Source organism: Methanocalculus taiwanensis (assembly GCF_024372745.1).
GTDB classification, from domain to species: Archaea; Halobacteriota; Methanomicrobia; order Methanomicrobiales; family Methanocorpusculaceae; genus Methanocalculus; species Methanocalculus taiwanensis.
In genome coordinates, this window is sequence record NZ_VOTZ01000002.1 from 115110 (window position 1) to 169096 (window position 53987).

At 50.0% G+C, this 53987-nt stretch carries 69 protein-coding genes and 2 tRNA genes (2 of these 71 cut by a window edge); 49 read left to right on the top strand and 22 right to left on the bottom strand.

The window, feature by feature from the left end:
* Positions 1 to 762, bottom strand: the 5' portion of a protein-coding gene (locus tag FTO68_RS01455) for an FAD-dependent oxidoreductase (protein WP_255331576.1). It extends 426 nt beyond the left edge of the window; 762 of the gene's 1188 nt are visible here — the first part of the coding sequence; its start codon is at positions 760 to 762; the stop codon falls past the left edge of the window.
* A 95-nt stretch (positions 763 to 857) separates the two neighbouring features.
* Here FTO68_RS01455 and FTO68_RS01460 point away from each other — a divergent pair, with 95 nt between their 5' ends.
* Together FTO68_RS01460 and FTO68_RS11840 are read left to right on the top strand one after the other, a co-directional pair.
* Positions 858 to 2504 carry an ATP-binding protein gene (locus tag FTO68_RS01460; RefSeq protein ID WP_255331577.1) on the top strand — a complete coding sequence of 549 codons (1647 nt, stop codon included), beginning with the start codon at positions 858 to 860 and terminating at the stop codon, positions 2502 to 2504.
* Positions 2505 to 2580: 76 nt separating this feature from the next.
* Entirely contained in the window at positions 2581 to 2811 is a 231-nt protein-coding gene (locus FTO68_RS11840) for a rubredoxin (protein WP_304364178.1), read from the top strand.
* 150 nt (positions 2812 to 2961) lie between these two features.
* On the opposite strand, the gene FTO68_RS01470 is transcribed toward FTO68_RS11840, so the two are convergent.
* Together FTO68_RS01470 and FTO68_RS01475 are read right to left on the bottom strand one after the other, a co-directional pair.
* A tRNA-Leu gene (locus FTO68_RS01470) sits at positions 2962 to 3045 on the bottom strand.
* A gap of 307 nt (positions 3046 to 3352) precedes the next feature.
* A complete protein-coding gene (locus FTO68_RS01475) occupies positions 3353 to 4372 on the bottom strand; it encodes an AI-2E family transporter (RefSeq protein WP_255331578.1) in 1020 nt (339 codons plus the stop codon).
* 119 nt (positions 4373 to 4491) lie between these two features.
* On the opposite strand from FTO68_RS01475, the gene ehaB reads away from it, so the two are divergent.
* Genes ehaB through FTO68_RS01565 form a run of 18 tightly spaced genes read left to right on the top strand, consistent with a single transcriptional unit; the run spans position 4492 to position 15321 of the window.
* Positions 4492 to 4977 (top strand): [NiFe]-hydrogenase-3-type subunit EhaB, encoded by a 486-nt coding sequence (ehaB, locus tag FTO68_RS01480; RefSeq protein WP_255331579.1) that lies wholly within the window; start codon positions 4492 to 4494, stop codon positions 4975 to 4977.
* On the top strand, positions 4965 to 5213 hold the full coding sequence (locus FTO68_RS01485) for an EhaC family protein (protein WP_255331580.1): 249 nt from the start codon (positions 4965 to 4967) through the stop codon (positions 5211 to 5213). The genes ehaB and FTO68_RS01485 overlap by 13 nt, the downstream gene beginning before the upstream one ends.
* On the top strand, positions 5210 to 5443 hold the full coding sequence (locus FTO68_RS01490; RefSeq protein WP_255331581.1) for an EhaD family protein: 234 nt from the start codon (positions 5210 to 5212) through the stop codon (positions 5441 to 5443). Before FTO68_RS01485 ends, FTO68_RS01490 begins: the two co-directional genes overlap by 4 nt.
* On the top strand, positions 5440 to 5679 hold the full coding sequence (locus FTO68_RS01495; protein WP_255331582.1) for an EhaE family protein: 240 nt from the start codon (positions 5440 to 5442) through the stop codon (positions 5677 to 5679). The genes FTO68_RS01490 and FTO68_RS01495 overlap by 4 nt, the downstream gene beginning before the upstream one ends.
* The gene (locus tag FTO68_RS01500) at positions 5676 to 6131 is read left to right on the top strand and encodes an EhaF family protein (protein WP_255331583.1); all 456 of its coding nucleotides are present in this window, start codon (positions 5676 to 5678) and stop codon (positions 6129 to 6131) included. The genes FTO68_RS01495 and FTO68_RS01500 overlap by 4 nt, the downstream gene beginning before the upstream one ends.
* Positions 6128 to 6730 (top strand): EhaG family protein, encoded by a 603-nt coding sequence (locus FTO68_RS01505; protein ID WP_255331584.1) that lies wholly within the window; start codon positions 6128 to 6130, stop codon positions 6728 to 6730. Before FTO68_RS01500 ends, FTO68_RS01505 begins: the two co-directional genes overlap by 4 nt.
* Complete coding sequence (locus tag FTO68_RS01510; protein ID WP_255331585.1) at positions 6723 to 7379, top strand: hypothetical protein; 657 nt, start codon at positions 6723 to 6725, stop codon at positions 7377 to 7379. Before FTO68_RS01505 ends, FTO68_RS01510 begins: the two co-directional genes overlap by 8 nt.
* Before the next feature lie 2 nt (positions 7380 to 7381).
* Positions 7382 to 7585: a hypothetical protein gene (locus FTO68_RS01515; protein ID WP_255331586.1), complete on the top strand. Its 204-nt coding sequence runs from the start codon at positions 7382 to 7384 to the stop codon at positions 7583 to 7585.
* 4 nt (positions 7586 to 7589) lie between these two features.
* Positions 7590 to 8432, top strand: a complete 843-nt coding sequence (locus FTO68_RS01520; RefSeq protein WP_255331587.1) for a respiratory chain complex I subunit 1 family protein — start codon at positions 7590 to 7592, stop codon at positions 8430 to 8432.
* Positions 8429 to 8677 carry a hypothetical protein gene (locus FTO68_RS01525; protein ID WP_255331588.1) on the top strand — a complete coding sequence of 83 codons (249 nt, stop codon included), beginning with the start codon at positions 8429 to 8431 and terminating at the stop codon, positions 8675 to 8677. Before FTO68_RS01520 ends, FTO68_RS01525 begins: the two co-directional genes overlap by 4 nt.
* Positions 8674 to 9054 (top strand): EhaM family protein, encoded by a 381-nt coding sequence (locus tag FTO68_RS01530; protein ID WP_255331589.1) that lies wholly within the window; start codon positions 8674 to 8676, stop codon positions 9052 to 9054. The genes FTO68_RS01525 and FTO68_RS01530 overlap by 4 nt, the downstream gene beginning before the upstream one ends.
* Positions 9051 to 9506: an NADH-quinone oxidoreductase subunit B family protein gene (locus FTO68_RS01535; protein WP_255331590.1), complete on the top strand. Its 456-nt coding sequence runs from the start codon at positions 9051 to 9053 to the stop codon at positions 9504 to 9506. Before FTO68_RS01530 ends, FTO68_RS01535 begins: the two co-directional genes overlap by 4 nt.
* Positions 9503 to 10588, top strand: coding sequence for a hydrogenase large subunit (locus FTO68_RS01540; protein ID WP_255331591.1), 1086 nt, complete (start codon positions 9503 to 9505; stop codon positions 10586 to 10588). The genes FTO68_RS01535 and FTO68_RS01540 overlap by 4 nt, the downstream gene beginning before the upstream one ends.
* Before the next feature lie 5 nt (positions 10589 to 10593).
* Positions 10594 to 11196, top strand: a complete 603-nt coding sequence (locus tag FTO68_RS01545) for a 4Fe-4S binding protein (RefSeq protein ID WP_255331592.1) — start codon at positions 10594 to 10596, stop codon at positions 11194 to 11196.
* A complete protein-coding gene (locus tag FTO68_RS01550; RefSeq protein WP_255331593.1) occupies positions 11193 to 11582 on the top strand; it encodes a molybdopterin dinucleotide binding domain-containing protein in 390 nt (129 codons plus the stop codon). The genes FTO68_RS01545 and FTO68_RS01550 overlap by 4 nt, the downstream gene beginning before the upstream one ends.
* Positions 11572 to 12864: a formylmethanofuran dehydrogenase subunit B gene (locus FTO68_RS01555; protein ID WP_255331594.1), complete on the top strand. Its 1293-nt coding sequence runs from the start codon at positions 11572 to 11574 to the stop codon at positions 12862 to 12864. The genes FTO68_RS01550 and FTO68_RS01555 overlap by 11 nt, the downstream gene beginning before the upstream one ends.
* Positions 12857 to 14557, top strand: coding sequence for a formylmethanofuran dehydrogenase subunit A (locus FTO68_RS01560; protein ID WP_255331595.1), 1701 nt, complete (start codon positions 12857 to 12859; stop codon positions 14555 to 14557). Before FTO68_RS01555 ends, FTO68_RS01560 begins: the two co-directional genes overlap by 8 nt.
* Positions 14554 to 15321 (top strand): formylmethanofuran dehydrogenase subunit C, encoded by a 768-nt coding sequence (locus tag FTO68_RS01565; RefSeq protein ID WP_255331596.1) that lies wholly within the window; start codon positions 14554 to 14556, stop codon positions 15319 to 15321. The genes FTO68_RS01560 and FTO68_RS01565 overlap by 4 nt, the downstream gene beginning before the upstream one ends.
* Positions 15322 to 15326: 5 nt before the next feature.
* Here FTO68_RS01565 and FTO68_RS01570 read toward each other — a convergent pair whose 3' ends face one another.
* The gene (locus FTO68_RS01570) at positions 15327 to 15599 is read right to left on the bottom strand and encodes a DUF1922 domain-containing protein (protein WP_255331597.1); all 273 of its coding nucleotides are present in this window, start codon (positions 15597 to 15599) and stop codon (positions 15327 to 15329) included.
* Between the two features lie 145 nt (positions 15600 to 15744).
* Between FTO68_RS01570 and FTO68_RS01575 the strand changes: the two genes are divergently transcribed.
* A complete protein-coding gene (locus FTO68_RS01575; protein WP_255331598.1) occupies positions 15745 to 16485 on the top strand; it encodes a coenzyme F420-0:L-glutamate ligase in 741 nt (246 codons plus the stop codon).
* Between the two features lie 4 nt (positions 16486 to 16489).
* Here the strand turns inward: FTO68_RS01575 and FTO68_RS01580 are convergent, their stop codons facing one another.
* The gene (locus tag FTO68_RS01580) at positions 16490 to 16648 is read right to left on the bottom strand and encodes a preprotein translocase subunit Sec61beta (protein WP_255331599.1); all 159 of its coding nucleotides are present in this window, start codon (positions 16646 to 16648) and stop codon (positions 16490 to 16492) included.
* Positions 16649 to 16700: 52 nt separating this feature from the next.
* Here FTO68_RS01580 and FTO68_RS01585 point away from each other — a divergent pair, with 52 nt between their 5' ends.
* The 6 genes from FTO68_RS01585 (at position 16701) to FTO68_RS01610 (ending at position 22772) form a co-directional block, all read left to right on the top strand.
* Positions 16701 to 17732 (top strand): amidohydrolase family protein, encoded by a 1032-nt coding sequence (locus tag FTO68_RS01585; protein ID WP_255331600.1) that lies wholly within the window; start codon positions 16701 to 16703, stop codon positions 17730 to 17732.
* Positions 17733 to 17775: 43 nt separating this feature from the next.
* A complete protein-coding gene (locus FTO68_RS01590) occupies positions 17776 to 18204 on the top strand; it encodes a universal stress protein (protein ID WP_255331601.1) in 429 nt (142 codons plus the stop codon).
* 5 nt (positions 18205 to 18209) lie between these two features.
* On the top strand, positions 18210 to 19058 hold the full coding sequence (locus FTO68_RS01595) for a CBS domain-containing protein (RefSeq protein ID WP_255331602.1): 849 nt from the start codon (positions 18210 to 18212) through the stop codon (positions 19056 to 19058).
* Positions 19059 to 19132: 74 nt separating this feature from the next.
* A complete protein-coding gene (gene psmB / locus FTO68_RS01600; protein ID WP_255331603.1) occupies positions 19133 to 19774 on the top strand; it encodes an archaeal proteasome endopeptidase complex subunit beta in 642 nt (213 codons plus the stop codon).
* 29 nt (positions 19775 to 19803) lie between these two features.
* Complete coding sequence (locus tag FTO68_RS01605) at positions 19804 to 21696, top strand: beta-CASP ribonuclease aCPSF1 (RefSeq protein ID WP_255331604.1); 1893 nt, start codon at positions 19804 to 19806, stop codon at positions 21694 to 21696.
* Positions 21696 to 22772 (top strand): MFS transporter, encoded by a 1077-nt coding sequence (locus FTO68_RS01610; protein WP_255331605.1) that lies wholly within the window; start codon positions 21696 to 21698, stop codon positions 22770 to 22772. Before FTO68_RS01605 ends, FTO68_RS01610 begins: the two co-directional genes overlap by 1 nt.
* A gap of 19 nt (positions 22773 to 22791) precedes the next feature.
* On the opposite strand, the gene FTO68_RS01615 is transcribed toward FTO68_RS01610, so the two are convergent.
* The 6 genes from FTO68_RS01615 to FTO68_RS01640 all read right to left on the bottom strand — a co-directional run bounded on the left by FTO68_RS01615 (position 22792) and on the right by FTO68_RS01640 (position 29612).
* Positions 22792 to 23259, bottom strand: a complete 468-nt coding sequence (locus FTO68_RS01615) for a nucleoside deaminase (protein WP_255331606.1) — start codon at positions 23257 to 23259, stop codon at positions 22792 to 22794.
* 568 nt (positions 23260 to 23827) lie between these two features.
* Complete coding sequence (locus FTO68_RS01620) at positions 23828 to 25738, bottom strand: beta-propeller domain-containing protein (protein WP_255331607.1); 1911 nt, start codon at positions 25736 to 25738, stop codon at positions 23828 to 23830.
* 115 nt (positions 25739 to 25853) lie between these two features.
* Positions 25854 to 28532 (bottom strand): PAS domain S-box protein, encoded by a 2679-nt coding sequence (locus tag FTO68_RS01625; protein WP_255331608.1) that lies wholly within the window; start codon positions 28530 to 28532, stop codon positions 25854 to 25856.
* A 92-nt stretch (positions 28533 to 28624) separates the two neighbouring features.
* A complete protein-coding gene (locus FTO68_RS01630) occupies positions 28625 to 29092 on the bottom strand; it encodes a GyrI-like domain-containing protein (protein ID WP_255331609.1) in 468 nt (155 codons plus the stop codon).
* A 77-nt stretch (positions 29093 to 29169) separates the two neighbouring features.
* The gene (locus FTO68_RS01635; RefSeq protein WP_255331610.1) at positions 29170 to 29316 is read right to left on the bottom strand and encodes a hypothetical protein; all 147 of its coding nucleotides are present in this window, start codon (positions 29314 to 29316) and stop codon (positions 29170 to 29172) included.
* 140 nt (positions 29317 to 29456) lie between these two features.
* Positions 29457 to 29612: a hypothetical protein gene (locus FTO68_RS01640; RefSeq protein WP_255331611.1), complete on the bottom strand. Its 156-nt coding sequence runs from the start codon at positions 29610 to 29612 to the stop codon at positions 29457 to 29459.
* 572 nt (positions 29613 to 30184) lie between these two features.
* Here FTO68_RS01640 and FTO68_RS01645 point away from each other — a divergent pair.
* A complete protein-coding gene (locus tag FTO68_RS01645; RefSeq protein ID WP_255331612.1) occupies positions 30185 to 31735 on the top strand; it encodes a PEGA domain-containing protein in 1551 nt (516 codons plus the stop codon).
* Positions 31736 to 31960: 225 nt separating this feature from the next.
* Here the strand turns inward: FTO68_RS01645 and FTO68_RS01650 are convergent.
* Positions 31961 to 32045: transfer RNA gene (locus tag FTO68_RS01650), tRNA-Leu, on the bottom strand.
* Between the two features lie 206 nt (positions 32046 to 32251).
* Between FTO68_RS01650 and trpY the strand changes: the two genes are divergently transcribed.
* Complete coding sequence (trpY, locus tag FTO68_RS01655; RefSeq protein ID WP_255331613.1) at positions 32252 to 32752, top strand: TrpY family transcription regulator; 501 nt, start codon at positions 32252 to 32254, stop codon at positions 32750 to 32752.
* A 121-nt stretch (positions 32753 to 32873) separates the two neighbouring features.
* Positions 32874 to 33005 (top strand): hypothetical protein, encoded by a 132-nt coding sequence (locus tag FTO68_RS01660; RefSeq protein ID WP_255331614.1) that lies wholly within the window; start codon positions 32874 to 32876, stop codon positions 33003 to 33005.
* Between the two features lie 178 nt (positions 33006 to 33183).
* Here FTO68_RS01660 and FTO68_RS01665 read toward each other — a convergent pair whose 3' ends face one another.
* Genes FTO68_RS01665 through FTO68_RS01685 form a run of 5 tightly spaced genes read right to left on the bottom strand, consistent with a single transcriptional unit; the run spans position 33184 to position 36086 of the window.
* Entirely contained in the window at positions 33184 to 33684 is a 501-nt protein-coding gene (locus FTO68_RS01665) for an HD domain-containing protein (protein WP_255331615.1), read from the bottom strand.
* Between the two features lie 9 nt (positions 33685 to 33693).
* Positions 33694 to 34209 carry a transcription factor gene (locus FTO68_RS01670; protein WP_255331666.1) on the bottom strand — a complete coding sequence of 172 codons (516 nt, stop codon included), beginning with the start codon at positions 34207 to 34209 and terminating at the stop codon, positions 33694 to 33696.
* Positions 34209 to 35282, bottom strand: coding sequence for an ATP-grasp domain-containing protein (locus FTO68_RS01675; protein WP_255331616.1), 1074 nt, complete (start codon positions 35280 to 35282; stop codon positions 34209 to 34211). The genes FTO68_RS01670 and FTO68_RS01675 overlap by 1 nt, the downstream gene beginning before the upstream one ends.
* Complete coding sequence (locus tag FTO68_RS01680) at positions 35279 to 35803, bottom strand: tRNA (cytidine(56)-2'-O)-methyltransferase (RefSeq protein WP_255331617.1); 525 nt, start codon at positions 35801 to 35803, stop codon at positions 35279 to 35281. The genes FTO68_RS01675 and FTO68_RS01680 overlap by 4 nt, the downstream gene beginning before the upstream one ends.
* Positions 35804 to 35810: 7 nt before the next feature.
* Entirely contained in the window at positions 35811 to 36086 is a 276-nt protein-coding gene (locus FTO68_RS01685) for a MarR family transcriptional regulator (RefSeq protein WP_255331618.1), read from the bottom strand.
* Positions 36087 to 36121: 35 nt separating this feature from the next.
* On the opposite strand from FTO68_RS01685, the gene FTO68_RS01690 reads away from it, so the two are divergent.
* Positions 36122 to 36514, top strand: a complete 393-nt coding sequence (locus FTO68_RS01690) for a hypothetical protein (protein ID WP_255331619.1) — start codon at positions 36122 to 36124, stop codon at positions 36512 to 36514.
* A gap of 1 nt (position 36515) precedes the next feature.
* Here FTO68_RS01690 and FTO68_RS01695 read toward each other — a convergent pair whose 3' ends face one another.
* From FTO68_RS01695 to FTO68_RS01705, 3 genes are read right to left on the bottom strand one after another with little or no spacing between them, the layout of a single operon-like run.
* Positions 36516 to 37259, bottom strand: a complete 744-nt coding sequence (locus tag FTO68_RS01695) for a UPF0280 family protein (RefSeq protein ID WP_368659864.1) — start codon at positions 37257 to 37259, stop codon at positions 36516 to 36518.
* A complete protein-coding gene (locus FTO68_RS01700; RefSeq protein WP_255331620.1) occupies positions 37220 to 37606 on the bottom strand; it encodes a 4Fe-4S binding protein in 387 nt (128 codons plus the stop codon). Before FTO68_RS01700 ends, FTO68_RS01695 begins: the two co-directional genes overlap by 40 nt.
* Positions 37603 to 39111, bottom strand: a complete 1509-nt coding sequence (locus FTO68_RS01705; RefSeq protein ID WP_304364179.1) for a homocysteine biosynthesis protein — start codon at positions 39109 to 39111, stop codon at positions 37603 to 37605. The genes FTO68_RS01700 and FTO68_RS01705 overlap by 4 nt, the downstream gene beginning before the upstream one ends.
* Before the next feature lie 103 nt (positions 39112 to 39214).
* Between FTO68_RS01705 and FTO68_RS01710 the strand changes: the two genes are divergently transcribed.
* Genes FTO68_RS01710 through FTO68_RS01725 form a run of 4 tightly spaced genes read left to right on the top strand, consistent with a single transcriptional unit; the run spans position 39215 to position 43659 of the window.
* A complete protein-coding gene (locus FTO68_RS01710; protein ID WP_255331621.1) occupies positions 39215 to 39922 on the top strand; it encodes a Nif3-like dinuclear metal center hexameric protein in 708 nt (235 codons plus the stop codon).
* On the top strand, positions 39919 to 40248 hold the full coding sequence (locus FTO68_RS01715; RefSeq protein ID WP_255331622.1) for an SWIM zinc finger family protein: 330 nt from the start codon (positions 39919 to 39921) through the stop codon (positions 40246 to 40248). Before FTO68_RS01710 ends, FTO68_RS01715 begins: the two co-directional genes overlap by 4 nt.
* A gap of 59 nt (positions 40249 to 40307) precedes the next feature.
* Positions 40308 to 43049 (top strand): alanine--tRNA ligase, encoded by a 2742-nt coding sequence (gene alaS, locus FTO68_RS01720; protein ID WP_255331623.1) that lies wholly within the window; start codon positions 40308 to 40310, stop codon positions 43047 to 43049.
* A complete protein-coding gene (locus FTO68_RS01725; RefSeq protein WP_255331625.1) occupies positions 43042 to 43659 on the top strand; it encodes an ArsR/SmtB family transcription factor in 618 nt (205 codons plus the stop codon). Before alaS ends, FTO68_RS01725 begins: the two co-directional genes overlap by 8 nt.
* Here the strand turns inward: FTO68_RS01725 and hisH are convergent.
* Positions 43656 to 44261 (bottom strand): imidazole glycerol phosphate synthase subunit HisH, encoded by a 606-nt coding sequence (gene hisH, locus FTO68_RS01730; RefSeq protein ID WP_255331626.1) that lies wholly within the window; start codon positions 44259 to 44261, stop codon positions 43656 to 43658. The genes FTO68_RS01725 and hisH overlap by 4 nt on opposite strands.
* Positions 44239 to 45645, bottom strand: a complete 1407-nt coding sequence (locus FTO68_RS01735) for a phosphoadenosine phosphosulfate reductase domain-containing protein (RefSeq protein WP_255331627.1) — start codon at positions 45643 to 45645, stop codon at positions 44239 to 44241. Before FTO68_RS01735 ends, hisH begins: the two co-directional genes overlap by 23 nt.
* A gap of 292 nt (positions 45646 to 45937) precedes the next feature.
* Here FTO68_RS01735 and FTO68_RS01740 point away from each other — a divergent pair, with 292 nt between their 5' ends.
* The 14 genes in view from FTO68_RS01740 to FTO68_RS01805 are tightly spaced (at most 5 nt apart) and all read left to right on the top strand, a layout consistent with a single transcriptional unit that may run on beyond the window.
* Entirely contained in the window at positions 45938 to 46513 is a 576-nt protein-coding gene (locus FTO68_RS01740) for a Na+/H+ antiporter subunit E (RefSeq protein ID WP_255331628.1), read from the top strand.
* Positions 46510 to 46767 carry a cation:proton antiporter gene (locus tag FTO68_RS01745; protein WP_255331629.1) on the top strand — a complete coding sequence of 86 codons (258 nt, stop codon included), beginning with the start codon at positions 46510 to 46512 and terminating at the stop codon, positions 46765 to 46767. Before FTO68_RS01740 ends, FTO68_RS01745 begins: the two co-directional genes overlap by 4 nt.
* Complete coding sequence (gene mnhG / locus FTO68_RS01750; RefSeq protein ID WP_255331630.1) at positions 46764 to 47120, top strand: monovalent cation/H(+) antiporter subunit G; 357 nt, start codon at positions 46764 to 46766, stop codon at positions 47118 to 47120. Before FTO68_RS01745 ends, mnhG begins: the two co-directional genes overlap by 4 nt.
* Positions 47117 to 47371 (top strand): hydrogenase subunit MbhD domain-containing protein, encoded by a 255-nt coding sequence (locus FTO68_RS01755; RefSeq protein WP_255331631.1) that lies wholly within the window; start codon positions 47117 to 47119, stop codon positions 47369 to 47371. The genes mnhG and FTO68_RS01755 overlap by 4 nt, the downstream gene beginning before the upstream one ends.
* Complete coding sequence (mbhE, locus tag FTO68_RS01760) at positions 47368 to 47634, top strand: hydrogen gas-evolving membrane-bound hydrogenase subunit E (protein WP_255331632.1); 267 nt, start codon at positions 47368 to 47370, stop codon at positions 47632 to 47634. The genes FTO68_RS01755 and mbhE overlap by 4 nt, the downstream gene beginning before the upstream one ends.
* A 5-nt stretch (positions 47635 to 47639) precedes the next feature.
* Positions 47640 to 48098 carry an MnhB domain-containing protein gene (locus FTO68_RS01765; protein WP_255331633.1) on the top strand — a complete coding sequence of 153 codons (459 nt, stop codon included), beginning with the start codon at positions 47640 to 47642 and terminating at the stop codon, positions 48096 to 48098.
* Positions 48098 to 48442: a sodium:proton antiporter gene (locus FTO68_RS01770; protein WP_255331634.1), complete on the top strand. Its 345-nt coding sequence runs from the start codon at positions 48098 to 48100 to the stop codon at positions 48440 to 48442. The genes FTO68_RS01765 and FTO68_RS01770 overlap by 1 nt, the downstream gene beginning before the upstream one ends.
* The gene (locus FTO68_RS01775) at positions 48439 to 49995 is read left to right on the top strand and encodes a proton-conducting transporter transmembrane domain-containing protein (protein WP_255331635.1); all 1557 of its coding nucleotides are present in this window, start codon (positions 48439 to 48441) and stop codon (positions 49993 to 49995) included. Before FTO68_RS01770 ends, FTO68_RS01775 begins: the two co-directional genes overlap by 4 nt.
* 1 nt (position 49996) lies before the next feature.
* Complete coding sequence (mbhI, locus tag FTO68_RS01780; protein WP_255331636.1) at positions 49997 to 50344, top strand: membrane-bound hydrogenase complex subunit MbhI; 348 nt, start codon at positions 49997 to 49999, stop codon at positions 50342 to 50344.
* Entirely contained in the window at positions 50341 to 50775 is a 435-nt protein-coding gene (locus FTO68_RS01785; RefSeq protein ID WP_255331637.1) for an NADH-quinone oxidoreductase subunit B family protein, read from the top strand. Before mbhI ends, FTO68_RS01785 begins: the two co-directional genes overlap by 4 nt.
* The gene (locus FTO68_RS01790; protein ID WP_255331638.1) at positions 50772 to 51458 is read left to right on the top strand and encodes an NADH-quinone oxidoreductase subunit C; all 687 of its coding nucleotides are present in this window, start codon (positions 50772 to 50774) and stop codon (positions 51456 to 51458) included. The genes FTO68_RS01785 and FTO68_RS01790 overlap by 4 nt, the downstream gene beginning before the upstream one ends.
* Positions 51451 to 52689 (top strand): hydrogenase large subunit, encoded by a 1239-nt coding sequence (locus FTO68_RS01795; protein ID WP_255331639.1) that lies wholly within the window; start codon positions 51451 to 51453, stop codon positions 52687 to 52689. The genes FTO68_RS01790 and FTO68_RS01795 overlap by 8 nt, the downstream gene beginning before the upstream one ends.
* Positions 52690 to 52691: 2 nt before the next feature.
* On the top strand, positions 52692 to 53693 hold the full coding sequence (locus tag FTO68_RS01800; protein WP_255331640.1) for a respiratory chain complex I subunit 1 family protein: 1002 nt from the start codon (positions 52692 to 52694) through the stop codon (positions 53691 to 53693).
* Positions 53694 to 53987, top strand: the 5' portion of a protein-coding gene (locus FTO68_RS01805) for a 4Fe-4S dicluster domain-containing protein (protein ID WP_255331641.1). Its footprint extends 108 nt past the window's final position; the window shows 294 of its 402 coding nt (coding positions 1-294); it begins with the start codon at positions 53694 to 53696; its stop codon lies beyond the right edge, outside the window.

The window sequence follows — 53987 nt, forward strand, 5'->3', positions numbered from 1 at the left end:
CATCCCGCCATCAAAGGGTATATAGGATCCCATTGGAACATCCCGGTTCATCCCAATCCCCGGGAGCAGACCGCCAATGGAAATGAAGGTATCTGCAAAGAGGGGAGATGTCGGAAGCAAGAGCGCTCGTAAAAATGTGGGAGTTTCTAGCGCCCCTGCGGCAAGTACGATAAGATCGTCTTTAAAGATCTCAGTTCCACACCGCACACCAGCTACTTCGCCATGCCGGATGATCACCTCATCCGCCTTTTTATCAGTTATCACCTCTGCTCCGTGCTCTTCTGCAATCCGGATGAACCTTATTGCAGACCATCGGGCATTATGGGGGCAGCCAAAACTACAGAGCCCGTCTTTTCTGCAGAGATCCGGATTAATGAACTTCGGCATCCGCTTCACATCAAATCCGATTCTTTGAGCAGCATCCATCAGCCTTCGTGTGCCTTCGCCAAGCAGTTCATCAGGTAGCACCCGTACGGCAAGATCTTCCTCAATGGCAGCATAATGGCGATTCAGATCGATACCATTTTCACGGAACTCATACTCAAGGCAGCGGAGGGCATTGCCGCCAGAGACCATGGTTGTTCCGCCAAGGCAGAAGGTGCGCATCAGCCGGACACCGGCATCCACATTTGCGTAGTATGCTCCGGCATCCTTTTCAAAAACAGCAGGCCCCCGTTCGATCACAAGAACATCATGTCCTGACCCAGCAAGATACCTGGCTGTTGCTGCACCTCCGGCACCGGATCCGATAACAATAGCCATGTTGATTGAGTGTGGATTATTTAGAATAAGTATCTTCGCCATACCGGTCATACCCAAATATTAACTCTTTCTCAGATCCATTCTCTGTGGATAGTATGGATCTGGGTGTTGGACGGGTAGGCGATAGAGATCTCGGAATCAGTGCCCAGGAGATTGTCACGGGAAGGACATGTGTTATCGCACAGTCAGGAGCCGGAAAGAGCTGGGGAATAGCAGTTCTTTGTGAACATCTCTGCAGGTCATATATCGGGTTCTGTTTAATAGATACCGAAGGAGAATACTTCTCTCTCAAGGATCGCTTCCCGATCATCTGGATCGGATCAGACGAAAGTTGCGATTACGATATCGAATCTGTCGATCTCCATTCGATAATGCGTGAAGCAATCATATCATCACGATTTATTGTCTTTGATGTATCTGAAGTGGATATGCGGGTAAAAGCAACAGCCCTCGTAAATATCCTCTATGAACTTGAGTCTGAACTGAGAAGGCCGTTTCTGCTCATTGTGGAGGAAGCTGATAAGTTCATCCCTCAATCCCGTGATTCCATCAAGATGATCGAAGAGATCTCACGCCGTGGGAGAAAACGCGGCCTTGGCCTTCTGGTGGCAACCCAGCGCCCCTCGCTGGTTCAGAAGAATGTGCTCAGCCAGTGCAATAACCAGATCATCGGCAAGCTGACCATTGACAATGATCTCAAGGCGGTCTCTCATTTCTTTGATTCACGAAAAGAAGTCGAAGAGCTGATCACCCTTGACCCTGGCGAATTCTTTGTAATGGGAGGACTTGTCAGAGAGAAGACCCTGATGAAGTTTGGAGAAAGAGAGACGCAGCACCGGGGTGTGACACCACAGATCCTTCCGGGCCGCCCTCCTGAGATGAGAGAAACGGATACGGTCCTGGTACCGGAGGCAAAACCGGAGAGATCCCAACTTCCTCCTGAACCTCTTCTCGTTGATGAGGAAGATTCTGAACTAATCCCAGCCTTTCCGACTGATGAGGATGATGAGACAAAAAACGCAGTTCCTACACTTCTGGAACGAGATGAAGCGCTCAGGGCGGTGCAGAGCCTCTGTAGAAAAAGTTTCTGGAGACGCAGGTATCTTGATCGGATTACAGCAATGGAAAGGATCTCCTGGCCTCTTCTATCCGTTGAGGTGAAGTACCTAGGAGGTATTCTGAAGAAAACAACGAGGAGAGCGTCATTTATCCTGGAAGGATTTCATGGAGAGAGGGTTGATCTCACAAACGGCTTCATGGTTCGGCCGGGTTTTGCCGAGCTGATCGGGCTGGATGAAGCATCTGTTGCCATCCTGAAAAACCTGACGCCAGCCGGTCTGACTGCTCTTGAGATTGAGGCAGATGCTGGTCTTATGCCAGGAGATGTAAAGAAAGCGCTCAAAAGCCTCCAGAAACAGAAACGTATTACCACGATGAAGAGCGAGGAAGGGGCAGTAATCTATCTGCCCCTCCTCGACCATCCGATCCCAAAACTCTCCAATCTTCACCAATCGTTTACAACCAGACTTACAACACCCTCAGGTGAATGCAGAGGTCCAGCTATTACGGAGGATGACCTCAGGAAGATTGTCAAGGGACTTGAGCCAACAGCCGAGATCACAAAGATGAAGGTGATATATTACCCGGTTTATGAGGCAATTGTGGCATCGGACTCTGGAGAGCGGAGAATATATATTGATGGGCAGACGGGGCGCGAGATCCGCGGAATGACCTATAATTAATTAAAATACAGCATTTTTATCGTTTTCTCTCGTTTTCCAGAGGAATTTTTATCATTACTGACGTCTTTGAAAGAGTATGGAAGAGCTGGATTCATTTCGATGCCTTGTTTGCGGCTTTATTTATGATCCGGAACGGGGCGATCCGCGACGCGGAATAGAGCCTGGAACATCATTTGAGGATCTTCCTGATGATTATACCTGCCCGGTCTGCGGGGTCTCGGTTCTAACCCAGAATTCTGCTTTTGTCAGGATTGAAACATGTGAGCCTGTCTGTGGATTTGACAGGGCTTATAGGAACGGTGCATAATCGGCGATCGGCTCCTGCAACGAATTCGGTTGAAATTATATTCAGGTCATTAATGCCGTAGATTAGTTGTTTTAAGTCCAATTAATACAATTTTCATCAAGTATTGTCATAGATGTAAATCAGGAGGACACTCTTTGTGTCATCCTCGGATGCGTGAGGCAGGATTTGAACCTGCGAACCCCTACGAGACAGGACCCTAAATCCTGCGCCTTTGACCCGCTCGGCTACTCACGCACTGGTTTCCTTGTGCCTTACTTCGTGCAGATTCCTAAGCACAGTGCCTTTGGCCTGGCCTAACAACCCTTGCTCACTGGTAAATCCAAAAAGAATCTGCATTACGTAATGCACCACGTATATGTGCCTTCAAAAGATAAAAATAGAAGCCTCGATTATTCTGCAATACCTTTTGAGGGAGGGAAAATGATGACATGGCGATGGATGGAAGAGATAGGAATTTCCTCTGTTCAACGCTCCCTTCAACATCCATATGACATCTTTTTCCAATCAACGTACCACTATCACACAATAGCCGGTACATTCTCTAAGCCACTGCATTCTCCTCTGTTTTTGCAGCTTTCAGCTCCCGGATCATGACCACATAACCGGATACGACAAGCGCGATGATGAGCGGACCCAGGATAAATCCGATGAGTCCCATCACTGCAAGTCCGCCAAAAAAACCGATCCACATCAGGAGAGGATTTAGCTTGGCACGCATTCCCATGATAAGAGGGCGGAAGATAAGATCCGGAACTGCACAGACGATCGGATAGCCTATTAAAGCGATAAGGGCCGCACCTCTCAGATCCCCGATGGATAGTGCATATATTGCAAGGAAGATCATCAGGAGGGAGGGCCCAAGGATCGGAATAAGCTGGAACAGTCCGGCAATAGTCGCATAAAAGAGGACGTAATCATAGCCGAGGAAATAGAAAAATGGAATTGCGAGGAGAAATGTGATGACTGCGGTAATTACATGAACGACATAGATCGCATACAGAGTTCCAACCGCAGTCGTTGAGATCTCCTTTACTCCAGAGGAGAGGCGGCCAGGGAGCGACTCGACGATCTCTGTGTAGATCTCATCCCCTTTGTAGATGAATGCCATGAGGGCCATTAAAAAAACCACACACTTGACAAGGATCATCGGTGCCTGGTAAACCAGGGCTGATGTCCATTCCGAGAACGTGTCGAGCTGGAGCATGATCCACTCATTCATCTCGCTCTGCCCGACTGTGGGAGTACCTGTTGCAGCCAATGAGGAGACCCATTCAAGGATTGTATTGATTATATAAGAGATATATTCAGAGTGCGTATAAAAAATTGTTATTGTGAAGCCAATTGCAGAAGTAACCACAAGAAGAACAAGCGTTGCGATCAGGAATGACGAGACAGCCGGATTGATCACCCTTATAAAACTCCGGTGAATGGGAAGAAGAACAACTGCAAGAGTGCCTGCAAGAATGATCACGCCAATCAGCTGCCAGAAAGCAAGGGCGGCGGCGACCATGATCGCGCCTATCATCATTATGACATATCTGTCAGGATAGTTCCCACCCATATAACAGAGTGATTCTCCTCAATAGGTAATAAGATAACCAGATGTACCGAAAACCAATTGCCAATATCAGAAGGTTTTACTATTCATGTGCAGATATAACGTTTCAATTCTGATGCACCATGCTTGAAGAGTTCGGAAGAATAGTGGTTGCCGCCGTCATCGCATGGATACTCTTTCTATCGATCGATATATTCTGGCGCCTTCCCCAGACAGGGGGTGTAAGCGGCGCAGATGCAATTGGAAAAGCAATTGCAGGCCGCGGTGGGGATCAGCATGGCGGATGGATGATGGGCAATATCGTCTGCTCACCTGATGCGTCGGCAGGAACATTGCTTGCCGCCTGTGGGGTTTTTGTAGCAGGCATCCCTGGGGGATTCGCAGCTGCCATTCTCGTCTACATAGGAAACCGGATCTGCCATGATAAAGGATATGCAGGGACGAGCGGAGCATTGATTGCAACATTTGTGGTTGCCGGATTCATGCAGGTTGGGTTTCTGGCATCGGATTTCATCGCAGGTATGGTTCTCGCCATCCTCACGATACAGGGGCTCTCCCATACCCATGCCAGCAGGCTGATTGGGTACATCTGGAGGTGGAGGGCCTGATTGCAGCTGCTATCTGCCTGATTATTGCCCTCTATGGTGCAATCAGGACTGTTTTAGAACGAAATACCCTGCTCAGGCTACCATTTGTGAATGTCATGAATTTTGGGATAGCCGGATTAATCGTCTTTATCCTCCCTCACCCGCTCACCCTTGTTGCCGCCGCTGCATACTTTGTCGGATCCACCCTTGAAGCAAATGCGATTGCAAGCGCATACGCACGGAGGAAGCCAAAATGATCGAGCAGATCATTACCTTCGCCCTTGCGGGACTGATCTTTCTTGGAGCTGTTTCAACAGCCCTCTGGAAGAATCCCTTTGATAAACTTATCGGCCTCTCACTCCTCTCTGCGGGAGTCATTCCACTCATCGTTATGCGTGGCTATCTTGATGTTGCAATCGTCATCTGCCTTGTCATCCCAATAACAACCATTCTGGTTCTTCTCCTGCTCGGGAGGGACGTTCGATGAATGCAGAGTTTATTATCGGTTTTGGGCTCATCATACTCGGGACTGTCGCAACCGCATGGCCAAGTCCGAAAGATTACATCACCCGATTAATAAATCTCGAACTCCCGGCATTTGGAATCCTCCTGGTGATGCTTTCCTTTGACGAAACAATAGCACTCCTGACATTTATTGCAGTCACAGCCATCTCAACATTCCTGTTTGTACGGGTCATAGAAAAGAAAGAGGGGATACCATGATAATCCGCAAACTATCCGGGATTCTCTCAAACTTCACAAACCTTTCGCGGGTCTATGGCGTACTGGTGATTATCGTGATACTAGCCGGTATGGTTAGTATCCCATCTCTGGATTATCATGGCGATCGCCTGTATCCAAAGTTTATCGATCGCGATAGTCCGCTTGATCCTTACGATCGTGGCGGCATCCCCTTCGGAACAACGACAGTGGCAGCAGAGTATCCAGAGAATTCACCATATCTTGGATATATCACGGCATATCTCACCCCACTTTCGTTTGCTCTCGCCGGGGCGACTCAGCATATGGGAACAACTATCGTAGCCCATCCCGGAGGGATCATCGACGAGATCCTCTATGCAACACGAGGCCTTGATACGGTCGTTGAGACCACAATTCTCTTTGTCGGTTTTGCCGTTGCCGCTTACCTCTTCCGAAGGAGGGAGAACGAATGATCGATACATTCCATACCGGGATGATTGCAGCTTCTCTCTGCATCATCATCGCCTTCTTCTCCTTCCTGAAAGAGACAGATGACCTGCACAGGCTTCTCCTCACTGATCTCGCCTCTGTGATGGCGCTCTTTTTAATTGCGCTTGTCGGAACCGACCTTGCCGAGGCACTGATCCTCCCGGGACTTGTTGTCACCATCTCAAAACTGATGGCGCTTGCAGAGATTTATCTGGTGAAAGAGGGGCTACAAAAAAACAGCCCCTCACGAATCCTTGACATCGAGGTGCTCCAGAGTGCACCGGCGATACTTGCTTCAATCCTTGTAATATATGGGATCATCCTCTCCGGATTTTCAGGCGGTGCTGTTGCGGGGCTTGGTGTCATCTTCTATCTCGTTTGTAAAGGGCACCAGGAACGCTTCGAGCTGATCGAGACCGTGAGCGGATATGCATGGGTTGCGTGGATAGCTGCATTCTTTATCATCCTGATCTTCCCATCCCAGTGGTTCCTTGCCGTGATGATTGCGGGTGGCGCAATCCTCATCAAAGTAACCGCAAAACTCTCACTCATCGGCACAATGCGGGGTGAATCCGATGTTTGACCAAAATATCGAAGGGGCAGAGCTCTTTGCTCTACCCTTTGGAGATATCGTCCCGTTCTTCAGCGTATACACTGCAACACTTGCTGCATTTGTCGTGGTCTTTATCCTTATATCAGCATTTGACCGCCCTGAGCGACAGTTGAATATCGTCTTCGGCGGGGACGCATACTATGCAAAAGAGATTAAGGAAAGCGACACCAGATTCTCGAGGTTTATGGCAATTGCCTGTGGCTGTGCCACACTGGGGGCAGTTGTCACAGGCGATGTCTTCAACTTCACCCTCTTTGCAGTTCTGGTCGGGATTACAAACATCGCAATCGTTGCATCAGCCGGAAACCGCCACGTTCTGAATGCCGCATTCCAGTACGGAATCGTTGCGATGATCGCTACTGTCCCTCTTTTTGGCTCAGCAGCAATCATCCTTGCAACTACTGGAACGCTCTCCATCTGGACGCTTGCAGGTATGGGAGCTGTCCCGCTTCTTGCAAAAGCATTGCTCATACTCGGAGTAATGGGAGAAGGTATCGCCCCGCTGTATATCGGTAAAGCTGAGATCATCAGGGCACAGGGTGCACCATTTGTCCTGATGATCCACTTCAGTTCGCTCCTGCTCTTCCTGCGGGTGACTGAGATAGTCCTGGTGATCTGATCATGAAAAAACGCTATGTCCAGTTAATTGCCATCATCTCCGGCATCCTTCTCATCATACTCTCAGGAGCCGGACACCAGGCCATTGTTTCTTTGCCTGTTGCTGCTGTACTGAGCATCATTCTTGCCCCGGTTTTTCTCATCTCAGTCGGGCTTCTCTTTTCTGCTGAAATAACTGACGGGGACATTCCGTTTATGGGGTACTGAGTCTATGATCGAATACATCATCGCTGCAATGTTTATTGGCCTGCTGCTCCACGGTATCCACAGGAAAGTGATTGCACGGATACAGGGAAGGCCAGGGCCGCCCATCTGGCAGGAGCTACTCCACACCCTTAAGTTCCTGGCAAAGGAGTCATGGATTCCAAAAACAGCGAGCCAGGGAGTATATGTTGCCGTCGTGGGGATTTCAATTGCCATCTGGACCGCAGCACTGATGCTCCTGATCACGCAGGAGAGCCTGCTTCTCCTGTTTGCACTTTACGTGCTCCATAAGATCGTTGAGCATGGGATCGGGCTTGCCTCGGGATCACCATATTCCAAATTTGGTGCGATCCGGTCAGTCGTATCAGCGGCATCTGAACTCCCGCTTCTCTCAAGTGTCGCACTCATCTACCTGATCACCGGATCGCTTATGCTCCGTGATATCGAGACATATCAGGCAATCAATGGACCACTCCTCTTTGTGGCATTCCCGGCGGCCATCGCCCTCTATATGGTGATCCTCTCAAAGATCCATTATGGCCCGTTCTCGATTGTAGAGGCAAAAGAGATCGTCAGCGGTTACTGGACCGAGCACTTCGGTGTATGGCGCGGCTTAATGAATGCTGCATTTGGGTTGAAGACATTTGTCCTGCTGTATACCTTTGTAATGGTCTTTATCGGACCAATCGGACTTCCCCTTACACTTCTTGGAATCCTGATCCTTATGATATCACTCTCGTTTGTCTGTGCAATCACCCCAATGCTCTCACCCTATGATACAGTCACCGTCCAGACGATCACAACCGGTCTCATTGCCATCTATATCATCTATCTGGGGGTTTTTGCATGACCTTGATCCGCTATTGCCTGCTTGCCGGCATTCTGCTATATACCGGCATTTTTCTGATACAGGGTGCAACCACAGGAGCAGTACTCGCAGCTTCTATCATAGGTCTTCTCATTCTTCTTGGAATTGGCTCAACACTCTTTATTTCAGATGAAAAACAACTCAGGAAAGTTGAGATGATCTTAATCTGGTGCTGCGTACTGGCTTTCGCAGTATATGGAATCCTGGTTGGCGGAGGATTTGTATGAACAAATACCTCTATGAAAAGGATCTCAGACAGATGAAACTCATCATCCTTGAAAGCAGACGCCATGATGCAGTCGTCCTGGAACTTGCCGCAACCCTTGGTATAAAACGCCAGCAACTCAGAAAGATACTCATAGAGCGTTCCGATATGATGTTTCTTGAAAACCTTCCGGCACGCTGTGATGTGGCAAGAGAGGCAGGTGACGATACCGAGAGGCTGCTTGGTATCCCACTTCTTACGCAGGCTTTTTGTTTGATTTCAAAGGAGGATGGGGTTTTGATAAAAGAACAGTACCTTCGCAGGATACAGGATGGAATTAAACATGAGGCTGCTGTTTCAGAGGCACGTATGGAGATGATGGAGTTGATCAGGTCATGAGCCTGCTCCAACATCTTAAAAACAGCGTCCGATCACGCTCAATCCATGTTGCCTATGTCAATGTCGGATCCTGCAACGGATGCGATATTGAGATTCTGGCCTGCCTATCTCCCCGCTATGATATCGAACAGTATGGCATCTATGTACACAACAATCCAAGGGAAGCGGATGTTCTTCTGATAACCGGAGCATTCAGCCCGCAGTGGGAGGACAAGCTCAAGCCGCTCTGGGATAAGATCCCTCATCCAAAGGTTGCCGTTGCTATTGGAAACTGCCCGATATCAGGCTGCGTCTTCAACAGACCGGAGACCCTCGTGGATCCTCCGGTATCAAAACATATCCCGATTGCGGCTGAGATTCCCGGATGTCCGCCCCGGCCAACTGAGATCATCAGCACCATCCTCTCGCTGGCACCGTTAATCTTCAAAGATTACGAGGAGACAATCAGATGAAAAAGACAGTAGACATATCACTCCCTGTCGGCCCGATGCATCCCTGCTTTAAGGAACCCTGCCGAATTAAATGCGAAACACGGGGCGAATATGTCCTTGCGGCCGAAGTTGAACTGGGCTATGTAAAGAAGGGGATCGAACGGATCATGCGTGGGAGACCCTGGCAGGAAGTTATGTTCCTGGCCGAGCGTGTCTGCGGGATCTGTTCGGTGATCCATAATTTTGTCTTCATAGAATCAGTCGAACATATCAGCGGAATTGTACCAACTGAACGTGCTGCATATCTCCGGGTAATCGTCAACGAACTTGACCGGATGCAGAGCCACCTCCTTGCAAACTACTCATATTGCTACACAATCGAGCATGAAACCCTTGCAATGTACCTGCTGAACCTCCGTGAGACTGTGATGGATCAGCTCGAACTGATCACAGGGGCGCGGGTCACCTGCGCATTTATTGTGCCGGGTGGTGTTCGCTGCGATATATCTTCTGACATTGCAGATGAACTACGATCCGCACTCGATCATATAGATGCCGAGCTGACACGGTTTATCAGGATATTTGAAACGGGACCGCTAATCGGGCTTCGATCAAAAGGGATCGGCATTCTCACCAAAGATGCTGCGATTGAATCACATGCTGTTGGCCCGACTGCACGGGCAAGCGGAATTGACAATGATCAGCGATCGACCCATCCGACATACACGGCACTTGGATTCTCTCCAGTTATCCGGCAGGAAGGAGATAACTTTGCCCGTATCATGGTGAGATTTGAAGAGGTATTCCAGAGTATACGCCTCATCCGATCAGCCCTTGAAGCAATGAGAGAAGGGCCGATACGTGGCGGGGGTACAATCAAAGCAGGATCAATCAGGTACCGGGGCGAGGCCCCTCGAGGTGAACTCCTCTACGAACTTACCACAGATGATTATGGAAGAATCCTTGAAATCGCCATCCAGACACCATCCATTCCGAATATCCAGGTCTGTGCCCATGCAATGCTGATAGATGCACAATCCGCTGCTGATATAACATCAATCTTTATCAGTTCAGATCCCTGCATCGCCTGTACAGAGAGGTAAGATCCGTGTTATCGATCATCAATTATATCAGAGAATTTCTCCGGCCCCACTGGATCACGACATTCTTCACAGCGAAAACCGCTCCCCTTGTGACTCCTCCGCATTTCCGGGATTTTCCTGAGCTAACTGATAAAGAATGTACCCACTGCCTTGCCTGCATGATGATCTGCCCGGCTCCTGAAGCAATTACTGTTGTTAAGCGGGAAGAAATATGGCGTCCAGAGATCACAAAAGGACACTGTATCAGATGCGGACTCTGTATTGAGGCGTGTCCTGAGGATGTCCTGACAAGCGGAAGAATACTTGCATATAAAAAAGAGGAGGAGCTCACACTTCAAGGCACCTTTCATATTGAGATCGACCAGTCTAAATGCATGGGGTGTGGGAACTGTACGGTTGCATGCCCGGTAAACAGGGAGATTGATCCGGCACTCCGTTCCAGCGGAACATCCACGTCAGATGAGGTGATCATGCGGGTGGATACCGGCCAGAACAAGGTTCTCCACGAGGAGAAATGCACTGGCTGCAAGACCTGTGAAGAGAGTTGTTCAAACGGAGCCATCCGGGTTGCCCGTATTGTTGAAGCCCTCCAGGGAGGGGAAAAATGAGATGTACACTCTCATCCGGAAGGACAGTCCCCCAGGGTTCATTTGTCGAACATAAGCTCTCGAAAGGATACCAGAAAGCAACGTCTATTCTGTATATGCATCCACTTGATCTCATGGATCTCGGGATAGAATCAGGAGATCGGGTTCGAGTGACAAGCGACTATGGTTCAGTTATTCTAACCGCAGAAGCAACTGAGGATATACAGACAAATAATGCCTATATCGCACTTGGTCCATATGCCAATGCGATAACAGGAGGCTATACCCATGCAACCGGGATGCCCGACTATAAGGATATTGCTGTTGAGATTGAGCCAACAGATGAACCCGTGCCTACCGTGTGGGAACTGATGGAAATAATAGGAGGTGTACGGTATGGAAATTAGAGATGTACCCTGCCCATTCTGTGGGTGTCTCTGTGACGACATCAGTGTCCGGTTGGATGATAACAGAATTCTTGGCGTTGAAAACTGCTGTACTCTTGGGAATGCAAAGTTCCTCTCAAAAGGCAGGCTACAACACCCAATCATGAGAAAAAACGGAAAATGGGTTGAGGTCAGCTATGAAGAGGCGATCGATGAGACTGCCCGTATCCTCTCGGATGCAGTGCGTCCCCTCCTGTATGGATGGAGTGGTACTGTCGGGGAGGCTCAGGTTGTCGGCGTCCATCTTGGAGAAGAAATCGGGGCACTCATCGACAGCACCACATCAGTCTGCCATAATCCCTCTATCCTGGCTATCCAGGAGGTGGGCCATCCCGGATGCACGCTCGGGCAGGTGAAGAACCGTGCTGATCTTGTTATCTACTGGGGGTGCAACCCGATTGAAGCACATCCCCGGCATATGAGCAGGTATACCACCTACGCAGATGGATATTTCATTGACAATACAGTTACTGATAGAAAAGTAATTGTTGTGGATATACGACGATCAGAAGGAGCAAAAGTCGCAGATGAATTTATCCAGATAAAACCAGGGGGCGACTATCTTGTCCTTTCTGCCCTTCGGGCCATGGTCAGGGGAAGAGATGATGTTGTTCCGGATTCAGTGGCGGGAGTTAAAAAAGAGCAGCTCCAGCGTGTTGCCAGTCTGATGCAAAAGGCAAAATTTGGAGCGGTATTTTTTGGTCTTGGCATAACGATGAGCCGTGGCAAATACAAGAATGTCAGAAACGCAATCGAACTTGTCTCTGAACTCAACAGGAAGACGAAATTTACGATCAGTGCAATGCGTGGCCATTTCAATGTCTATGGTTTTAATGAAGTCCTCACCTGGATGGCCGGGTACCCATTTGCAGTTGATTTCTCACGGGGTATTGCTTTCTATAATCCCGGTGAGACAACCGTCATTGATCTCCTTGAGAGAAAGGAGCCGGATGCCTGTCTTGTAATAGCAAGTGATCCGGGGGCACATTTCCCAAAATCCACTATCGAACATATGGCCGCAATACCAACTGTGCAGATCGACCCCTGTGTCAATGCAACAACAGCACTCTGCCAGGTGCAGATACCAGTTGCAATCACCGGCATTGAAGCTGCCGGAACAGCATATAGGATGGATGGCGTTCCAATCAGGATGAAGAAAATAATTGAAACCAATTTTCCAACCGATCAGGAGATCCTTGAGCGGATTGTTACACGTATACGGGAGATGAAGAGAGATGGCTGAGATACTGCTGAAGAACGCCTATGTTATTGACCCGATATCCGGCATAAACGGCGAACTGATGGATATTGCAATTTCCGGAAGCAGGATCGTCGAAGAAGCTTCCCAAAAAGCCGAGGTGATCGATTGCCAGGGATACCTCACCCTCCCCGGAGGTATCGACTCCCATACACATACATCAGGCACAAAGGTGAACTTTGGCAGATATATGAGCCCTGAAGATATGCGTGCAGGAAGAACCGCGCGTAGAGGACCGATGCATATCACCTCCGGCTACAGTGTTCCGACAACATACGGGAACAGCTACCGATATAGTGCGCTTGGGTACACCACACTCATTGAGGGTGCGATGGCGCCGCTTGAAGCCCGACACACTCATGAGGAGTTCAAGTTCACACCTCTTCAGGATTCGTTTGCAAATACACTCTTTGACGGGAACTGGGGGATGCTCAGGGCGCTTGAAGAGGGTGATATTACACGTGCAGCGGCGATCATTGCATGGACGCTCACTGCCGTGAAAGGATTTGCCATCAAACTGACAAATCCAGGCGGAACAGAAGCATGGGGTTTTGGGAAGAATATATCCTGTATTAATGAAAAGATTCCGACCTTTGATCTCACACCGGCAGATATTATCAAGGGTGCGATCAGGGCCAATGAGATGCTCCACCTTCCCCACTCTGTTCACCTTCATTGTAATAATCTCGGGACTCCTGGAAACTATACCTGCACCATTGGCACATTCGACCTTGTACCTGACATAAATGACAAACGGCAGTCGCTCTATGCAACTCATGTTCAGTTCCACTCCTATGGGGGAAGCGGGTGGGGAGATTTCTGTTCCAAGAGCGAGCCTGTTGCACGGAAGGTGGACTTTTCTCCCCAGATCGTCATTGATATGGGACAGGTGATGTTTGGCAGGACAACAACGATGACCGCAGACGGGCCGATGGAATTCAACCTCTACCGCCTCCATCATGATAAATGGAGCAACCATGATGTCGAGCTTGAAACCGGATCTGGGATCATACCCGTGAACTACCGGAAAAAAAATCTTGTGAACAGCATCATGTGGGCGATCGGACTCGAACTCGCACTGCTTGTGAAGAATCCATGGCAATGCCTCCTGACAACCGATAACCCAAATGGCGCCCCGTTTGTAAAATATCCCGAGATCATCGCTCTGCTGATGAGCAAGCAATATCGTGACGCAGAATTTGCAACAATCCATCCGGATACAGAAAAACGTGTCCCTCTGCCCGCACTTGATCGGGAGCTCAACTGGCACGAGATTGCCGTGATGACGAGGGCAGGACAGGCACGGGCGCTTGGAATCATCGATCTCGGAAAAGGGTATCTGATGCCGGGGGCAGAGGCCGATATTGCTATCTATCCGATAAAGACCGATGAGATTGATCCCTCTGCTGAGTATGAGAAGGTTATAGCGGGCTTCTCCCGAACCGAATATACCATCAAGCGGGGTCGGGTCGTCTCCCGCCGGGGAGATGCGATCATCGACGGGGAGAACACTACCTACTGGGTGAAGCCGAAGGTTCCGGCTGTCTATGACATGCAGCATGATCCAGCATTTATCGAGCTCTTTGAGCGGTACTATACCGTCAGGATGAGCAATTATCCTGTTCAGGAGGAATACCTCCATCGGAATTACTGTATTGAAACGGAGACCGATCTATGAACGTGACCATTACCTTCAGAAACCGCACAAACCCTTTCATTCCAATAGAAGCCGAGATGATTACCCCGGATGCATTCCTTCAGGACAAAGAGATTCTGGTGGGAGAGGGGAACCGGACGGTTCCTTTGGAAGCGCTTGCTGATCTGGTTATTGAGGGTGACGGATTCTCAATAGAGGAAGTTGATATTCTCATCAGAGGTGATTCATCAAGGGTAAAACGTGTCGGCGAGTATATGAACGGCGGAACAATCACCATCGAAGGCGATATCGGGATGCATTGTGGCAATTTTATGTCAGGTGGCAGAATCGAGATTCTCGGTTCAGCAGAGGGGTGGCTCGGGCGCGAGATGCAGGGAGGGGAAATACTCTGCCATGGTGATGCCGGAGATTATTGTGCAAGCGGATATCGTGGAGGGCGCCGCGGAATGCGGGGGGGATCCGTTGAGGTGATCGGATCAGTTGGTGATTTCGCCTGTGAACATATCTCAGGCGGCGAAGTGCTCATCCATGGCAATACAGGGGATTATGCCTGTGCTGAGATGAAAGGGGGGACAGTAACCATCCTCGGAGATTCTAGCCGCGTCTGTGCAAATATGTCAGCTGGCACCTGCTATGTATATGGATCTGCAGAGGAGATGATCCCCACTTTTGAGAAAAAGGGTATTGTGGATCATGATGGGTTGTTGTTCCATCATTTCATGGGGGACGTCGCAAACCGGGGCCGCGGCCACCTTTACGTAGCACGCTATACATATCTGCAATAATCGGCTTAAACAGGAATATGCGCCTTTACCCACCGTGCATAGGTAGCACGGAGGCGTGCTATCTCTTCATCGGTCAGATCGCCCCTTCGTGTCTTTCTCAGGTACTCCTCAAGCTGTGAGACGATCTGATCGGCTTCCGCATATGTCTGGACTTCGATGTAGACCGGCGCCTTCTGTGAGCTGATGATCTCACCGCAGACCGGGCAGAGCTTTCTCTGCTGCAGGTGATCCATATAGGTAAATGACCGGCACCCCGGACACCGGATAACGAAATACATACGTAACCGATGGTATACGGGTTTAAGCATAAAGGTATCGGAAGGTAATCAGTATGCCCAAAACCTGCACACGCTGATCTGTAAAGGGCACAATTACCACAGCAAAGAGATTAATCTATATCCAGCAGATAAAAGAAGAGATCAGATGTCAATTGAAGTTATCGGGATTGAAGACCTCCCAATAATCCAGCCTGGAGATGATCTCGCCGGGCTCATCACCGGGAAGATTACATTTATAGACGGAGATATACTCTGTGTCGCAAGCTCTGTATATTCAAAATCTGTCGGGAATATCAGGCATATTGCAGAGATTTCACCAACTCAGGAGGCGGAACGGATCGCCTCGCTCACTCACGAAGATCCCCGGTTTGTACAGGCTGTGCTTGACTCCTCAATAGAGATCATCCTTGACTGCCCGTTTATCCTTTCAAGACTTCCTTTTGGACACATCGGTGTAAGGGCAGGTGTCGATCACAGCAATGTGGAAGATGGGATTGTGATCCTTCTCCCATCAGATCCGATGGCTGCGGCTGAACAGATCAGATCTGCTATTAAAGAGAAGACTGGCGCGAATATTCGTGTCATTCTAACCGATACCTGTGGAAGGGCATTCCGCCGTGGCCAGACCGGGCATGCTATCGGGTGGAGCGGGATGACGGGCATCCGTGATTTCCGTGGCGATCACGATCTCTTTGGGCACGAACTCCTGATCACAGAGGAGGCGGTCGTCGATGAGATAGCAGGTTTTGCAAATTTTGTAATGGGTGAGAGCAATAGGGGAGTGCCTGCGGTTGTATTTCGGAACATGGATCTCTGGAACGGCCATGACATTATGTATTTCAATGAATCTGAGGATATCATCAAAGAATCACTAAAAAAGAGATGATGAATTAGAATATGAGGTTCATAATAAAGATAAAGACTCCAATGCCAGCTGAAACAGCAATAACAGTCTTTGGATCAATAGTGACCTGACGCCTGTCCTCACTGTCATAGTAGGTGACAAGGCCTGCAGAAGATATCATTCTTCCACCTTTCTTCTTTGCCATGCAGACAGGTTTCTCCGTGCATATATTTAAACAAACGGTCAATACGTAGGGTATGGAAAGGGAAACCTCGATTGAGGGGTTTGCACTAATTGGCGAGGAACTATCGCTCAGACCAGCCTTGATCATAATCAAAGATGGCGTCATCAGGTCTATCGAAGAGGTTCGGAAACCAAAAAAGCGCTGGATTCTTCCTGCACTCTTCAATGCTCATACTCATATTGGAGACACCGTGGCAATGGATACACCGGTTGATGGAGACCTTGAGTCAATTGTCACCCCTCCTGATGGATTGAAACACCAAATCCTGCGCGCGACAGAGAGAAGCACACTTATCTCTGCGATGCACGCTACAATAGGCGTTATGGAAAAAACCGGATGTGCAGGTTTTGCAGATTTCAGGGAGGGAGGAGTTGACGGGGTCAGTGCTCTTCGTGAGGCGGCTGTGGGATCAACAATACGACCTGTCATCTTTGGGAGAGATGGAGGAGAATTGTATTCCGAGGGCTTTGGGATCAGCAGTGTCCGGGACATCTCCAATCTCGATTATGCAGTGGAGGCTGCCCGACGTGCCGGCAAGATGATAGCAATTCATGCAGGGGAACGGGATGCAAATGATATTGAAGGAGCACTGGCATATCAGCCCGATCTCCTCATCCACTGTACCCATGCACATGACCGGGATCTCCGCCGGTGTGCGGATGAAGACATCCCAATCGCCATCTGTCCCCGTTCAAACTGGATACTTGGGGTTACCAGATCTCCCAATAATCCTCCTGTTACAAAAATGATCGAACTCGGTTGCCGGGTATTCCTCGGTACAGATAACGCGATGTTTGTCCAGCCGGATCTCTGGCGTGAGATGGCATTTCTCTCTGATATCACCGACCTTTCCGCGCGCACCATTCTTGAAATGGGAATTGCAGGATCTTCTCTTTCGAAAACTCCATACTGGATAGAAGAGGGGAAAAAAGCGCCAATTATGACTATTAATCCAGAAGATTCAAATCTTATCTACTCCCGCGATCCCATCAGAACTCTTGTTTCACGATGTGGAATCTCTCATCTTGATAGAATTCTTTTTTAATTCATAACTACCTAATGACTAAGAACTGATTTTGGTGGTACGTATGTTTCACAAACTTCTGGTCGCAATTGATGGCTCTGAGATAGGCATGAATGCCCTTGATAAAGCAATTGAGCTTGCCCGGGGATTTAAGGCTGATCTCCATGCCATCTATGTCATCGAGACAGGCCTCATTTCATCTGTTCCAATGGATAACACCTGGGAGGTAATCTACAGCCTTCTTGAGAAAGAAGGAACCCAACTGCTCGATACTGCTGAGATAAAGGCCTCTTCCGCCGGAGTTACACTGAAGAAACATCTTCAGTCCGGCCATGCAGGAAACGAGATCCTCAATGTTGCCGAAAAAGAAGGGGTTGAGCTGATCATCGTTGGATCCCGCGGAAAATCCGAGATTGACCGCCTCTTAATCGGAAGCGTATCAGCTCATGTCGTTAAATACAGCCAGGTATCAACCATGGTGGTGAGGGTATAAGTATCATGATCGTCCGTGACTACATGACAAAAAACGTGGTCACAGCTGACACACCGGCAAACAGGGATGAGATACTGAAGATTCTCAAAAGAACCGGAATCAGCGGTGTTCCGGTGATGAAAGATGGAGAGCTCATAGGTATTATTACCAGAAAAGATCTCCTCGGAAATCCCCATGAGACGCAGATCGCTCTCCTTATGACCCATGATCCAATCACCATCAAACCTGATGCTTCACTGAAAGAAGCCGCTGAAATAATGATTAATAACAATATCCGGCGTCTCCCGGTTGTTGAAGATGGAAAGCTTACAGGCCTGATCAGCGTTGCCGATCTCGTTGGCGCTGTTGCCCAGTTAAAGATAAAGGATGAAATAAAGGACCGGTATGTGTCACGAACATTTGCACTCTGGAGCGAAACTCCGCTTACAATAGTCGGTCGTATCATGGAGATTGCACATGTAGATGCAATTGCAATCCTTGACTCTGAGAGCAGGCTTGAAGGGATCATCACCGAACGGGATCTCATCCGGTGCTCCTGTATCGAAGATGATATTGAAGTAAGTGACTTCTCTAATGGCACAGACGATGATGAGTGGACATGGGAGAGTATCAGGGATATGCATCATATCTCATATGCGATCTCCCGGATTCAACTACCGACGAAACCCGTCAAGCTTGCAATGGTAAAGAAAGTCATCGCTGTTCCGACAAATGCCGGAGTTTCCGAATGCGCATTAAAGATGAAACGTGGCCGTGTCGACCAGTTGCCGATTGTAAACGGGGACAGCCGCCTTGTTTCGATGCTCTATGATCGCGAACTAATCAAGGCCCTCATAGACTACGCGCCACAATAATAATGTTTATCATTAGTAATCACTAAAATATGATACAATACTAACCATTTTTTTATTCTGATTTTTGGGGGCATATGATGCAACAGCCACAGGAGATTATGAAGGGAACGACAACAATAGGGATTGTATTCTCAGATGGTGTCGTCCTCGCAACAGAGAAACGAGCTACCATGGGCTATATGATAGCCAGCAAAAAAGCAAAGAAGATCTACCAGATTACAGATACCATCGGTATGACGACCGCCGGTGGCGTTGGCGATGCCCAGCAGCTTGCCAGACTGATGAGTGTTGAGAGCAATCTCTATCAGATCCGGAGAAGAACAAAGATCTCTGTCGGTGCCTCGGCAACACTCCTCTCAAATTACTTAAACCAGAACCGTTACTTCCCCTATTATGTTCAGCTTCTGGTTGGCGGAGTCGATGATACCGGACCCTCTGTTTATTCTGTTGATGCAATGGGCGGAGCGACCCGTGAAGACGACTTTGTCGCAACCGGGTCGGGATCTCCAATGGCATTTGGTGTGCTTGAAGACCGTTTCAAAGCAGGACTCTCAGAGGCTGATGCAATTGAGCTTGCTGTGCGGTCCTTAAAATCTGCAATGAGGCGGGATGCAGGTTCAGGTGAAGGGTTCCAGCTGGCTGTTATTACGAGGAAAAAGTTCGAGGTGCTTGATGATAAGACCCTCGATAAGATAGCCAAAACCCTTCACGCATAATTTTTTAAAAACTTTTTTAGGAAGATTCCATGTTAATTGAGGATAGACTCAAAGAGCTGAGAGAGCTGATTAACCGAAAAGTACCTTCAGGTATAACGGTATCCAATGTTGAATTTGAAGGTCCTGAACTGGTAATCTATACAGATGATCCAAAGGTGTTTGCCGATCAGGCAGATCTGATCCGTGTGCTTGCACGGGATCTCAGGAAGCGGATTGTGGTGCGCCCGAATGTCCTGGAGGATCCTGAGAAGGCCTATGATGAAATTACCAGAATTGTTCCTGAAAATGGCGGCATCAGCGATATCTTCTTTGATCCTGATACCGGAGAGGTATTGATCGAGGCGGAAAAGCCCGGTGTTGTCATCGGGAAGAATGGATCAACACTCAGGGATATCACAAAAAGCATCGGGTGGTCGCCAAAGGTTGTCAGGACTCCGCCGATCGAGAGCTCAACTGTCAAGCAGATCAGGCAGTACCTCCGGGCAAGCCGTGATGAAAGGAAAGAATTTCTGCGTATGAGCGGAAGGCGTATCCACCGGGATATCATCGCAAAGGATCAATGGGTAAGGGTTACCACACTCGGATGCTGTCGTGAGGTCGGAAGAGCGGCCTTCCTTTTATCGACCCCGGAGAGCCGGATACTGATCGACTGTGGCGAGAAGCCCGGGGCAACAAATGGCGCCACACCATTCCTCGGCGTGCCAGAGATCCAGCCTTTGACCAATCTTGATGCTGTCGTCCTCACTCATGCACATCTTGATCATTGCGCACTGGTTCCACTTCTCTTCAGGTATGGTTTCAATGGCCCAATCTATTCGACACCTCCTACACGGGATCTCTCATCGATGCTCCAGCTCGATTACCTTGAGGTGATCAGGAAAGAAGATCGGCCAGCCCCGTACTCCTCGAATGAAGTGAAACAGTACGTCAAGAATTCTATTACCTTAAATTATGGATCTGTCACTGATATCGCACCGGATATCAAGCTCACGTTCCACAACGCAGGCCATATTCTTGGATCGGCGATTGCACATTTCCATGTTGGGGATGGGCTATACAACATTGCTTTTACAGGCGATTTTAACTATAGCAAAAGCCGCCTCTTCAACCCGGCAACTGCCAACTTTCCGCGTCTTGAGGCGATCTTTATGGAGAGCACCTATGGTGCCGCTCATGATATGACGCCGTCACGCAAGGATGCAGAAATAAAGCTCTATGAAGTGATAAAGCGGACCATCGAGAGAGGCGGAAAGGTCATCATTCCTGCATTTGCTGTTGGCCGTTCGCAGGAAGTTATGCTTGCGCTTGAGGAAGGGATTCGGAAGGGAGATCTTCCGGCAATCAAGATCTTCCTTGATGGCATGATAAAAGAGGCAACAGCCATCCATACTACCTATCCCGAATACTTAAATTCGGATCTCAGAAACCAGATCTTCCGTGAGGGATTGAATCCTTTCCTCTCTGAATGTTTTGAGCAGGTCGATTCTTCCGATAAGCGTGAGGCTGTGATCAACGGAGATCCATCCGTTATCATCACCACATCCGGTATGATGAATGGCGGCCCGGTCATGGAGTATCTCCATAATCTTGCAGCAGATGAACGCAACACGCTCGTATTCGTCGGGTACCAGGCAGATGGAACCCTTGGACGGCGGATCCAGAAGGGTTGGCGTGAGATTCCAATCGGCACCAAAGGTTCAATAACTATTAACCTTGAGGTGACAACAGTCGAAGGGTTCTCGGGACACTCTGACAGGAGGCAGCTGATGAGCTTTATCGGCAAGATACATCCGAAACCAGAGCGGATATTCTGTATTCATGGAGAAGAGAGCAAAACACTCGATTTAGCAAGTTCGATTTATAAAAAATTCCATATCCAGACCCATTCCCCCATGAATCTTGAGACCTATCGAATGGTATAATGAGAAACAGACTTCCCCCTATTCTTGGTGTATTTGGGGTAATGGCACTCTCAAATGCTATTGTGCCAGTACTTCCAGCGTTTGGGGAGGGGTCTGCCCTTCAGGGGATCATCTTTTCAGCGTATTTTTTTGGAGCGCTTTTAACTGTCTTTCCAGCCGGGCTTGCAAGCGATCGGATCGGATCTAAGCTTTTAATCAGAACCGGCCTTGGCATAACAATACTATCAGGATTGGTGCTCGTAACAACCATCTCTCCCACGATTATCATCCTGGCACGGATTTTTGAAGGTGTCGGTGCAGGACTCCTGATTGCATCAGCAATGTCGCTTCTGAATGCAGATCCTGATCATACCCGCCTCTCCGGTTTCTTTATGGGATCTTTGAATGCCGGTCTTCTTGCCGGACTTGCCGGAACCGGCTGGATCGTCTCTATAGTTAGTGATCCTCGATCCGGACTTGCTGTCTTCACCATCCTCGCAGGGGTGGCATTTCTCCTCTCACTGCTCATGACCCGGTCAACAGAGAGGCGGGCAACTCTGCCAACTGAGCTTCCCCGCTATCTGATCCAGTATAAATGGCTCTGGTACTCTGCAATAGTCATCGTCGGGACAACCGGAGCAGCAACTGCCCTCTACCCGGAGTTTGGCGGACATGATCCCCTCGCAACAGGACTCTATATTGCCAGTATGAACCTTGCAACAATGATTGCGGTGCTGGTTGTCTCGCATATCCGGCTCGACCCGGTTATAACGATCAGAATTGCTGCAGCAGGTATCGCCGGATCTGTTATTATCTGTTTAATAACCCCCATTGGATTTCCATTGCTCGGCGCATTTGCTGGGGTTGTTATCATCTCCCAGATGGCATTCCTCGCAGAGACCGGCGCACCACAGGGGGCAATGATGGGGCTTTATAATACTGCAACATACAGCGGGCTTTTCCTGCTTCCATTCCTGACAGGTATTATCGCCGAGTTCTCATCATTCTCCCTTGCCTTCGTTATCCCGGCAATCTTTGCAGTAACCGTTGTACTTACGATCGGCCGATGTGAGTGCAGGCTTGCAGCACGGGGATAGATTGTTCTGTCGCGGTCTTCTAATAGATCCTTCTGTTTGGGTTCTGTTCCCATTCGTGGAGGATTGCCAGGTTCTCTTCAAGAAGGAGGCCACCAATGATCTCAATTCTGCTTCCCCCGATCTCCTGCATAATGGTGTTTGGAATGGTCATCTCTGAAAACCCAAGCGCCTGTACATCTTTGATAGAGGTTCCGTAGACAATCCGGGAAATCTTTGCCCAGTGACATGCGGTAAAACACATCGGGCATGGCTCGGTTGTTGCATACATGGTGCATCCTTTAAGGTCAATGCTCTTCAAACGGGTTTCTGCCTCCCTGATCGCGATGATTTCTGCATGTGCAGTGCTGTCATTGCGGCCGAAAACCTGATTGTGGGCAGATGCGACGATCTCGCCATTGCATTCGATACATGCGCCAAAGGGCGACTGACCCTTGTTTATCCCGATTCGGGCCATGCGGATCGCCTCACGCATACAGTCCGGGTTCATCAGGTACTATTGTGCAGCTGGTGAGATAAGAGGTTCACGATTGTGCATCCGGCGAAGAGCCGTGAGAGTGGTATTAGGGCATGATGGTGGTTGTATCTTCTGACAGCCAGCTGGGCCAGCCTGAGCGCTGAAAGCGCCATCATGAATATCATTCAGTGGAAGAGGGGTCAATCACCATTCAACCACTAATCCCAACTGATCACCCTCAAAGACAAACGCTTACAAGCCGCTTCCATCACCAGGACACATCTGCTGTCCTGTGACATTTCATCGCTCCGGCAATCCCCCCTTTTCCCCTTTCACCTGAAGAAGTGTTGGGATATCATAGGGGTGCGGGCAATCACGGCAGCAACAGGCCCTGATTTGGATGAGGGTAGGCACAGGAAGTTACGGTACAGGAGTTGGTATTATTACAATTGAAGGCCATAAATATCCTCCTTTTATAATTGGAGCTTCATTAAACGTCATAATTGATTCGATACCGTGGAACTGGTTCGAAGAGGATCTATTTTTTCAAAAAATAAAAGTGGAGGGAAATTTTTCTCCTTTGAAAATGTTTCAGAAAATGTTAAGCAGGAGACGGAACCGGAACATCCCGCAGGATGTTCCCATTATATCTCCTGACAGAAACCGGCAGGTCGATCGAGCCGTACTGTTTTGAGGGGTCCCGAATATCAACGAGAACAACGGTGTTCTCCGAGATGGTGGCAAGCATATCACCGATGGTGAGGGATCGTTTGACTGCTGTCGGCCAGCGGCCGGGGTCCGGCGGTTCATCTCCCCTGTACTGCGGTACCGTTCCCCTGAGGATGAAGCCCGAGTCAGGTGAGATCTCATATACATAGGATCCCTGCCAGACATAGCCTGCACCATATCCCTGTGCCACGGTGATAGGGAGCACCATCACGCCAGTCCTGGAATTGAAGTAAAATGCCTTATGATCGCGGAGGACCTCCGAATCGCTCCCTGAGCCGCCGATGGTAACCGAATCTTTCAGTGCCGGATGTGCAACATCGGTAACATCGAAGAGGGCAGCCTTAACACCAGTTGTAGTGAAGCCTCCCCATGCCATCTCTTCCGTGTCTTTTCCTATCCCGATGATATGATGATCGTCAAAGGGATGGAGATAATCGGAATATCCGGGTATCTTTAGTTCGCCGAGGATCTTCGGGTTCTGTGGATCGGCGAGATCGATTACGAAGAATGGATCGATCTGGCGGAATGTAACCAGATAGCATCTGTCCCCGATAAAACGAGCAGCAAAAATACGCTCGGTCGGTGCAATCCCGTTGATCTCTCCGGTGATTGTACCCAATTGATCAAAGATGGTGATGCTGGAGGAGGTCTGAAAACCACCTGAACCGTACTCCTCTACGGTGGTGGCAACCCGGAGGTGGCCCTGATAGTCATCAAGTGAGAACTGGTTCAGGAGAGTGCCTGGTGCGTTCATACTCTGTTTCCATTCCGGGGTTCCCCTATTCAGTGCAAACCGGTGGATGATCGTCGAGGGGCCTGTTCCCCCTGGTTGTCTCATCCAGCCATACCGGTACTGATCTCCATAGTGCGTATAGGCTACGTAGAGATGTGCCGGGGTTGCATAGAAGGTCGATGAATAGCCGACGAGATAGCTCTCTGTTGAAATGGATGAACTTCGCGCCGGTGCAAAGGCGGTGATCGTCTGGAAGATGAATGGGCCTTCGAGATCATCGAACCGCCATATATCAGGTGTCGAGGTACTGCTTCCATCTGTCACCACCGGCATCGGGATATCTGATCCCCGCCTCTGCGGGTACTCCTGGGTGATCAGGTACACAATCCCGTCGGTCATCCGGGAGGAGGCGTAGATGCCTGATGCCGAAATCGACCTGATCAGTGTTGGCTCTGAGCGGTCAGTAACATCATAGATATCTGCCCGCGCCACCTGGCGCCTGACAGGAACCGGGGCTGCACTACCTTCAACCTGCTGGAACTCTTCGATCGTTTCGTCAGAGAAGATCACAACCATTGAACCTGAAAGGTACATCTCACGCGGGTTTCCGGTGAGGCTTCTATTGGAAACAATTCGGGCATCCTGAGGCGGATAGGCATCGACAATGACGAATCTGCCGCCGGTTATAAGATAGATGTATTTCTGGTCATTTTTTACAAAATCCGCCTCATCCACCCCCTGAACCTGGATATTCGTCGTTGAATATTCAACAGCGCCTCCGGCAGCTGTGGGCATCGGGATCGGCATTTCTGCCTGGGCACCAGGGGGCATCACTGCCATATCTTCGGATTTTGCCGTATTCATCCACTGGTCTGTATAGGTTGCCTGATCAAATCCGATGAGATACTCCTGTACTTCCCGTTCAGATCCAAATTTTACCGGCCCGCCTTCCTGGGATGGCACAGGGGGGTTTGTCAGGGCATATCCGATGATTGCCACCATGACAAGTATGCCAAGGAGGAGGGCTGGCATGAGATAGCGGTTCTGCATATGATTCATCACTCCATTACAGTGAAGAGCGGGGATTTGGAAAAAGCTTGTGTAAACTGCGGATTATTTTGAAGTTAAAAAGAAGGCGTGTAGTCAGAATATGCAAACGAAGGTGTCAGGTATCTATACGCCACATCCCTTTCGGGATATAAAGCTCAAATCGCGCTCCTTTTCCATATGTACCTCTTTCATGAATGGTTATCCCTGAAATAAGCAGGATCTCCCTGCTGAGGAAGAGACCAAAGCCGGTGTTCTTCCCGAAACCTCGCTTAAATATCATCTCTTTCTGGTCATCAGGTATGCCTATTCCGTCATCCTCCCAGATAATTCTGCATTCATCACCTTGTATTTCAAAAAAGAGATGTACCTGTGTTGTTTTCTGACCGTGCCGGAGCGTATTGTCCAGCAGGTTGGAAAAAACTTTCTGGAGAATCTGATCGGCCAGAATGGAGAGTCCATTACAGTCATTTTTAATTGTGATGGCACCAGGCAGAAGTACCGGGAGAGATTCTGAGACTTTATGCCAGCGGGTGTTTGGTCCACAGGCATCGTACTGGCTCGTAACTGCAATCTGCTCATCAATAGTGTCTGCGGCAACTGCTATCTCATTCAGGTAGGTGCTGAGAGCAGAATCATTATTTTGATCAATTGCCAGGGAAAGGTAACCCTGCAAAACGGTAAGCGTATTCTGGATATCATGCCTCGTGATGCCGGAAAGTAATTGTAGTTTTTTATTGGCGTTATGAAGCGCAATCTCCGCTGCTTTACGCTCAGTAATATCAGTAAGGACAAGCAGGACTGCATCTTTATTGTGGTATCTGATGAGTGCGCCTTTAATAAGGACAGAATACCGCTCGCCGGTTTTTGAGGCAATCTCAATCTCATATGAGGGCATATCCATATTTTGCAGTCGAAGAGTTATCTTGTTTTGAATACTGTCACGGTATTCTTCTGCTACATAGGTGATGACGTCAGTTCCAATCATTTCATCTGCTTTATATCCCAATGCATCTGCTGCTAACGAATTGATATACAGGATTCTGCCATCAGCACCATAAAGAAGAATATAGTCGGGGAGATGTTCTATCAGTGTTCTGTTAAAGAGCTCATTCTCCTTCAGCGCTTCTTCTGCTGCTCTTTGGTCTGTAATGTCACGTGCGAGTATTAATATTGAATCAGGTCTGCCCTCGTCATCTCTGAGGAAACGCATCGTATTACTGACCCAGATCGTTGAGCCGTCCTTTCGGTATTCTTCAAGATTGAGAATAACAACCCTGTCCGGATCAGCAGAACCCTCGTTTTCCTGCCACATCTCCTGTTCAAGCCGCTCAATAGCGATGCTCAGGGAGTCAGGAGTTAATATATCTGCTAACGACTGTCCCATCACCTCTTCAACAGAAAAACCTCGTAAAGCTGTAATTGAAGGGCTCACATAGATGATCTTCATCGAGAGATCGAGGACTGTAATCGTCTCGGTGATATTCTCGGTGATCATCCGGTACTGCTCCTCACTCTTCCTGATCGCCTCTTCCATCTCGACACGGTCAGAGATATCATAGAATGAGGCAACAGACTGGTGTGTTCCAGGAATCATTCCAACTGTTATATGGGTGGAGTGGGTGCCTCCATTCTTATCAATGAAAGTGAACTCGTAGGTTCTGGGTGGATGGCCACTCGTATCTCTTCTCTGCTGGTGGTACGTGAGCATCCGCTTCCGATCATCCAGGCTGACAAATTCGGTCCAGCTCCGCCCGATTACATCCTTCCTTGTTGAACAGGCTAAATCTATAAATGCAGTATTGGCGAGGGATATCGTCGTATCCTCCTCGATGATGATCGTAGCAGCACTCGTATATTCAAAGATAGCCCGATATCGTGCCTCAGATAGGAGGATCTCATTCTGGGCGGAAGATAGCTCCTCATATTGGTGCCGTAGTTCTTCTTCGATTGCAGTGAGTTGTTCGTTTGCTGCACTGAGTTCGTCATTGGCTCTCTGAAGCTCAATATCCCGTTCCATCAGGCCCGTAATATCACGGCCGACTGACTGGTATTCTAGGATTGATCCCTTCTCATCAAAGATTGCCCGCGTACTCCACCGCTGCCAGACAATCCGCCCATCCGACATAACCACACGCTGCTCGATAATATCTGAATTGTGATCCGGTGTGAAGCTCGCGTAAAGAGAGGATACCTTTTCCAGATCATCGGGATGAATCTCTGGCCTGAACCTGCTCCCGATGATCTCATCTTCAGATAAGCCGAAATGGCGGCAATATGCGCTATTAACAAAGATAATCCGGCCATCATGATCGAACCGGCAGATCAGCTCATCCATATCTTCGATAACATTCCGGTACCTATCCTCGCTCTCACGGAGGGCACGTTCGCTCCTCTTTCTTGCAACGGCATATTGAATTTTCTTTGCAAGTTCAGCAAACTGTGACTTTGGATCACCGCCTTTCTGGAGGTAAAAGTCTGCACCGCTGTTCAATGCCTCAATAACCACATCTTCCCTGCCTTTTCCTGTGAAGATAATAAACGGTGTGTCATTTCCAATATCACGGAGATGCTTCAGGAACAAAAGACCATCCATACCGGGCATCTGGTAATCCGAGATGATCGCATCAAATGATTGTTCTGATAAAAGAGCCAGTGCATCTGTTGCACCCTCGGAGACGGTAATAAGAAACTCCTGTCTTCGCTCAAGATAGATCTTACATAATTGAAGAAGTGCCGGCTCGTCATCAACATAGAGGACGCTGATTGGATGAATGACTGAACCGGGTGGTTTCATGGAAGAGAATTGAGTTTATCGGGTATAAGGTTTATGCACGAAAATACACCTAATTATCAGACACACACTTATTCTGGCCTTTATAAAAATAATCAGATTGGGGCGTATATCCAGGTCACCAGGAGATCCTCTTCTGTGGTCTTTGGATCATTGATGTAAACTTCCCGCACGGGTCCTGTGATGGTGAGATGATTATCTCCAAGCCACCTGAAGAGTTCCTGATAGGTATCCGTCATCTCATGGTATGGCCCCATATGGATGATCCGAACCATCTTTCCACCGGGGAGCTCATAGACATGGATATTATCGCTTCCTTTCACATCCCCTTCAACTGGAAAGGCAACTTCAATATCGGCAGTTCCGGCTTCTGCTGCTGCCCGCACGGCATCCATCGAATCTTCGTGGCAGATAAATGCGGGAGGACCGATGACAGTGATTTTGTGTTCTTCAATGAAAGATGCAAGTTCCATTATCATCGTTCCAATCTCTTCATAATATCCGGTTCGCCTGATCCCGACGACTTTGTGCGGGGGGGCATCGACAGTTAATATGGATCTCATACATGGTAATCTGTATCGGGAGAATAAAAAAGAATCTCCGGAAAAGGGAGGGAAACCATCTTAACGATTCAATTCAATCACCCGGAAGACCAAAACCCTACATTCGGTTCGTGGAGGCCAGCCTTTGTCCAGAGGATCTCTTTCTTCACAATCTCACCAGACACCAAATTGACGAACTCGTTCATTCCTGTTCCAATTGGATTTACCCTCTTCTTCCCGACCATCGTATGCAAAATGGGTGATCTGGTATAGATTTGAGCATCAATTGATAGTTCGATCTGTTCCGGGTCGCGATCATAGAGGATGGCTGTATTAACCGGGTCGAAGATCAGGCGGAGATTTGGATCTGTGAAATACGATTCTGTTACCTCAGGGATAGCTGTTGCGGGGTGATGAGGCCGCTGATGCAGCCAAAGATCTTCTCCTTGGATCCAAACACCGGGTGCGTGATCACCACGCGGCCTGGGATCTTCTCGGCAGAAAGGAATGACCTGAAGAGAATATGCCTACCATTCCTCACAACATGGAGAGTATCCCGAAAATCACTGATGTCAACCCCACGTGCCTCTGGATCGTCAGGATAAATCGTGATGAACCGTGGATCCTCATCAAAGACTTCTGCACTCGGAATGTTCGGACTCGTACCTTAGAGCCGCTGCATCTCGGCCGATGTGGCATCCCCGATAAGTCTGTAACAGCGATTGGCATAGCAGAATGCGCAACCTTGAATCTATCGACCTGAGCATCCGATCTATTTCCACCTGTGAGGCGGTGAGAGCAGAATAGGCGTTGATACTCTGCTCAGTATCCCCTGGGACCAGAGTGGAAGTAGCAGGATCGGCAGTTTCCACACCAGTGCAGCCTGCCGCACAGGCAGCAAGAATAGCTGTAATAATAAAACGGCAATTCCCGGATAGATCGCATGTTGATTCATTTGAATCATCTCTTTCCCGATATTCTAAACAGAGATTAAATCTATCTGGAATCATCGTCGGGTCTACAGACCCATACAATCAGGAGGGATATCGTTTTGGGGGGCTCTGTCATATAAAAATGAAAACGCTTAAACAAAAAAATGCCAAATGAAAGAATATGCAGAATACCCGAATTTGGATCGCTAACAGGACACTCCTTCTCCTGACATTAATTATTCTTACGACACTCTTCATTGTGGCAATGCCTGTCTCAGCAGTTGATAATGAGACCGCAACTCAAACACCAGCTCCTACCGCAACTCAAACACCAGCTCCTACCGCAACTCAAACACCGACTCCTACCGCAACTCAAACACCGACTCCTACCGCAACTCAAACACCAGCTCCTACCGCAACTCAAACACTGACTCCTACTCCTGCACCGATTGGACCTCTGATCCCACCAATCGGCGGTACTGTAGGGACTATCAGGGTCACCTCAGATCCAGCCACAGCCGATGTCACGCTGGATGGAGTACACAAGGGGATAACACCACTCGATATTGAAGTCTATGTGACAGGAACTCCACCCCAGTCTATTGTCATTTCAGAAGGAGGATACATTTCAAAGACAATCGCAGCACCTCATCCGGCTGCGGGAGAGACTAAAACCGTACACGTAGTACTTGAAAAGATTCAGCCAACGCCAACACCAGCTGTCGACGGCTACTTCTCAATTGACTCCCTCCCCCATGGTGCAACCATCCGGATAGATGGAGTCTATACCGGAACAACCCCTCTTCCTGACTACCCCATAACCACCGGGACGACGCACCGTGTCCAGGTAGAGTACCCCGGATATGAATCATGGTCAGGCATCTATTCTGCAAGCTCCGGCCAGACCACTACCATCTCCGCATCACTCATTCCTATCACACCCACAACCGGAGTGATGAGTATCTGTTCGCAACCCCCTGGTGCGGACGTCTATGTCGATGGATCGTACCATGGCCATACCCCCATGAACGTCGGATCTCTCAGCCCCGGCACCCATACGCTTGAACTCAGGCTTGCCGGGTACCAGCCATATACAGAATCAATTGGGATAGCTGCCAGCCAGACCACGACCCTCAATCCATATCTGACACTTGCCACCCCATCCACAGGATCTATTGCAGTTCGGTCGAATCCTTCCGGCGCTTCGATCTATCTCGATGGCCATTACAAGGGAGTCACCGTCTTAAATGATTATTTCGATATTGTCGGAGTTCCAAACGGAAAGCACACAATATCGCTGAGAAAAACCGGTTATTACGATTACACAACTGGTGCGACCGTAACAGGTGGAGGGATTAAATATGTGACCGGAACAATGGACCAGATGGCGCCCTCTCCCTCGCCCGAGCCAGATCTGGTGACCACCGGTACTGTGGAGCTTACCTCGAACCCCTCAGGCGCCGAGGTCTATATTAACAACCTCTTCCGGGGCATTACACCAGTTAATGTTCCTGATATCGCATCAGGGAGCAATGTGATCACCCTGAAGATGCAGGGGTACAGCGACTGGATAGAGACGGTGCAGGTGAGCGCCCGGCAGACCACACCCGTCTCAGCTACACTTACAGAGACTACACCACCCGCAACAGAAAAATCAGGTGGGCTGCCGCTTGCTGCTGTTGCAGCGATCGGGCTATTGAGCGTACTGATCATCGTCCTGAAGAGGAGATGAAAAACCCTCTAGAGGGATGATAGACGGATACCTGTAAAAGAGAAGAGCAAAATAAATGAACAGAAAATCTACTCAATATTCTCCTTTTTTTTAAAACAAATCTCAATCAGCAATATCTTTCCCTGAACACCATTACAGTCCCTGCGCAGAATAAGTGGGTACACCATTAATCGCTGCTTCGATTAAACGGGATATCTTTGATATGAGAGTAAAGAACAAAAGAAATGCGAGGGACCGGATTCGAACCGGCGAACCCCTACGAGACTAGCCCCTCAAGCTAGCGCCTTTGACCTGGCTCGGCAACCCTCGCTCGGTTGACTTAAACAAATACGATGCTATCCTTAAAAATGCTATCGATCTCGATTTTGCGTTGGATAGAAGCAATCAACTCTGAGGATACATGAAAACTGCCATTTTCCGCTTCTATGTTTAGCAATTGTGTACAACGATACACACTATCCTGCATCATTATACATCGCATCCTTTTTCCGTCACGACACTAATCATCTCGTGACTATGTGGTACGATATCATCGATGCCTTCTCAGATTCCCCCTCACAGCTCCGCGTTGTCAGATTCCTCCTTGAAAACGGGTTCGGGGTGAATGAATCGGGGAGGATCACCGCAAACGGTATAGAGATGCCTGCCACCCAGGTAGCGCGTGCGATAGGTGTTGATCGGCGTGTCATTGACACCACCGCCCGCAGCATCCTCGATCATGAGACACTGCGTCAGGTCTTCTGCAATATCCGCGTGACACCGGATCTCTCTCAGGTCGCGGAGGTGCTCGGTCTTGCGATCATCACGCTCATCCCAAAGAACGCATCTGACAAGCATATTGTTGCATCAGCTGTCAGGGTGCTCGCTGAATATGATATCTCCATACGGCAGCTCTTTGTGACCGATCCGGTCTTCTCAGAAGAACCGAAGCTCGTGATGATTATCGACGGAGCCCTCCCCCATGGGGTGGTAGAAGATCTAAGAGATCTCCCGCAGGTCAAGCGGCTCATCCTGTGATTAACGATCCTGTGATAATAAGAACAGAAAAGATGGCAGCAGGAGATCGTTTCGTCGCTATTATCCCCGATAAACAAGGCCTTACAGGCTTTCTTCATCTCCTTTGTGTATCAGCTGCCCTGTGACATTCCTCATTCAGGCAATCCCCCTGCCGCTCCTTCACCTGAAAAGGGGTGAAAGGATAGCATTGGAGGTCTATTACAACACCATGAGCGCTGGTAGCGCTCTCATCCTCTCTCTCGGGGCTGTTTAGCCCCTTTAGGGGATAAACTAGGTAGCGGCCACCCAACAAGCAAAGGGAGTCTGGTTGTGTCAGGGAGGGGTGAGGGGGATCAGTTCATCCAGGTTGCATCCCACAAGCAGAATCGGTGGTGGGGTGAGCAGGCTGCCCTCGAAAACAGCGAAGAAAGAAATATACTTTTTTCCGGATTTTATCTTCGAAATAACTCCATTTCAAGTGCCAGCCGGTAGGTCCGGCGCCGCTTATTCTTTGGTAGATCGAGAATTTTGATCATCCTCTCTTCAATATGTATCTCCCCGTTCCCTTTCACCAGGTTATCCGCATGGGCAACAATCTTCTCAGGTAAAGTAACCGGCATGCAATCTCTCGGAAGAAGGCCGAGCTGAAGATATTCTTCCGCAGTCTGGCCGGCTCCCAGATGCCTCTCGACGATACGGGCGATCTCTTCGGGAAGCCCGCGTTCGCGACATATATCCCCTCCAATAATAGCATGATCAAGGGAATGGCTCTCTGATCGACCGATATCATGGAGAAGGGCGCCACAGATGATAAGGCTCCGATCAACCACCTCATCATCTGTATATTCGGTAGCGACCCAGGCAACCGCCCGCGCATGGGCGATCACCTTTTCGGAGCATCCTGCGCCGATCAGATGCTCCATACATACTGACTCGGAAATCTCACCTTCCATAGGCCGGGATTAGCCAAGAGTCTCACTAATTTCCTGCAGCCGGCGCCGGAGTGCAAGAGCGAGCATCTCATTATCGAAATGGGATAGTGGCACATCACAGGTTACACAGGAAAATTCGTGTTTATATGCCTCGTTAAATGTATACATCGCCCCACAGGTCTTGCAGAGGTAAAAGTCGTTCTCTTCCTCATATCGTTCACGGGCGATTAGCTTCTCTTTCACTCTCTCCAGATCTTCTGCCAGAACAGGATCGAGCTGATCGAGCTGGAGATGCCAGAGATAAGTGAGCCATCCGGTTTCGTTATCCTTCACCCTACGGTATACTGCAAGCCTCCGTTCATAGAGGGTATAGAGGGTATGTCTGACAGAATTCAGGTTTATCCCGGTATTCTCAGCGAGTTCCTCGTCACTATGCTCTCCGGTATCAGGGAAACGCACAAGGAGCTGTATCCCTTCCTCACCAACAAGACGGAGGAAAAAGGAGTAGATCGGCGGTCTCTGTAAGAGTTCTTCCACTTGTTGCATCATTCAAGATATTGGCGTATGACACTAATATGATTATCCAGCATCCGGAGAGCCGCCTCCCTTGATTCCCCGGATCCAAAGACGCTCACCATCGCATCTCCTTCGCTAAACTCCGTTCCTGGTCGGGGAATATCAGCAATGATCGCACCGAACCGGTCCAGATGGGATCGGATCATGCAATCCTTTTCTGCAAAGAGGATGCGCCGTGCAGCATATCGCCGTGGACGAGGCCGCGCCATGGGAAGCCTGCCAAAACACGCATCCATATGCATGGTGAAGAGGTTAGTGCCGATTGAAGATTCCACGGTATCAAGGGTTGCCTGGAACCGTGGGTTCACCTCGATCGCAACAGCCTCATCTGAGAGGACGAAATCAACGCCAACAGATCCGATACACCCGCTTGCAGCAACAATATGCTCTGCAACTGCCATCATCCGATCGGCTAGCGGATGATCACAGGGAGTGATCGATCCTGCAAAACCAAATGCCGAATCGCCAAAACCACGGAGAATCTGCTCGTTTGAGGCAATAGCCACCGCACGTCTACCATCAGAGACGCAGGAAACACTTGCTGGAAGCCCCGAAATGAACTGCTGGCAGAGATAGGGGAGCTCCATCCCGTCGATCCAGGCTTTCTTCTCTTCCTCTGTCCTGACAATAGCATTTCTCCACCCTCCCGCACCAGAGACGGGCTTGATCATCACCGGAAACTCGCCGGTTGCCGCAAGCGTGGGATGAGGAACAGCTATCTCCGAGAAGAATTTCTGGATTGATGATTTATCAAGAAATTTTTGTATCGTTTCAGGATCGGTACCGGCGCGCCGGATACCGGGGCAGGCAATCGTCTCTGCCCCCGAGGTAAGGATGAGATGATCGATTGGATTGCGTGAGCAGATCTGATCGATTGCAGCCGGGAGATCTGCAAGCTCCTCAAAACCCGCATAATCAATAACATTCCATCCAAGATCGATATCCAGAAAATGATCAACTGCGCATACGCGGTACCCTGCCCTTCGTGCGGATCGTGCCACATGCCGGGTGGCATAGCCCGCGACAAGGACCGTCTCCGTCACCGCTCCACCATCTCTTTACCGCACTTACATGGCAGAACCGCAATCTCCGCATCAGGAAACTCCAGATCGAGTTCTTTTCCTTCATAGAGCTGATCAAGAAAGACTGCGAGTCCGGCGATCTCTGAATGCGGCTGATTGGTAACGGCGACATTATAATCGGCGATTCCATAGATCTCCCCCGGCACCTTCTCGGCACCGACAATGACAAGAACCTTCTCCTGCTGTCTGATCTCGCCAATCACATCCTGGATACGGAGTCCGTACATCGTCAGATGTACAACAGTACCACCCGACTCCCTGAACTCACGGATACAGCGTTTCCAGGGAACATTATTCTCAACAAAGAAGGATCCCCCAAAACGGCGGGCAACGCCTTCGATGCTCCCGATAACACCCGGATCATCTGCCGCCAGGTACATCCCGTCGGCACCGAGCGCACGCCCGGTCAGGCCGACATGAGTGGTCACCCGCTGATCGCGATCATGGCGGTGGCCAATCCGAAGTATAGTTGATCTGACCATTATGGCATCATCCCTCCCGTTTCATCTTTATAACACCATTTTCGATTATAAATGGAAGATCCTGTGAATATCGTACCCTGCAGGAGATGAGCATCTCTTCAATCCCGAGGGGATGAAGCTGATCGTTCTCCTCTTTGATGAGGAGGTAACGTATAAGACGGTCAACAGATGCACGCACCATCTCCTGGGAGAGTCCGGTAACCCTCTGAATATCTAAAACCGTGCTCACATGATCATAGACGATACGGTGGTAGATATCCCAGTCAACCTCTTCATCTTTCACAGAGTATTATGGAGTGAAAAGAAACAATATATCTTGTGAACGATGACGCCACCCTCTTTGAGATAGCAGATGAACTCCTTGAATATGCAGATGAGGATGAAGAACGGCTGGTGCATGCCATCCTGAAACTTGCACCCGGTACCAGATCAGAGTTGCTCACCTCTGATTTCCTCAACGCATACCAGGTGTATCTCTATCTCTTCAGGGAGATTCCTGATGAGCTGATAATCGATCGTCTCCTTCTGGAACCAGCATCCGCACTTCAGAGAGGGGTGCTCCTTGAGGAGATCGATCTCGTTGATCTCTACCTACTCGTCAAAGGGGAGATGCCGGTAATCCAGGTTCGGATCCAAGAGGAGATCCTCGCCACCTTTCAGGGCAGGGATTCACACCATCTGGCAATCCGGTTTGCTGAAGAGTATGAGTAGATCAGATCCCCCGTGTGATTAATGTGGTATCCACTCTGGCGTGGACGATCTCCGGCACATTCCCATACGAGAAGATCTCATCGCCAAAGACAGCCACCACGCCATGCACCTTTGAACCAGAGAGACCGCCAAACGCCGATCTATCAATAGCGGACAACTGGTTGCAAAGGGCGGTTGCCCATGCATCAGCAGAAGAGATATTATCGGAAAAGACGCTGACAGCATCGGCTGTGCCAAGAGAGATAGAAGGGCCAACTGTTGCAGAGGAAGTACAGACGCCGGAAATTTCCTTCTGTGGCTGACAGAGAAATGCACACTGTCCACTTTCTCCCGCGCTGCCCGCATACATGCCGATCCTGAGGATCCGATCCGTAAGATAAGCGATATCCCCCCCATTATCAATAACGCCAAAGACAGCACCCGCCTCCTGCATCGCCTCCACACCAGCCCATGCGATCGTCCCGGCAACTGCTGCCATCGGGCCCACACCGGCTTCATATGCGGCATCCACCATACGACAGATTACCGGATTATCAGATCCGGGATCATAGGGGTCAAATGAGGATCCAAAATATGGATCAGCCCGGATAATCGCCTCGACTGCCTGGCGTGCATCGAGGAGACCGTTTTTTGCAACCTCAATATCCGCTTCGCAATCTGCGAGAATCGTCGTTATCGTCTGTTTATACTGGAAATGCCGCCGTATCATTGCCTGATAGAGAGTGCCTGGTGCGGGCACGCGCATACACACTGCCCACACAGAATACACCGCTCTTCCCTGACAACCAGATGGAAATCAGCATCAAAGCAGAAGACTTCCTGTGGGCAGATGGAGAGGCAGGCACCGCACTCAACACATTCATGCTCATCATGAAGAACCGCATTCTCAAGCTTTTTTACCTCTACACCAAGCTCGGTGAGACGGGATGATATCCGGGCCTGCTCTTTCTCCGGGACATCAATCAGCACCCATCCTTCATTTGCATCGATATGGGCACGCTCGACATTGATCAACACCCCGGTCTCAAGGACAACCTGGGAGATGAGAGGGCGCTTGACCACATCCCTCTGGATAGTCAGGAAGAGTTTCATGGCTGCCACCTCCGCGAGAAGAGCTTCCCGAGATCGACTGCATTTAAGATCCCAATCACATGGAACTCACCATCTACTACCGGAAGAGCACTGATATTATGCTGTTCAAGCCGCTGTGCAGCTACATCAACCGCCTCATCAGCTCTGACGACGACCACCTTTTTGCTCATAATATCCGAGACACTGAGTGAATCACCTTTAAGCAGGACAGATTTGGAAATATCATAGGTTGTGATGATCCCAACCAGCCTCCCCTGCAGATCGATCACCGGCAGATGATTTGTCTCACCTTTGAGAAGTTTCCGGGCAGCCGTCTTCACCGACTCATCTTCTGTGATAGTAACTACTGCCGGGTTCATGATCTCCCGCACTCTCGGCGTCTGCCGTGTCTCCCTCATCGGGTGGCTTCGCTTATCAGTATCTATTCTTCGAGTCGGGAGTGCAACCGTAAAGGATCCTTCCTCTACAAGGCTCTTCAGATCATTTGCCACCTGCCGGGCATGGCTGAAGCTTGACATGGAGGATGTCCTGACCATCTCGCCATCGATATCGACATGGCCGCTTTTCAGTTCAGCATAGGTCACGGTCCGTACAACCGGCCTGTCCCTGCGCGGGGTACCATAGTCGACGATCGAGGTGACGAGATCTTCATCACGAACCGCAGAGTTTCTCACCGCCTCGATATTCAGCATCGGGAGGGCGATACCAAGCCCGACATACAAGCTGACACCATAGCCTGTCAGGCTTGCGGCACGCAGATAATCCGGGCTCATTGAGGTGAGATTTCCAGCAACCATCAGGGTTCCAAACCCATTGGATGGAGAACTCTGTGTCCCTTCTCCGACAATAATACCCTCTCCGCCACCAATGAAGAGCGGAACACCAGATCCGATCAGATTGAAGTGCGGATCGTTTGCAAGCGGGGAGAGAAGTCCGGCTCCCGAATATGATATATTGCCACTGTTTGAGAGGAGAAGACCCATGTAGGTGTTCAGTGTCCGATCGGATCTGTTAGTGGCGGCATTATAGCATTGGTACGCATTCCTCGGATTGACCATCACCGCCTGATTCAGATCTTCAAGCAACAGTTCGGTGGTGATCGTCCGTCTGGGATAACAATCAGTTCCTTTTGAGATAGCACGCAGCTCTATCTGTTTTCCTGATACGAGATCCTCAATAACATGTGCTCCGCCGTACTTCGATCCTTCTGTCGTAGACTCCTGGGTTGCTCCGATATATGCATCGACTGCAGCAATTCCAGCATATGCCTCTACATCATTAAGCCAGATCCGCTCCATCCGGATGGGGGGATCGGCATGCCCGAAGTTCAGAAAGGCTCCTGAAGAACACATCGCGCCGAAGGTGCCTGTTGTCACAACATCAACTTCGCGCAAGGCTCCTTCTTCGCCCAGTTCTGAGACGATATCTGGCATCTCCTCTGCAGTGACAACAACAGCACTTCCATCGCGAATTTTAAGATTAATCTCATCGATGGATTTTGCCATAATCAATATCTTTTCAGTGCATTAAAAAAGGTTACTGATTATAACCAACAGTAATTAAATCTCTACGCAACACCTATCCCCATTCCGGTCAGATTGTACTATCATGAAGCTATCGTCATTCCTGAACCTGATGGAGGAGATAGCCCCGGCATCGCTTGCTGAAGAGTTTGACCTGGGTAAAATAGGGCTCATTGTTGAGGGGGCCGATGAGATCGATGTGGTGGCTGCCGCACTCGATCCGACACCGAAGGTGGTTCAGTCAGCAGCAGCACTTGGTGCGGATATGCTTGTGGTGCATCACACCCCCCTCTTTACTCCGGTCACCCGGATCTCCGGACAGACTGCGCGCATATTGAGAGTACTCCTCACAAACGAGATGAACCTCTTTGTGATGCACACCAATTTTGATCGTGCTGAACAGGGTATCAACGATGCGCTTGCCGATCTGATAGAATTATCAAACAGGTCATATATGAGCCTCGGCATCGTCGGGGACTCCCAACTTCCTCTCAATGAAGTGATCAGGCGTCTTGGATGTGGGGTCCGGGTTCATGGAACAATCACGAGCAACAACCGGTTAGCTGTCGTCGGCGGATCAGGCTTTTCTTTAGATCTCATGGAAGAGGCGGTTGCCTGCGGCGCGGAGGCCTTCATTTCATCGGAGCTAAAACATAGCATCGAACGCCATATACCTCTTCCATGCATCGAAGCAACCCACTATGCCCTTGAATCACCCGGTATGAAAGCTCTCTCCGAGAGGATGGGATGGACGTATATTGATGATCCCCCCGAGAGTCATCTCCTGGTATGATCAATCCCTGGGTATTGCTGGAGCATAGTAGAGAGCTATCGGCAGAAGCAAAGCGATCACTCATCCATGCATACCATGAGCGTGGAGAAAAGGCGATTCTGGCTGCAGAACATGGGAATGTTAAGAAGTATCGGGATTTCTGGGTTGTGGTCGGGCGATCTGATGAGTATATTGTTGAAGACGGATTCTGCACCTGTGACGACTTCCGCTTCCGGGGGGGCGTCTGCTGGCATAGCCTGGCCGTTCGGATCGCAGATATATGCCAACTCTATGAAGAGTTCGATCTCTGGTACACAGAACCTCCAAACGGGGACATAACAGGCTGAATCCAAAGAGAAACAATTTATGGTGAAGAACAGAACCTATACCAAGCACGTGGTTATTCATGCTTGAGGAAGAATACGAGCTGGAATATTTTCGATCCAATGGATTTGTGAGGAAAACCTGCAGATCCTGTGGGGCAGCCTTCTGGACCCTGAACCCGGACCGGGAGTTATGTGGTGATGCACCCTGTGAACCATATCAGTTCATCGGAGAACCTGTCTTTAAACCGCATTCTATCGATCAGATGCGAGAGGCATTCCTCTCTTTTTTTGAGACGAATAACCATACACGGATCGACCGTTATCCCGTCGCTGCCAGATGGCGTGACGATATTTACCTGACGATCGCGTCAATTGCAGATTTTCAGCCATTTGTCACTGGAGGGGTTGTTCCTCCTCCGGCAAACCCGCTTACACTCTCCCAGCCGTGCATCCGTTTAAATGATCTCGATGCAGTAGGGCGATCAGGCAGGCATCTCACCTGTTTTGAGATGATGGCGCATCACGCCTTCAACTCAGCGAAAGAAGAAATCTACTGGAAAGAAGATACTCTTGAGCTCTGTTCAAACTTCATCCAATCGATCGGCGGAAATCTCCAGAACCTCACCTTCAAGGAGCATCCGTGGTTTGGCGGAGGGAATGCAGGGCCGAGCGTCGAGGTGCTCATCGGAGGACTTGAGGTTGCCACGCTCGTCTTCATGAACCTCGGGAGGACGAAGACGAACCATCACCCGACAATGATCGATGGAAAAGACTACTATCCGATGGATCTCCGTATCGTCGATACCGGATACGGTCTTGAGCGGTTCGTCTGGGCATCAAAAGGATCGCCAACCATCTATGATGCCGTATTCCCGGAGATGGTTTCCCGCCTGATGGGATCTGCCGGCCTTGAGCATCTTCTGGATAATGATGAATTCACCAATATCCTTGGATTAAATGCCAAGTTCGCGGGGCTTATTGATATCAGGGGAGAGAAACTGGTCAATCTCCGTAAGAAGGTTGCAGACTCGATTGGAATTGGCATAGATAAACTCGAGGAGATGATCACGCCGATTGAGGGTATCTATGCACTCTGCGATCATACGCGTTGCCTCGCCTATATGCTTGGAGACTGTATCGTACCATCAAATGTACGTGAAGGGTACCTTGCACGCCTTGTACTCAGGAGGAGCCTGAGGATGATGGGCGAACTAAACCTTGATGAGGCACTCTCTGATCTCGTTCTTGCCCAGATGGATACGATTGGATCTGACCAGTTTGAACAGACACAGGATATCGTCCGGCAGATTATCGATCGGGAGACTGAAAAATACAATGCCACCATATCGCGTGGAAGCAGAGTTGTCCAACGGGTTGCAAAGACCTATATCAAAAAGAACGAACCTGTGCCACTCCCTGAGATGGTTACCCTCTATGAATCCCATGGCATCCCGACCGCCCTTATGCGGGAGATCCTGACAAATGAAGGTGCGGACTTTGATCTCCCCGATGATCTTGATTCGATTATTGCAGATATGCACTCAGAGGCAGAATCTGTAGAAGAAGAATCAGGAATAACCAGATATCAGGAGCGCATTGGGGGGCTCCCGATAACAAAGAAACTCTATTACGAACGACCCTATGAATTCGAATTTGACGGCATTGTCATTGATTATTTTGATGGCTATGTCGTCCTTGACCAGACCCTCTTTTATCCAGAAGGAGGCGGCCAGCCTTCAGATACCGGGACACTGGTAACATCAGAAAATGTTGTCCGGGTGGATGAGGCGATCATAAAAGATAACCGCATCCTCCATAAAATCAAAGGCGGTGTCCTGAAACGCGGCGAGCGAGTGAAAGGAATCGTCGATGAAGAACGCCGCTGGTCGCTGATGCGGCACCATACCGGCACCCATATTCTTCTCCGTGCCTGTAAAGAGATCCTCGGGCCCCACATTCACCAGGCGGGAGCACAGAAAGGTATTGAGAGTTCAAGGCTTGATATCCGGCACTTCTCCCACATATCACCAGAAGAGGCAAAACGGATCGAAATCGCTGCAAACCACCTGATCATGGAGAATATCCCGGTATTTGTGAAAGTGGAAGACAGAAACCGTGCCGAGGAGAAGTTCGGCTTCTCACTCTACCAGGGCGGAGTACCTAAAGGAAAAGACATTCGTGTTGTGCAGATGGGCACAGAAGTGCAGGCATGCGGAGGGACACATTGCAGGAGCAGTGGCGAGGTCGGGATCATCAAGATCCTCAGGATAGAGCATATCCAGGATGGTGTTGAACGGATTGAGTTCTCAGCCGGTCTTGCTGCAATCTATGCGATGCAGCACCTGCAGGATATTGTAACTGAGGCAGCAGCCACCCTTTCGGTGCAGGTTGAACATCTCCCCCAGTCTGTGGATCGGTTCTTTACAGAATGGAAGGAGCGAGGGAAGATCATCGAGGATATGGAACTCCGGCTCGCAGATCTGTCACTGAAGAACCTGACAGGCGAAGAGATGCATGGCGTTGAAGTAGTCATCCGCCAGATCGATCTTCCCCAGAAAGAGCTGATCAATATTGCATCGGGGATCTCCAATCGGAAGGGCGTATCACTCTTCATATCACATGCCGATTCTCTTCGTGTGGTTGCAGGTTCAGGCAATGATGCAGTTGATGCAGGAGTGATCGTGAAGGAGATCTGTGGCATCCTGGGAGGGAAGGGAGGCGGAAAAACCGGGCTTGCACAGGGTGCAGGAAGAGATGTGGACGCAATTCCTGCTGCACTTGAGAAGGCACGGGAGCTAATCAGTTCGATGCTCAATGGCTGAAGAGATCATCTTCCTGGAGCCTGGCGAAGCGCAGGCACAGAAGATTGCAAAGGCGATGTCAAGCCCGACCGCAGGCGACCTCCTCAGAAACCTCTCTGAAGCCCCAAAGAGCACAACCGCACTTGCAGAAGAACTCCACATTCCGCTGACAACCGCAAAGTATCATCTCGGCAACCTTCTTGATGCGGGGATAATCGAGGTGGTCGATACCCGCTGGAGTGCTAAAGGGCGTGAAATCAAGCTCTACAGCATGAAAAACCAGGTTCTGATCGTTGCACCAAGAAGGCAGAGTGCAATCGGCATGGTGAAGAAATATGCCGCAACCCTCGGGGTTTTTATTGCAGGAACCGCGATCATCTCCCTCTACCTCCCGATACTCCAAACAAACAAGGTTTCGGGTGATATGATGGCATTTACTGCTGCACCACCTGAGACGATGCAGATTCCGGATGCAATCCCGATGGCAACCCGTGCAGCAGGCGGAGCTGGCACCCCCCTCCCCCCGATGGTGCACGAGTTCGTAACCGCCTTCTTCCTTGGAGGATGCCTGGTACTTGCAGCCCTGATAATGTACGAGGCATTGATCTGGTTCCGTGATGAACGGCGCTAACAGATCCCGATAAAATTTTTCAGCAGCAGAAGCCCGACATCCCCGCTCTTCTCAGGATGAAACTGCACACCATATATGAGGCCACGCTTTACTGCTGATGCATAGGGTACGATATATCCTGTTTCGCATAGCCGGTATGCTGCCGGGCAGCTGACATAGTACGAATGGACAAAGTAGAAATAACTCTCATCCGGGATTCCGAAGAGGAGAGGGTCATCCGGCATCGCATGGTGAATGGTGTTCCACCCCATATGCGGGACCTTCATCTCTGGTTCAGGCTGGAATTTCCGGACATTTCCCGGGATCAGCGAGAGCCCCTGATGGTTCCCATGCTCTTCGCTCTCATCCATTAGCATCTGCATGCCAAGGCAGATACCAAGGAGCGGCACCTCTCCAGCTACAGAAAGAAGGCATTGCCTGATCGGGGAGAGCCTCCCCATCCCCTCTGAAAACGCGCCAACGCCCGGCAGGATAATACCATCGGCAGACTGGATCTCTTCAGGATCATGGGTGATCACCGGGCATGCTCCCGCCTTCTCAATACCACGGAAGACCGATCTCAGGTTTCCAAGACCATAATCAATAATGGCTATCTTCATCATCAGATCCTCCCGTAATAATCCTCCACGCACCGCTCCCAAACCAGTTCTCTGGTTTGCCGTTGGCTGCGCCGGATTCGATGACGGCTGACCGCCAGCGATCCCAGAGTGTGGGATATTCAATTTCTATCATCTTAAGGTGAGCAATATCGCTTGACGGACACATATAACACCCGATTCGATCAAGGCCTTTTTCATAGAGTGGATTATACGGCGCCTTCTCCTGGAAAAGGTAGAGCCAAACATGGAGAGCATTCCAGTGCTGGATCGGGGCTGCTGAGAGCTGGTTAGGTACATTTGGATTTCTCCAGACACGCCGGCTCTTCATCCGCCTGGCCGACTCATACTTTCTCTGGCCGATAAGGGAAAGGCATTCCCCCCATTCCTTCTCGATCAGATCACGGACCGGCTTCAGTTTGCATGCCCTGCAGCACCACCTGAAATTAACTGCCGGGGGACCGTTTCTTGAAAAACCATCCCAAAAACCTCCTTCACCATCAGCCTTGAAGACGGGAAGATCATAGTGGCCGGCTATCCTGGAGACATTCTCATAGGTTTCAGGGAACTCTAACCCGGTATCTGCAAAGATCAATGGAACCGGTCCAACTGCCTTCAATGCCAGTAGGAGGGTGACGAGACTATCCTTACCACCTGAATATGATACCGTCAGCGGGAGATCTTCGGTCTCAGACAGTTCTCTGATGAAGATGATCGCATCCTCCTCCATTATGGCGAGGATCTCATGGTTTGCTCTTACCGCTGTCTCCCAATCAGCAGGAGCCGGATGGCAGGTCTGCGGGGCATTCTTACGCAGCCGGACAATCTGGCCGCGGGAAACGCCACGCGCCTCATCTGCCCCCATCTTCGCTCTCCCGACACCGATACAGGTGCCATCCGGCATGATGACGAATACTTCATCACCCTTCTCAGTGTGGGATTCAATCTCAACAACTCCGGGTGCGAGGACGCTTGAACCATCTTTTATGAATGGAGCAGCGCCAGGATCAACGATTACATACCGCTTTTTAGGCGTCATCAGTAGAGCTGCATCCGGGCGGGGAAGCGCCTCCCATCGCTCTTCTTGTGGAAGGTACCTGATCGCACCGACTATTGCCCCGCCGACGATGATCTCCTCCATTCTGTCATCATCGGGGACTTTGTTGAGGAGAGTGAGATGGCCATCCGGAATAAGTGGTGCGCCGAATGCTTCGACATAAATTCGATTGATCAGGTGAATATCTGAAGGGAAAGCCGGCCTGACATCCCCGGGCGGCGTGATCCCGACAAAACGCGTCTTATCCCCGCAGCTGCACCGTTTTCCAAGAACAGGCACGTGGCAGGCGTCACACCAGTAGAGGGGTATGGCACCGAGATAGGGTGATTTCATCCCTATAACATTATTGAGCATCAGTTAAATAGCGAGGCATCACCCCATAACCACCAATCTATCGGGTCAGGTGAAGGTAATGGCTTACATAATCCATGAGGGTGGATCTGCTAGTGTGACAGGTAGGATGATGAGATAAAATCAGAAAAACCAGCGCTTGATATCTTTTTTATGCTCTTCAGTACACGTTCCCTTCCTGCATGTATGGAAAACCATATTTTACGAAACGATCATTATTGATCATGATAAACAATGGGCTGGCATTTTATCCATTGCGTCTTCAGTATCCTATATGGGATCCGACGGCGCTCTGCCGTTGCACGAGGGGGGTTGCTTACCAGTGATCCGCTTCCTGGCAACCGCAATAGCCGCTTTTGTGGCATATCTCTTTTTGACAGCCGGATCGGGGACGATCATTCTCTGGTCTGAAAGCGAACTCATCATTGGTTGTATACTTTCAGTGATTGTTGGGATCGCCTCATACCGCACCTTCTGCAGGAGTGGAAGCGTGCGGATGGCAAATCCCCTCAGACTCATCCTTCTGCCGATATATGCGATCATCCCGCTCTTCATCGAAATGGCACGGGCAAATATCGATGTTGCAATCCGGGTGATAACCGGAAATGTGAAGCCGGGGATTGTTCGGGTGGATACCGGGATGAAGACGGAACTCGGCATGCTGATTCTTGCAAACTCAATCACCCTCACCCCGGGAACACTCTCGGTTGACGTTGATGATACAACCAGAGAATTGTATGTACATCTGATAAACGTCCCTGATGAACTCCGTGAGAAGAAGGTGGTTGATGCGCGGGAGCTCTTCTCTATCTTTAATATTCCAGGATGGATCAGGAGGATCGCCGAATGAACGACATCTTCTTCATTGCCATTGCAATTGTCGCATTATTGACACTTTTTGCCGCATTGAGGCTTGCTATCGGGCCGACTGCACCTGATCGGGTTGTTGCACTCGATACGATCAATACCCTTGTTGTCGGGGCAATGATCCTCCTTGCCGCCTATCTCGGCCAGACAATCTTTGTTGATGTGGCGATCGTCTATGCCCTCCTCTCATTCCTGGGCACCATCGCCATTTCGAAGTATATCGGAGGAGAACTATGATCGGGACAGCAGCAATGATATGCCTTGGAATCGGCCTGCTCTTTAATATCCTTGGTGTTATCGGAATCCTCAGATTCCCCGATGTCTATACCCGTCTCCATGCAGAGACGAAGATGACGACATTTGGAACAATATTCCTCTCACTCGGGGTAATCCTCTATGCCGGAGGAATGCTGATCCAAACCGATGACACTCAATACCTGACCCTTGCGATCCATACGACAATTGCTGTAATTGCCCTTGCTTTCACAAATGCAACCGGCTCCCATGCGATCGCACGGGCTGCCCATAAAAGCGGACAGCGGCCTGATCCTTCAGTTGTTGATCGCCTCGCGGAGGTGAAAGGGAAATGATTGAGATCATTCTTCATGCATTGATACTCACCGGGATGATGATTGCGGCGATTCTGGTCTTTAACTTCAAGGATCTCGTATCTGCGGCAGTTGCCTTCGGGCTCTTCAGTTTCCTCCTGGCAATTGAATTCTACCTGCTGCAGGCACCGGATGTAGCCATTGCAGAAGCTGCAATTGGAGCCGGGCTCACGACCGCAGCCTTCATGATAGCAATCCGTGGCACCACAAAAAAGGAGGGTGATGAAGCATGAGACGAAACCTCTCAATCATTATTACCATCCTGATGGTCGGGATGCTCGGGGTTATTGTAACCGGCTTAACATTCGGTGACCCCGGAGAACATCCTATGGACCGGTACTTCATCGAGAACAGCCAGATAGAGAGTGGAGCAAACAATGTTGTCGCCGCTGTCCTCTTCGACTATAGGGGCTTTGATACCCTCGGGGAAGCGGCGGTGCTCTTTACAGCAGCTCTCGGTGTCAGCCTTGTTCTGAGAAAACGGAGGGATGATTAATGCAGATGAGTTCAATTGTTAAAACAACAGCAGATGTTCTCTTTCCATTCATCCTGATATATGGATTCTATATCATAATCCATGGCCATCTGACACCAGGCGGAGGGTTCCAGGGCGGTGCCATCCTCGCATCCGGCGTCCTGCTCCTCCTGCTGGCTTATAAGTACGCAGAGAGCACGAACGTTGTCAGGCAGGTGGTGATGAAGAGCCTGGAGTCTACAGGACTGCTCCTATTCATTATTGCGGCTTTATCTGCAATGATGCTCGGTGCAGGATTCTTTTTCAACTGGCTATCGCCGGGAGGCATACTCTTTGGGGATATTGTTGCGTATGGATCCGGTACAGCCAACCTGAATACCGGCGGGCTGATCCCAATCATGAATATTGCTGTTGGTATTGAGGTCGTTGGAGCGATCAGTGTAATCCTGCTCGCCCTCCTCTCAGGAATAAAGGAGAAGATCTGATGATAGAACAGATACCATACCTGGCTGTAATCCTGATCGCAGGGATCGGGATTGCCACAATTCTCCTGAAGAAGAACTTAATCAAGATGATCATGGGACTTGCAATAATCGAAGGGGCCGCAAACCTCTTCCTGGTCACCCTCGGTTACCGGGAAGGAGGGATTGCCCCGATCTTCACCAGTGCTCCGGGCAAAGAGATGGTACTCCCCACGGTACAGGCGATGACCCTGACAAACATCGTCATCGGCTTTGCAACAACAGCGCTTCTCCTCGCCTTTGCGATCATGATCTATAGAAAATATGGATCTGTGGAAACAAACAACATCAGGAGGCTGAGGGAATGAGCCAGTATGCAGCATTATTACTGGCAATACCCCTGATTGCGGCATTTGCGATGCCACTTTTTGGTTTGATAGGAAAGAAGATCCGCAACTCATGGGCAATTCTCACGATGCTCGCCACAGTTGCCGCTGCCCTCATCCTTGTCTGGGAAGTGCTGACACAGGGGACGATCATCTACGCCTTCGGCGCAGTCGATCCATCGCTCACCATACCATTTGATTCCGGTGGGGTGCCGATTCGGATCCTCTTTGTGATCGATGCGATGTCGGCATTCATGATCCTGACAGCAGCAATCATGATGTTTGCTGCGACCCTGTACTCGATCTCAAGTGAGTCGGAGCAGACCGGACAGGACGGATACTATGCCCTCCTCTTCCTGCTGATGGCCGGTATATTTGGAATGGTCTCAACAGGAGATCTCTTCAACTTCTTCGTCTTCCTCGAGATCAACTCCCTCGCCGGTGCAGCACTTGCCGCATATAGGATCAAAGGCGGTGTCGCGGTTGAAGGGGGCCTGAAGTATGCGTTCATCTCGACTGTGTCAGGCCTCTTTTTCCTCATTGCAGTCGGGATGCTCTATGGCCAGTACAACTCGCTCAATATCGCCTATATAGCCTCCGTGATAGATTTTACCGGGCTCTCACTCGTAGCAGTTGTACTGATGATCGTCTCGCTCGCAATGAAGTCAGGATCTGTCCCGATGCACTTCTGGACACCGGATACCTATTCAAGTGCACCGTCATCAATTACAGCACTCCTGATTGTCTCCAGTATGGCAAGCCTCTATGCGATCTTCCGAATCGCATTCAGCCTGTTTGGGCTGACGATGAACGTGGTGACCGTCGGATGGGTGATCATCATCCTGGGTATTCTCTCGATGTTCATCGGCGTCTCAATGGCGCTCCCGCAGAAGGATGTGAAACGCCTCATGGCATACCACTCCGTCTCACAGATCGGATACATGCTTGTTGGTCTTGGCGTCGGTCTCGCGGTGCTTGGAGATCAGCAGATGCTTGCACAGTTTGGGGTTGTCGCGATGGAGGGAGGAATCTTTCATATCATAAACTATGCCCTCTACAAGGGCCTCCTCTTCCTGATCGCAGGCGCTGTCATCTACCGGTGTGGAACCGCAAATCTAAACGAACTCGGCGGCCTCGGTCATTCGATGAAATGGACGATGGGCTTCTTCATCATTGCAGCACTTGCCATTGCAGGTATCCCGCCCTTTAACGGGTTTGCCTCTAAACTGATGATCTATGAATCGGTCTTCGTATTCAACCCCTTCATCGCGGTGATCGCTATGGTGGTCTCGATCATGACGCTGGCATCTTTTGTCAAGGTCTTCCACTCGATGTTTATGGGGCCAAAACTTCCTCAATATGAAACAGTAAAGGAAGTGCCGATGCCGATGCTCATTGGAATGGGTCTGCTTGCAGTACTAATCATCCTCTTCGGGCTCTTCCCGGATCTCGTTGTGAATACGCTCGTTGAACCGGCTGCACTGGCATTGATTGACAGATCAGGTTATATTACCTCAGTCATGGGAGGGATCTGAAATGGATTTTACTGCAACCCTTGTTACCGGAACAGGATTCTGGAATCCGATCATCTGGATTCTGGCGTTTCTGATCACATTCATCGTAGCATACCTGATCTGGAGGAGCGGGGTTTCAACATACCAGAAAGGGACAGAACAGGTAAAACCATACCTCTCAGGCAATGCAGAGCCTGATAAAAACGCGGTGCATATCCGTGGTGGAAACCTCTACTGGGGATTCACCGAAGGATTGAAAGGGTATTATTCCCGCCTGATACCCCTCCATACGGGCGATCTGAATGACTATATGCTCTGGTACTTCGGTGTTGTTATTGCCGTCTTCGCACTGGTGGTGATCTTCCTATGACACTCTCTCCATCTTTCAAACGATCGCTCTGGGTATTCCATTTCAATACCGGATCCTGCAATGGATGTGATATCGAGATCGTGGCAACGATCACCCCGCGCTATGATCCTGAACGTTTCGGCGTGAGACTGGTTGGATCTCCAAAGCATGCGGATGTCCTCCTCGTTACAGGACCGGTGACAAAGAAGATGGCACCGAGGCTTAGGCGTGTATACGAACAGATGCCTTCACCAAAGGTCGTGATGTGCATCGGATCATGCGGGCAGTCCGGGGGTGTCTTCTATGATTCATACAACCTGGATGGCCCGGTCGATGATGTCATCCCTGTGGATGTCTATGTCCCCGGCTGTCCTCCCCGGCCTGAAGCGATCATCTACGGTGTCGTAACCGCACTCACAAAACTTGAACGGATAGAACGAGGTGAAGAATGAACGAGACGATACTGACACCACAGGAACTGATCGACCGGTTCACCACAGCATTTGGCAAATCGATCTCAGATCAAAGAATACAGATCAGGGCAGAAGGTGTAAAGAAGATCCAGAATTCCAATATCTGGATGACCATCACCCGTGATATACTGAAGCCGGCAATCTCCATGTTAAAGGAGATCTCCTATCCACACCTCTCGGTCATTTCAGGCTGGGATGTTGGAGAGGAGCTTCGCATGCAGTACATTTTCTCGATATACTTCGGGGAGCGGCATGGTGAGTACATGGTGATCTTCACAGTTCCCCTGACAAAAGACGACCTCGTGCTCCCGACCATCAGTGACCTCATACCCGGAGCCCTCTTCACCGAGCGGGAGAAGCAGGAGATGTTCGGTGTAACAATTCAGGATATCCCGGATGGAAGGCGCCTCTTCCTGCCAGAGGACTTCCCCGAGGGGGTGTATCCGCTCAGAAAGGATGAGACCGGCGTTCCGGATTCTATGATCAAGCATCTCTGGCAGGTGAAACGGCCAACTGATCGCCCGGCACCACCGGTGACCGAAAGAGAAGAAGAGCCAAAAGCCGGTGCCGAAGACACAAAGGTGAAGAAAGAAGAGAAGAAAGGTGAGAATCCACCGCCTGAAGGGAAAAAGCCTGAAGCGGAGGTGAAGTCGGATGAGTGAAGGAACTCCAACAAAGAAAGCGCCATATGTCGTTCCGATTGGCCCGATACATCCGGCACTGAAAGAACCGGTGCAGTTCCTCTTTGATATGGAAGGGGAGGTCGTCAAGAAAGCGGATTTTGCTCCCGGACAGGCACACCGTGGGATCGAATGGATGGGAATGCGGAGAAACCCGATCCAGATCATCCACATGACCGATCGGATCTGCGGAATCTGCGGTGTCACCCACTCATTTGCATTTGCACGGGCAATCGAACAGATTGTTGATATCGAAGTCCCGGCACATGCCGAATACATCAGGGTGATCATCGCCGAGTTTGAGCGGATTCAGTCCCATCTTCTCTGGGCGGGAGTAGCGGCCCATGAACTTGGGTTTGACACCCTCTTCTATCTCGCATGGCGGGTCCGCGAAGAGGCAATGGATGTGATCGAATACATCACAGGCAACCGGGTGAACTACGGTCTGATTCAGGTGGGCGGTGTAAGAAGGGATATTACTCCGGAACAGCACCCGACTATTCAGAAATGCCTTGACGGGTATCGCGATCTCCTCGGGAAGATGCTGAATCTCTTCCTCAAGGATACCACAATTGCGATCAGGTGCAAAGATTGTGGCCTGCTATCGTTTGAAGAGGCGCGGAACCTCTGCACAGTCGGTCCAACCGCACGTGCATCCGGCGTTCCAAAGGATGTGCGGGTGGATTATCCATACTCGGCATATGGTGATCTTGATATCTCCCCGATTCTGCCAACTGCCTATGGGGGTGATATCAACGGGGATGTATATGACCGGATCGTAGTGCGTCTGCTCGAGGTTGCGCAGTCTGTTGAGATCATCGAGACCTGTCTAAAGGAGATGCCGGAAGGGCCGATACTCTGGGAGCCGAAGCTGCCGAAGTTGTTATCTGCCTGCAAGAAGGCCCAGGGTGAGGCGGTCGGGCGACACGAAGCGCCACGAGGCGAATGCCTCCACTATGTAGCGATGGACGGCCATGAAGCTCCTGCCATGTGGAAGGTGAAGGCATCCAGCTACAGCAACCTCCACTCGTGGATACCGATGCTCGAAGGCGAACAGCTTGCCGATGTTCCGATCATCGTCGCCTCGATCGATCCCTGCCTCTCCTGCACTGACAGGGTCGCCGTTATCCGTGGTGCAAAGCGGGATCTGATGACAAAGGAAGATCTCCATCAGCTCTCGGTTGAGAAGACACGGAGGATACAGGGATGCTGAGTATGGATATACTGCTGGTTACCATTCTGGCTGCAATCGGCCTCTCGATCATCGGAATTGCTCTTGGGCTCATCCTCCTTGGAATCGACCGGCGGATCTCGGCCCGGATGCAGGCCCGGATCGGCCCTCCGCTCCGGCAGCCATTTATTGATCTGAAAAAATTACTTTCAAAAGAGAATGTCATCCCCGAGAATGCGATCCCGTCGCTCTTCAATGCTGCTCCGATCGTGGCGCTCGCCTCATCGATAGTGGTGCTTCTATACCTCCCAATCGGCTCGATGATGCCGATCCTCGGCGGCTATGGCGATCTGATCCTGGTGATGTACCTCCTCGCGGTTCCCGCACTTGCGATGGTTGCAGGAGGGTTTGCCTCCGGATCACCGTATGCAACCGTCGGTGCACAGCGTGAGATGGTGAGCATGATCGCATACGAGTTACCGCTAGCTTCTATTGTTATTGCGGTTGCCTGGCTCCTCTATTCATCAGGAGTTGCCGATCCCTTCGCACTCACCAGTATTGTGGCAAACCCGATCTGGTCACTGGTCGGTCCCCTCGGGGTGGTGGGGCTCATCATTCTGCTCCTCACCTTTGCCTGGGTCTCACCAGCCGAGCTCTCGAAGATCCCCTTTGACACACCTGAAGCTGAGACCGAACTTGCCGGTGGGGTGCTTGTCGAGTATTCAGGCAAAAACCTCGGTCTTTTCACCGTTGCACAGGGTGTGAAGACGCTTGTGATGGGCGGGCTTGCGGTTGCAATCTTCTTCCCATGGAATCTCTCGCCACTGTTTGGGCTTACAGGCTATGTTGCCCTTACAGTAGATGCTGCATTCTTCTTTGCAAAGGTGATTCTCCTGATGATCCTCTCGGTTACGGTGATCAGGACCGGGCTTGCCAGGTTCAGGATCACCCACGTCGTCACCCTCTTCTGGGTCTGGCTTGGCGTGGCCGGGCTCTTTGGGCTCTCGCTTGTGATCCTTGATTCGGTGCTTAGGGGGTGGTTCTAAATGGCTCTTCCGATGATTCGGGAGATCTTCGCGCAGGTCTTCAAGAGACCGGCGACAAACCCTTTCCCGGCACGGTTCCTCCCGCCATCAGTGACCGAATTCTTAAAAAAAGTGGGTGCTGGTGAAGCCACAATCAACCCCCCGGTTGCGACACCCCCAAACTTCCGCGGCAAGATCGTCTATGACCGGGACGGCTGTATCGGATGCAATCTCTGTATCCGGGTCTGCCCCGCACATGCAATCGAGTTCATTCCTGAGACGAAACGGATCAGGATTTATGTGGCACAATGCATC

Excerpts from the sequence above, each read along its gene's own strand:
- FTO68_RS01460 (WP_255331577.1), top strand. The coding sequence starts at position 858 with ATGGATCTGGGTGTTGGACGGGTAGGCGATAGAGATCTCGGAATCAGT.
- FTO68_RS11840 (WP_304364178.1), top strand. The coding sequence starts at position 2,581 with ATGGAAGAGCTGGATTCATTTCGATGCCTTGTTTGCGGCTTTATTTAT.
- FTO68_RS01475 (WP_255331578.1), bottom strand. The coding sequence starts at position 4,372 with ATGGGTGGGAACTATCCTGACAGATATGTCATAATGATGATAGGCGCG.
- ehaB (WP_255331579.1), top strand. The coding sequence starts at position 4,492 with ATGCTTGAAGAGTTCGGAAGAATAGTGGTTGCCGCCGTCATCGCATGG.
- FTO68_RS01490 (WP_255331581.1), top strand. The coding sequence starts at position 5,210 with ATGATCGAGCAGATCATTACCTTCGCCCTTGCGGGACTGATCTTTCTT.
- FTO68_RS01495 (WP_255331582.1), top strand. The coding sequence starts at position 5,440 with ATGAATGCAGAGTTTATTATCGGTTTTGGGCTCATCATACTCGGGACT.
- FTO68_RS01500 (WP_255331583.1), top strand. The coding sequence starts at position 5,676 with ATGATAATCCGCAAACTATCCGGGATTCTCTCAAACTTCACAAACCTT.
- FTO68_RS01505 (WP_255331584.1), top strand. The coding sequence starts at position 6,128 with ATGATCGATACATTCCATACCGGGATGATTGCAGCTTCTCTCTGCATC.
- FTO68_RS01510 (WP_255331585.1), top strand. The coding sequence starts at position 6,723 with ATGTTTGACCAAAATATCGAAGGGGCAGAGCTCTTTGCTCTACCCTTT.
- FTO68_RS01515 (WP_255331586.1), top strand. The coding sequence starts at position 7,382 with ATGAAAAAACGCTATGTCCAGTTAATTGCCATCATCTCCGGCATCCTT.
- FTO68_RS01520 (WP_255331587.1), top strand. The coding sequence starts at position 7,590 with ATGATCGAATACATCATCGCTGCAATGTTTATTGGCCTGCTGCTCCAC.
- FTO68_RS01525 (WP_255331588.1), top strand. The coding sequence starts at position 8,429 with ATGACCTTGATCCGCTATTGCCTGCTTGCCGGCATTCTGCTATATACC.
- FTO68_RS01530 (WP_255331589.1), top strand. The coding sequence starts at position 8,674 with ATGAACAAATACCTCTATGAAAAGGATCTCAGACAGATGAAACTCATC.
- FTO68_RS01535 (WP_255331590.1), top strand. The coding sequence starts at position 9,051 with ATGAGCCTGCTCCAACATCTTAAAAACAGCGTCCGATCACGCTCAATC.
- FTO68_RS01540 (WP_255331591.1), top strand. The coding sequence starts at position 9,503 with ATGAAAAAGACAGTAGACATATCACTCCCTGTCGGCCCGATGCATCCC.
- FTO68_RS01550 (WP_255331593.1), top strand. The coding sequence starts at position 11,193 with ATGAGATGTACACTCTCATCCGGAAGGACAGTCCCCCAGGGTTCATTT.
- FTO68_RS01555 (WP_255331594.1), top strand. The coding sequence starts at position 11,572 with ATGGAAATTAGAGATGTACCCTGCCCATTCTGTGGGTGTCTCTGTGAC.
- FTO68_RS01560 (WP_255331595.1), top strand. The coding sequence starts at position 12,857 with ATGGCTGAGATACTGCTGAAGAACGCCTATGTTATTGACCCGATATCC.
- FTO68_RS01565 (WP_255331596.1), top strand. The coding sequence starts at position 14,554 with ATGAACGTGACCATTACCTTCAGAAACCGCACAAACCCTTTCATTCCA.
- FTO68_RS01570 (WP_255331597.1), bottom strand. The coding sequence starts at position 15,599 with ATGTATTTCGTTATCCGGTGTCCGGGGTGCCGGTCATTTACCTATATG.
- FTO68_RS01575 (WP_255331598.1), top strand. The coding sequence starts at position 15,745 with ATGTCAATTGAAGTTATCGGGATTGAAGACCTCCCAATAATCCAGCCT.
- FTO68_RS01580 (WP_255331599.1), bottom strand. The coding sequence starts at position 16,648 with ATGGCAAAGAAGAAAGGTGGAAGAATGATATCTTCTGCAGGCCTTGTC.
- FTO68_RS01585 (WP_255331600.1), top strand. The coding sequence starts at position 16,701 with ATGGAAAGGGAAACCTCGATTGAGGGGTTTGCACTAATTGGCGAGGAA.
- FTO68_RS01590 (WP_255331601.1), top strand. The coding sequence starts at position 17,776 with ATGTTTCACAAACTTCTGGTCGCAATTGATGGCTCTGAGATAGGCATG.
- FTO68_RS01595 (WP_255331602.1), top strand. The coding sequence starts at position 18,210 with ATGATCGTCCGTGACTACATGACAAAAAACGTGGTCACAGCTGACACA.
- psmB (WP_255331603.1), top strand. The coding sequence starts at position 19,133 with ATGATGCAACAGCCACAGGAGATTATGAAGGGAACGACAACAATAGGG.
- FTO68_RS01605 (WP_255331604.1), top strand. The coding sequence starts at position 19,804 with ATGTTAATTGAGGATAGACTCAAAGAGCTGAGAGAGCTGATTAACCGA.
- FTO68_RS01610 (WP_255331605.1), top strand. The coding sequence starts at position 21,696 with ATGAGAAACAGACTTCCCCCTATTCTTGGTGTATTTGGGGTAATGGCA.
- FTO68_RS01615 (WP_255331606.1), bottom strand. The coding sequence starts at position 23,259 with ATGAACCCGGACTGTATGCGTGAGGCGATCCGCATGGCCCGAATCGGG.
- FTO68_RS01620 (WP_255331607.1), bottom strand. The coding sequence starts at position 25,738 with ATGCAGAACCGCTATCTCATGCCAGCCCTCCTCCTTGGCATACTTGTC.
- FTO68_RS01625 (WP_255331608.1), bottom strand. The coding sequence starts at position 28,532 with ATGAAACCACCCGGTTCAGTCATTCATCCAATCAGCGTCCTCTATGTT.
- FTO68_RS01630 (WP_255331609.1), bottom strand. The coding sequence starts at position 29,092 with ATGAGATCCATATTAACTGTCGATGCCCCCCCGCACAAAGTCGTCGGG.
- FTO68_RS01635 (WP_255331610.1), bottom strand. The coding sequence starts at position 29,316 with ATGGTCGGGAAGAAGAGGGTAAATCCAATTGGAACAGGAATGAACGAG.
- FTO68_RS01645 (WP_255331612.1), top strand. The coding sequence starts at position 30,185 with ATGCAGAATACCCGAATTTGGATCGCTAACAGGACACTCCTTCTCCTG.
- trpY (WP_255331613.1), top strand. The coding sequence starts at position 32,252 with ATGTGGTACGATATCATCGATGCCTTCTCAGATTCCCCCTCACAGCTC.
- FTO68_RS01665 (WP_255331615.1), bottom strand. The coding sequence starts at position 33,684 with ATGGAAGGTGAGATTTCCGAGTCAGTATGTATGGAGCATCTGATCGGC.
- FTO68_RS01670 (WP_255331666.1), bottom strand. The coding sequence starts at position 34,209 with ATGCAACAAGTGGAAGAACTCTTACAGAGACCGCCGATCTACTCCTTT.
- FTO68_RS01680 (WP_255331617.1), bottom strand. The coding sequence starts at position 35,803 with ATGGTCAGATCAACTATACTTCGGATTGGCCACCGCCATGATCGCGAT.
- FTO68_RS01695 (WP_368659864.1), bottom strand. The coding sequence starts at position 37,259 with ATGCGCGTGCCCGCACCAGGCACTCTCTATCAGGCAATGATACGGCGG.
- FTO68_RS01700 (WP_255331620.1), bottom strand. The coding sequence starts at position 37,606 with ATGAAACTCTTCCTGACTATCCAGAGGGATGTGGTCAAGCGCCCTCTC.
- FTO68_RS01705 (WP_304364179.1), bottom strand. The coding sequence starts at position 39,111 with ATGGCAAAATCCATCGATGAGATTAATCTTAAAATTCGCGATGGAAGT.
- FTO68_RS01710 (WP_255331621.1), top strand. The coding sequence starts at position 39,215 with ATGAAGCTATCGTCATTCCTGAACCTGATGGAGGAGATAGCCCCGGCA.
- FTO68_RS01715 (WP_255331622.1), top strand. The coding sequence starts at position 39,919 with ATGATCAATCCCTGGGTATTGCTGGAGCATAGTAGAGAGCTATCGGCA.
- alaS (WP_255331623.1), top strand. The coding sequence starts at position 40,308 with ATGCTTGAGGAAGAATACGAGCTGGAATATTTTCGATCCAATGGATTT.
- FTO68_RS01725 (WP_255331625.1), top strand. The coding sequence starts at position 43,042 with ATGGCTGAAGAGATCATCTTCCTGGAGCCTGGCGAAGCGCAGGCACAG.
- hisH (WP_255331626.1), bottom strand. The coding sequence starts at position 44,261 with ATGATGAAGATAGCCATTATTGATTATGGTCTTGGAAACCTGAGATCG.
- FTO68_RS01735 (WP_255331627.1), bottom strand. The coding sequence starts at position 45,645 with ATGAAATCACCCTATCTCGGTGCCATACCCCTCTACTGGTGTGACGCC.
- FTO68_RS01740 (WP_255331628.1), top strand. The coding sequence starts at position 45,938 with ATGGGATCCGACGGCGCTCTGCCGTTGCACGAGGGGGGTTGCTTACCA.
- FTO68_RS01745 (WP_255331629.1), top strand. The coding sequence starts at position 46,510 with ATGAACGACATCTTCTTCATTGCCATTGCAATTGTCGCATTATTGACA.
- mnhG (WP_255331630.1), top strand. The coding sequence starts at position 46,764 with ATGATCGGGACAGCAGCAATGATATGCCTTGGAATCGGCCTGCTCTTT.
- FTO68_RS01755 (WP_255331631.1), top strand. The coding sequence starts at position 47,117 with ATGATTGAGATCATTCTTCATGCATTGATACTCACCGGGATGATGATT.
- mbhE (WP_255331632.1), top strand. The coding sequence starts at position 47,368 with ATGAGACGAAACCTCTCAATCATTATTACCATCCTGATGGTCGGGATG.
- FTO68_RS01765 (WP_255331633.1), top strand. The coding sequence starts at position 47,640 with ATGAGTTCAATTGTTAAAACAACAGCAGATGTTCTCTTTCCATTCATC.
- FTO68_RS01770 (WP_255331634.1), top strand. The coding sequence starts at position 48,098 with ATGATAGAACAGATACCATACCTGGCTGTAATCCTGATCGCAGGGATC.
- FTO68_RS01775 (WP_255331635.1), top strand. The coding sequence starts at position 48,439 with ATGAGCCAGTATGCAGCATTATTACTGGCAATACCCCTGATTGCGGCA.
- mbhI (WP_255331636.1), top strand. The coding sequence starts at position 49,997 with ATGGATTTTACTGCAACCCTTGTTACCGGAACAGGATTCTGGAATCCG.
- FTO68_RS01785 (WP_255331637.1), top strand. The coding sequence starts at position 50,341 with ATGACACTCTCTCCATCTTTCAAACGATCGCTCTGGGTATTCCATTTC.
- FTO68_RS01790 (WP_255331638.1), top strand. The coding sequence starts at position 50,772 with ATGAACGAGACGATACTGACACCACAGGAACTGATCGACCGGTTCACC.
- FTO68_RS01795 (WP_255331639.1), top strand. The coding sequence starts at position 51,451 with ATGAGTGAAGGAACTCCAACAAAGAAAGCGCCATATGTCGTTCCGATT.
- FTO68_RS01800 (WP_255331640.1), top strand. The coding sequence starts at position 52,692 with ATGGATATACTGCTGGTTACCATTCTGGCTGCAATCGGCCTCTCGATC.